Below are 56263 nucleotides of genomic sequence, written 5' to 3' on the forward strand. Positions count from 1 at the left end.
GGCGGGCCCCGCCCCGGGCGGCCCGGGACCCTGACCGGGGGGGTGGGGGGTCGGGGGGGGGCCGGCCCCCCCGCCTCTGTTCGTGGCGAGCTGCGCGAGCTACGGCAGCTACTGGATCTACGGGATCAGAGAAGCGCACCGTCGGTGATCTTGGTGGCGATGCCGTTCTCGATCACGACCTCGGCCTCCACGCCCTGCTTGGAGGCCTTCTCCAGGTCGGCCTCCTCGCACGGGGCGTCCACCTTCGAGCCGGCGACGCCGCAGATCTCGCCACCGCCCAGGATCACGGTGTCCTCGGCGAGGTAGAAGGCCTGCTGCTCGCCGCCGGAGCCCTGGGCCGCGGGGCCGTCGACCAGGTACTTGCCGGGCGCCACGTACCGCACGATGCCGTACCAGGTGCCGTTGACGCCCTTGCCCTTGTTCAGACCGTCCACGACGCCGTCGCCGCCGCCGGACGCGCTGCCGGGGTCGGTCGTGGCGCCGCCGCCGGAGGTGCTCCCGGGGGCGGTCGTGCTGCCGCCTCCGGTCGTGCTGCCACCGGAGGGCGACGCGGAGGCGCGGCGCTCGGTGATCTGCGTCGCGGCGCCGTCCTTCATCACCACATCGGCGTTGACGGCGCGGCCGCCCTTGGTGGCGGTCTCCAGGTCGGCCTCCTCGCACGGGGCGTCCACCTTCGAGGAGGCGTCGCCGCAGATGGTGCCCGCGCCGAGGATCTTGGTGTCGTCCGCGATCCAGAACTGCTGGTCGGACTTGCCGGACACGCTGACGATGTACTTGCCCGAGGCGAGGTACGTCACCGTCCCGCCCGCGAAGGTGCCGCTGACGCCCTTGGCGCCGGCCTTGTTCGCCGCCGTGGCCGTGCCCCCCTTGCCCGAGGAACCGTCGGCTGCGTCGTTGCCCTCGTTGCACGCCGACATCAGCAAGGTGCCGCCCAGGAGCGCGACGGAGACGAGGAAGGCCTTGCGACGGTTGCGAGTCATGGGTCAATTCCCCTGATAAGTCGGCTGGTTGGTGCTGAGGCACGCTCGGTTCCTCAGCGCTGTTGATCACTATGAGGGGATCAGGAGCCGAAAGGGTGCCTCGGTCCTTGATCCGCGACGATGCCGGCACAGTGCCGTGACATGACAACTCCGTTCCACAGAACCGGGGTTGCCACTCCGCACCACGAATCGGGGTGACCGACGGCGGCGGCTCACCTCCGCGGAGTGCCGCCGCGCCTTGCTCCGCGGAGCGGCGAGGGCGGGCGCGCGCGGACCTCGGCCGAGAAGTCCTTCGAGGCGGGGAGGCCGGCGGCCCCGGCCTTGTACGCGTCGATGCGCCGACAGCCGGTCCGGTGCTGATCAAAAAGGGGTAGCCGCGGGGAGTAGTGCCGCACTGGTGGGCCCCGCGCGGGCCACGCCCCCCGAGCAGTTCCCGCGCCCGGTAGTCTGTACCCGCTCCACCCCAGGTGGGCCGGGGCGCAGGTGGGTTGCCCGAGCGGCCTAAGGGAACGGTCTTGAAAAACGCGAGAGCGTGACAGCGTTCCCGGGGGCCCGGATCCCGCCCACTCCGCAGGTCATAGCCATGCTGGTCAGAAGGGGTGCCTCTCACTGAGGGGCACCCCTTCGGCGTGGGGACTGTCTCACCTTGATCTGGGTCTGTCGCGTTGTGGATCAGAGCTTGTGGACCAGGCGTGGACCAGATTCATGCCCCTGTCAGCCCTCATCAAGAACGCTTGGCTGGGCGGGAGGGACGTTCAACGTCGCGGGCAACGGTGATCTGTCTGAGCGGAATTCAGGCCGTCGTGCCTTCCTCTCCCGCTTGGTTAGCCCAGTGCGGATGTAGCTCGCTAGCGCGCTCGTATGCCCTCCGTACGCGCTCAGGGTCTGAACCGCGCTCGAATACTGCGATCAGTAGCTCTTCCCGAGCCTTGGCAGCGGTTTGCAGCTTGCGGGCGTTGAGAACGCCGAACGCAGGAATGCTCATCCCCGCCTCATACGCCCCCTTGATCGCAACCTTCACACACTCGAACAGGTAGTCCTCACCCCCGCAGAACGTGAGCTGCCCGCGTCGTTCGAGTTCGGCGGCCACTTGGGGAACGCCCACAGGCTTGCCCGCCTCGTGCAGGTCGACGATCGCTTCGTAGATCAGTCTGTTCCGGTTGATGAGGGTGCCGGGAAGGAACGTGGCGGGGGCCGGGCCAGGCGCGGTATTGGGCTTGCTACTTGACGGTTGCTCTGCGTCACTCGCGGCCGGTGTCGAGACTGAAACTGAGACGTGCGCTCTGTCCCACAAGATCTTGAATCGGTTGATCTCTGATTCAGCGACAAGACGGGGGCGTGCTTGGTGAGCCAGCTGCTCGACAACTACTTCGACCACGCCCCACGACGGTAGAGCAGGTTTGACGAACGCGTGATGGATGTTCGTATGGCTAACTACCTTGCCCAGAGCCAGGGAAAGCTTTCTAGCTGAGGGGTATCCCGCCTTGCCGTGCAGGGTGTGGAGTTCGCGGTTAAGGGCCCGGAGAGGTCCTTCAGGAAGCTTCGGCCTCAGCCACTGCGCCACGTGTTACCCCCTAGCTGTCTCTCCCACATGACCTGCCCATGATGTCACCTAGCGTCATGGTCTGTAAGGAACTGTAAGAGATCACGAAGGGTTGTCAGAAACCGTCAACTGAGGGGGAGGACCTCTGACGCTTACTCCAAGTCACCTACTTGGAGAGCTAGATGGATCTCATCAGTAAGCGCACGTTTCTGCTCCTGCTCATCGGGGCCTTCACGGTCTGCTTGGTTCTGAAGCACCCGGCCGTGGGAGCAGCCCTTGGGGTAGCCGTTGCAGTCGTCACCCTTCTTCATGAGCTTCTACGGAAGTAGTCCACCGCAATGGCGCCGCCTCGCCAGAAGAGGCCAGAGACGGCGCCATTGCGGTGGGGGCTTGCCTACTCCTCGTCGACAGCATCGAGCGCCCGCTCGATCTGTTCGTTCGAGCGCTGTTGGTTTCGGTGAATCGCTTTGGCGTAGAAGCGGAACAGGACGGCGATGCTGTGGCCTGCTCGACGTGCCACCTCGGCCGGGGACACACCGGACTCAAGCCAGAGAGAGACGCCCGCGTGGCGCATGGAGTACGGCACGTCAGCCAGTGGAGAGGCCGCCTCGGACTGCGTCAGTACCGCGAGCCGGGCAGCCTTCCAGGCTTCTCCGTACTCCTTGGACAGGAGGTGACCGCCCTGGGCCGCGCGAAAGAGCCGGCCATCCTCGGCAGTGCCGAACTCTGTGATGTGCTCGCGGACCAGGCGCACGAGAACCGGCGGGATCGGTACCGCCCGGGTCGCCTTCCTGGCTCGCTTCTTCAGGCCGCGCGTATCGAACGACTCACCCGTGTCTGTCCAGCCGGAGCCGACTCGGGCCATGCTCGTGGAGAGCAGGACTTCGCCCCAGCCCTCTTCGGGGAGGGTGAAGTCGTCCGCGCGGAGACCGGCCGCCTCACCAGGGCGGTTGGCCGCGTAGTAGAGGCAGCCGAAGAACGCCATCAGGTGCCGGCCGCGTTCGCCCTGCTCGCCGACTGCATCGATCAGTGTCTTCGCCAGCTTGGGGCCGGGGACGAACCGGAAATCGATTTCGTCGTCCGTCTCGGGCGGGGTCCAGTCGACCTTGTCGAGGGGCAAGGTCGTGAGTAACTCCCGCTCTACCGCGTATCGGAGGCAGTTGCTGAAGACCGTCCGCTTGCGGTTCACGGTGTTCTCGGCGGCGGTCGTGCCGTCCTGCTTCAGCTTCAGCGCGTCGAGCGCCGTTCGCACCACTGAGGCCGTGTTGAGATCGGTGATGTCGACGGACTTCCGGCCGATCCAGTCCAGCGCGGCCACGATCTCGGCCGGTGGCTCTTCGACGTAGAGACGTGGCCGCAGCGTTCCGTCGTCGCCGAGGACAAACCGGTAGACCCATGAGTAGAGCGCGATCCGGAGCGCCTTCGGCGCCGGGGCACCACGGTTGTCCTTGACCAGCTTCGGCGTGATGGTGGCGAGCGTGTCGGCGATGCTCGCGCGGTGTTTGGCCGAGGCGCCGGACCACTTCATTTCCGCGTACGTACGGGTGTGGGCGTACCAGGTGGCGGAGTTGAGTGCCTGTACCTCAAAGGCGGGAAGACCGGTCTCCGTGTCGAACTGGTCGCGGTTGCGCAGGGCTGTCAGGAGCTCGGCACGACGCCCGTCGGCCTGCGCCTTGATCTTGTAGCTCTTGGAGAAGGGGCGCGGGCCGACGCGCCAGCGGAGCTGGTAGGCGGCCGTACGGTTGGGCCGCTTGCGGATGCCCCAGATCTGGACGTCGTAGGTCAGCACGCTTCCTGCACCTCGCAGCCGTCGAACCAGGCGTCGAGGTCGGTCCGGCGGATTCGGATCTGACCGTTCGGGAGCTTCAGATGCTTCGGAGCCTGGCCCCGGGCGCGCATCCGGTAGAAGGCGGCGCGAGAGACCCTGATCTCAGCGAGTGCTTCGACCAGCGTCAGCGTTCGCTTGTCGGCGGTGGTCGGAGTGGTCACAGCCAGGGGGCTCCTTCGGACTTGAGGCGTTCGGAATGGGTTCTGTCGTGGCGGACCTGAGCGGCGAGGAGCTCTTCGCCGGGGCGGTAGCCGCTGCTGAGGTAGGTCCATGAGGAGTCGGTGACGAGGGTGGTGTTCTCGTCGTCGACGGGGAGGCCGGCGCGGATGCGGGCGGCTTCGGCCTGGGCGGTGCGCCAGGCACGGCGTACGTCGCGGAGTGCGCCGAGGGTGGTCGAGTAGGCCCGCGATTTGCTGGAGAAGTGGCCGCGGAAGCCGAGCATGTGGGCCCACTTCCAGAGCTTCAGGTCGGCGAACTCGGGGAGGTGGCCGAGCGCCCAAGCGGTACGGATCATCTGGCGGGCGTGCTGCTGCACGGGGAGGTCCGTGAGGGGTTCGGCCTGGCCGGTGCCGTCGCAGTCGGCGCAGAGGTCGCGGAAGCCGTCAGGGCCGCGTACGTAGCCGCGTCCGACGCAGGGGCGGCAGACCAGGGTTCGGTCCACGGTGCCCGCGCCTTCGGCGTTCTTGGTGGCGTACTTGGCGACGTATCCGGCGACCTTGGCGTCCGTGAGTTCGCCGTCCCCCAGGGCGGAGATCTGGTCCACCTTGAAGCGGTCGCCCCACCGGATGACGCGTTCGCCGACCGCGTCTGACTCGACGGTGAGCCGGGCGCGCTCGACCGCCAGGCCGACGGCGACGTGCAGGGCGTCGAAGGTGGCCCAGGCCGGGGGCGGGGTGGTGTGGCCGTCGGGACCGTCGAAGCGGACGACCGCGTGGAAGTGGACCAGGCCGCGTTGCTGGTACTCGGCGACTTTGGCGAAGGAGACGCGGAGGGCCGCGTTGAGCGCTTTCTGTGTCATGCCGAGGTGCTCGGCGAGGGCGCGACGCAGGTAGGTGGTGAAGCGTGCCCAGAGGGCCCCGGCGTGCGCGTTCCACAGCACGGCGCCGGTGTAGTCGTAGCTTGCCGGGCGGAGTGGAGTGCCGAGTTCGGGAGCGTCCTGGGGGTGGCTCTCGCCGCAGGCACAGGGGCGAGGCTTGCCCGCGTCGGTCGTGGGGCGGTTGTGGACGGGGCCGAAGGACGGGGCGGTGAGGGTGACGAAGGCGCGGGGGCGGTCGCGGACGGCTTCGGCGACGTTCTTGCCGCCGGACAGTCCGGCCTTGATCAGGTGGTAGGTGTCGGCGGCGTAGAGGCGGGAGCAGGCAGGGCAGCGGGAGGCGCGGCGGTTGCCGCACGTGGTGAGGAGACGGCCGGTGGGCTCGTCTTCGGAGCGGTAGGAGCGGACCACTTGCTTGGTGCTCTGGTCGGTGGTGACGGTCCAGCCGTGCAGGTTGACGGGGCTGGTGCAGCCTCGAAGGTCGCGCACCTGCTCCGTCACGCGGTCGAAGTTGTCGGTGTTGGCCAGTTCGACCAGGTCCCGCAGGCCGGGGCTGATGATGTGGCGCAGGTCGAGGGGGCGGCGCATGTGTGGCGGGGTGTCCCTTCTGGCGCGAGGGTGGGGAGCCTGCGGGCAGCAGCGATTCAGTGCGCTCGGGCTGCTGCCCGCAGGCATGGCAGGTCGGGCCCAGGGGTGGGCAGTGGTGGGAAGTGCCGGAGAGGCCGGCGGAAGGTGTGGCCCTACAGAGCGGCGTGCAGCGCGGTGGCCATGGGCAGGCCGATTCCGAGTCGCGTCTTGAGCTGGGCCGCTGTGATCGGTTCGCCGTGCTCGGTGTGGTGGGACGTCGCGATGGAGCGTGCCTCGGTCAGCAGAGGCTCAGGCACCTTGACCGCAGGCGAAGCGGGAGCCGGGGCAGCCGGGGCGATGTGAGGAGCGACGGGTGCCGGGGCCGGAAGGGTGAGCAGCGCCGCAGGACGGATGGCGTCGGAAGCCGTCTCAGGCACCGACTCGATCTCGTCCGGCACGGAAGCCGGTACGGCGGGACGCGCAACGGTGTGGAAGGCGCGCAGGAGCTGCGGGCCGACGGAGCCCCAGCCGAGGAGGAGCAGCGGGGCCACCGCGTCAACGGCGGCGCGGCCGTAGTGTCCGGCGACGATCGGTTCGGCGACGTTGAGGGCGAGGGTCAGCAGCCCGGAGAAGTGCATGAGGCGCGTGGCTGCCGCCATCTGGTCGGCGGGCAGACCGCGTAGGGAGAGATAGCGCAAGGCGACCAGGAGGCCGACCACCGACAGGTCCACCATCGGGGCGATGAGCGGTGCGATCGGGCCGGGGACGCCCAGGCGCAGGGCGAGGGACCAGACGTTGCCGAAGGAGAAGACGAACGCCAGCGCGGCAATGACGATCATGACGGCGGTGATTGTGCGCTGAGTGATCCGGTCCTCTGTCATGGGTGTTCACCTCCTCTCCTGGGGGTGTCAGGAACGTGTAGGCGCGGTAGGTCAGGCGTCGAGCTTGGTGAGGTCCACGTCCGTCAGGCGAACGCCGAGGAAGGCTTCCAGGAGGACGTTCGGGTCAGCGGTGAGACTTGCCGTCTCTTCGGCGACGCGAGCCGCTTCCGCGTCGGGCACGTAGGGCGTACGGATGCGGGTGAAGCCAGGTTGAGACTGGTGGTTCATCGACGCGACGCCGACGTAGGTGGGGTCCTGGAGGTTGATCGGGTTGGCGTCCGGCCATTCCCGGATCTCGTCGCCGAGTGCGGCCACGGCGGCTTCGGCAGTCTTCTGGGCGAAGCTCAGACCGACGGGGCACACGTCGCGGATGAAGGTGGGGATCGCGTCACCGGTGGACTTCTGAGTGGTGAGGATGACGAGCAATCCCACGGACCTACCCTTCTTCACCAGGTCTTCCACGAGCCGGGCGTTCTCGGCGGCGAACGCGGCCAGCTTCTTCGTCTGCTGGTCGCTGCCCTTGTGGTCGCGGAAGTAGGTGTGGGCTTCGTCGACGATCAGCACGACCAGGGGCCAGTGCTCGGACGGGCCGACGTCCCACATTGACTTCACCCCGAGCATCTGGCGCACCGAAGCCGACCGGGCACGGCGGAGCTCCACCAGGTGCCGAAACAGCTTGTTGGCCTCTTCCAGGTCATCGCCCACGAAGGCGAACATGCGTGGGACCCAGTCGGCGTAGTCGCCTTCGTACGCAGCCGACACCTTGCCGTCCGCGCAGGCGAACTGCACTGCGGGCGACGGTGCCCAGTCGGAGAGAAGCCGGTTGATCAGGCTGGTCTTGCCGAAGCCGGGGAGGCCGGCCACGGTGACGCCGGGTACCTGCGTGAGGTTCACGGAGACGGGCTGCGCGTACTCGTCCAGGCCCAGATCCCACCGGGCTGTCTCCTCCGGTGGCTCGCCCGTGGGGTGGTGCTCGGTGGGGAACTTCAGCGGGTCCAGTCGCACGCCCCGGATGAGGACCTGCCCAGGCTTGTCCTGGGTGACGGCCACTCGTGTGCACCGCCAGGCGTCCGCGAGATGCGGGCCCGCCTTCTGGAACTGTTGGAGTCCAACACCAGGCAGGCACTGTGCCCGCGCGATCACTCCGTACGCGTCGTGCTTCACCTTCAGGGAGGGGATGAGGACGCGCGGCTTGATGGGCTTGCCGTTCGTGTTCGCCAGAGACGCCAGGGCGGTCGGGGTCTTGTCCGTGGCCGACAGCTTGAGCATCGGTGCGAGCCGCTTCCAGCCCCACCGCACGCGTACGGCCTGCCGTATGGACTGCCGGGTCATGGTGTCGGCGCGAACGTAGCGGACGACCCACCAGGCCGCCCATCCGACGAGCACGGCGAGCGGCAGGGCGACGACGAGCGGGACTTGACCGAAGATCCCTTCCGCCGGGGCGTTCGAGTCCTTCATGTGTGGCTCTCCAACGGGTTGTAGAGGAAGGCCGCCAGGGCCGATTCGAGGGCCGCCCGATCCGCCGACGCGTCGAGGCGGGGATAGCCGTAGCCGACGAGCACGGCCGCCACCGAGTTCACGAGTGATTCGGTGAAGCGGGCATCCGGCCCGGCGTGAGGCAGCGGGTAGCTGCGCTCAGCGCCGGACCGGGAGGTGGTGACGCTCACGCCGCCTCAGCGGCCGGGGCCGCCAGGTCCAGGCGAGCCGCGCGGTAGGCGATGCCGTCCGAGAGCGAGCCGTTGAAGATCCGCGCCCACGGGGTGGCGAACAGTTCCACCGGCATGACCGGGACACCGGGTCGGAGGCCGTTGGGCAGTCCGGTCTCCGGAACGGTGATCTTCAGAGCTTCGGCACGGTCCTCCTCCATGAAGAAGAGGGTGATCGTGTAAAGCTTCGCGCCGGTCTCACGGTCGGTGGCGAACTGCGTCTTCTCCTGGTCCGCGTACTTCGGCACCGGCAGGGTGCCGACCATGAACGACGAAGTGGGGAGCAGGCCAACACGGATGCGTGCCATGGGAGTTGGTTCCTTTCGGTTGCGCTCCACCAAAGCGGTGGGGCGTGATCACCATTGAACATAGCTGACCTAGCAGTGTCAAGTGAAGCGGGTGAGCTAGGTGACAGCTGACATAGGCCACCTATGTCAGTGGGGTGTGCTAGGGGTGCTAGGAATCGCTACTCTTGGGCCATGAGCCCCGCGCCAGAGAGCAAGCAGGATCGTCGGCCGCCGTATCAGCACGCTGCCGACGAGCTTCGGCGCGACATCTTGCAGGGGCGGATCAAGCCGGGCGAGCAGATGCCGTCCATTCGCGAGCTGCAAGAACGCTTCGGCGTGGCCAACATGACCGCGAGGTCCGCACTCAATGTGCTGCGCGACGAGGGCTTGATCTACACGATCCATGGACGTGGCAGCTTCGTCGCGGACCACAGCGCCGGCGGGGAGCCCTCGGCGAACTACACCGCTCCAGCTTGGTACCTGGCGAACCAGGACGAGAAGCCAGGCAGGGCAGGGCAGGGTGAGGGCGGGCCCGACGCCGCCGAAGCGGCCGAAGACGCCGGGACCACCCTTGCTGAAGTACTCACCGCACTACGTGACGAGATCCGTGTTCTCAGCGCTGATCACCAGGAACTGCGACGTGAGGTCGAGGAGCTGAAGGCGGCTCAGCAGCCGAAGCCGTAGTCCTGATCTGGGCCACTTCCTCTCGCAACTCCCTGGTCTCCCTGCTGACGCGGACGACCATGGCCCGCATCTCCTCGATCAGCGCGACTACCTGATCCGTGTCCCCGACGTGAATGCTGGTCGACCCCATTTCGTTGTCCGGTATGTGCTCGGTCATCGCTCCCTGCTTGCTGCCGTGCCGCCGTTCCGTGCCGCACTTGCTCGAACCGCCGGGACTTGCCCACGGCATCCGCTTCTCTCCCAGGTTGATCGACTACTGCGCTGTGGTGCTGTTCAGAGTTTCTTTACTGGATCAAGGCGGCCCGCCTACGGCGGTCCGCGCGCGCTGGCGGCCACGGGCCGCCGCCGCTCCCTGTCTCCGCCACCGCTGCGCCGGCCCCCGGCCACTCAGCGCGCAGTACCGCCAAGCCAGACAGCCAGGCCAGGAAGTGACTCGCCCAGCCCGAGCACCAGGAGCACGACCAGGTCCAGGCCGAGCCCGCGCCAGCACGCCCCCGCCGTCCGGATGGCCGCCGTTTCGAAAGCGGAAGACGTGGCTGATACCGGAACGGGGTTGCTGGAGACACACGTGACGGGTGCTCGTTCGGCGCACTCGCCGCCGTGGCTGACTTTCGGTGGCGCAGGCCAGAACTGCGCTGCCAATGCCTGGGCTTCAACCTCTCTCCTCTCCAACTTTGCGACAGGCGGCAGGGGTTGTAGTCGCACCCGAATCCGAGCACGCCGACCGCCCCGGTACCATCGGCACCGGGGTCCTGATCAGGGCTTCCGCGACCGGACCACCCGGAATGCTGTCGAGGCTGAGGGGTGGTCCGGTCTTTTGCTGTTGTCGTCCGCGCGAAGGTGGCGCGAGACGGGTCCGTTTGGGTTCGGGGTCAGATCAGGGCTTTGCCCACCTCGTAGATGGTGGGCCGGTCCCCCGGCGCATGGCTGAGCATCGCTTCGACCAGTTCGCCCAGCTCACCGGGCACCTTCACAGGCCGACGCCGAGCGTTGGCCACTGCCTCTCGCTGCACGGGGCGCGGAGCGTCGTCCGGGTACTCGACCGCCCGCCAGCCCGTGGCGGAGATGAGCAGCGAGGCACCGAGTGCGTAGATGTCGGCTGCCTGCGTCGGCTCCGCTTCTCCGGTGTCCAGCACGCTGCGGGCGATCTCCGGAGCCTCGTAGTGGACGAGGCAGCCGCGGAACGGGAAGTCGTACCCCTGGGGTACCTGGCCGCCCCGGGCAAGGGCGAGGTCGATGAGGTGCGTTCGTTCCGGGCCGACGATGAAGTGGGCGGGTTGCACGTCGCCGTGTGCCCAGCCCCTCACGTGGAGATCGGCCAGGGCTTCGACGCATCCCAGCGCCACGCTGGTGCTCGCTTTGATGGACGAGCCCTGCTTGCGGCACGGCTCCCACAGCTTGTGGAGATCCGGCCCGTCGTGCCACGGCTGGAAGTTCCACGTGCCGTGTTCCCATTCGCCGTACGCGATCTCGTCGAGGCCGAGGCGATGCAGGACGGCACCCTCGCGTGCAGGCGCGAGCGCGGTCCAAGGCTGGGCAGGCCACTCGGCCGTTGCCTCGATCGGATAGCCCAGCTTCACGGCGAAGTGGCCCCGGTGGCTCTGCACCTCCCAGACCGTGGAGCCCCGGCGGTTGATGACCAGGCGCTGAGTCGTGGGCATGAGCGCGTCGAGCACCACGATCGGCAGTTCAGGGGTTGGGCCGGACAAGGTCTGTTCTCCTTCCGAGCGAGCGCGGCCGACCTCGAGGCGAGGCCGGCCGCGTCACTGTGTCGAGGGTTACGCCTGACCGTACGGTCGGCCGCAGTCCGAATCGCACTGTGCGAGGTTCGTGCCGTCCACGGTCCACAGGTCATCGAAGACCACGAACCCGGCCGCCTTCATGCCGCGCGCCGAGGCGGCGACCTTCTCCGGGTCGCGCGCTCCTCCACCCGGCTTCGGGTTGTGGTGCAGGAAGCGGCCCGCGTGCTGTGCACACAGCTCGGCGTACTCCTTCGTGTGCAGGATGAGCGCGTGCAGGCCGAGGTCCACGTCGTCCGACGGGACCATGGGCACGGTGGCCGTGGCCGCCGCGACGAGGAACGCGACCGCCTGGTCCGCGATTCGTTCAGCGCGCTCGGGGGACTGCCCGTCGTGGACCGCCACGAAGCGGGCGAGGCTCTCGAACAGCTCTTCACCAGCCACCGCGCGACCGGTCTTCTGATCGCTCGCCGTTGCCGTCATGTGCCATCTCCTGAGGTGAGGTGGTGCGTGGCGCTTACCTCCCGACCTGATCGCCGAACCCGGCGCGCGGACGATAGGGAAGCGGGCTTGAAGGCCGGCCCCGAACGGGTCGGGGAGCCGTGAAATCGGCACCCGTTCGGGGCGGCCGGTCTACTGGCTGGTGCCGAGGAAGAACAAGGCCCCGGCACATAGGCCGATGACGCGCTTCACAGCGGGACCTGACTGTTGCCGTTCCGCTCGGCCAGACGTGCGCTCAGCTCTTCCCGCGCACTGGGTGCCACCACGTTGCTGGGCAGGACATCCCACTCCTTGCCGCCACGGACCGGCCGCATCTGCACACGGCCACCGATCTCACCCATGACGACACCGATATGCCCGGTGACACTGTCTTTCGCCAGTTCACCGATGGCTGGTCTGGTCTGCTGATTGCTCGCCATGCACACGAGCATCGCGAGCCTGGTACCCCCGCCAAAAGGTCAGGCTGATTACCCAACTTGGGTAACATCGCCGCAAGTAGAGAAACCGCGACGTTGCGTAGCCCTCGCAGTGTGGGAGCTTGCCCAATGCCCGACGCCGACCGGCCGCAGGAGCTGCCTGCCCGGCTGCTCACCGATCCCGAGATGATCAATGCGTGCCGGGCACGGGACTTCGGCAGAGTCTTCCGGCTGGTGAAGACCAGGGCGGGCATCTACCCGTCGATGATCGCGAGGCGCTGCGAGCTGACGCCGAGCCGCGTCGGTGAAGTGATTGCGGGCCGACGGCAGTTGCTGCACATGGACGTCGTCGAGCGAATCGCTGACGGTCTGCGTATCCCGGGGCACATGCTTGGGCTTGCCCGGCGCCCATGGGAGACGCCGCAGGCTCTCGTCGTCACCGAGCGCGAGGCACCCCAAGTGCCGGAGCCAGAACAGCAGGCCCCCGCGTCTCTACCGGGGCCCGACGTGGACAGCATCCTTGCGTTGACCACGCGAACCAACCTCAGCGCAGCCACACTTGCAGCCTTCCGGTCATCCATCGAGGACTACTGGCGACGAGACGACCAACACGGCGGGGAGGCTCTCAGGCCGGCCGTCGTCGGACAGCTCCGGTATGTGGTCGGACTCCTAAAGGAAAGCCGACCCCCGGCCATCCAGAACGGCCTGTACGGAATCGCGGCCGAACTCGCACGCCTCACCGGCTGGACCTACTTCGACGCCCGCCAGTACAACCAGGCCCGCGCCTACTTCACCGAGGCCCTGCAACTCGCCAAGGCCATCGACGACCGCCAGTTCATGGCCAACGTCCTTGCCTGCATGAGCTTGCAGGCGACCTACCAGGACAAGCCCGCGGACTCCCTGGCACTCGTGACCGCCGCCCAGGACCAGGCTCGCTCAGCCATCGACACCACCCCGCGCGTTCTGTCGATGCTGTCCATGCGCGAAGCCTTCGCCCACGCCACGCTCGGCAGTCAGACGTCCACGCACCGGGCGATCACGGAAGCGCACCGCCAGTTCCAGCAGATCCAGGCGAGCGACCCGGACCCGTCGTGGGTGGCCTACTTCGACGAGCCGAAGCTCATCGTGGACACCGGCATTGCCCATGGCCGACTGGGCGAGGCAGCGACAGCTGAACCGTTGATCGCGGACGCCTTACGCCGGGAGGCCCACACCAACCAGCGAGGCAGGGCGTTTCACGCGTTCTGGCTGGCCCGTACGCAACTGGACCAAGGCAAGCTCGACCAGGCGTGCCACACCGCCACGCAAGCCCTGGAGCCCGCATCGGCAGTCGCTTCAGAGCGAGTGTCGGGCCACCTCAGGGAGTTCTACGACCAGTTGGCCCCACACAGGCAGGAGCCCGTAGCCCTGGCCTTCGAGGCGCGGCTACGGGAGCTCCTGCCACCGGTCAGCGGATCGCTTCATCCATGAGCACGTACAGGAGACCGACGAGGGATCCACTGCTCACGATCTCGCGGCGGTCGATCATCCCCCGTATCTCACGGAGCGGGATCCACTCGATGCGGTCGGACTCGTTCTTCTCCGTGGGCGGACCCTCGTAAGTCGCTCCGTCCGCACGGAAGACGTGGTGCTGCGAGTCCGTGATGCCGTTGGCCGGCTCGGCGTAGATCAGGGGCTTGATGGGACCAGGACGCCATCCCGTCTCCTCCAGGACTTCGCGCGCCGCCGCCTCCTCCGGAGACTCACCCTCCTCGACCAGGCCCATGGGCAACTCCCAGGCCCAGGAGTCCGTGATGAAGCGGTGTCGCCACATCATCAGCACCTCCTGGCGATCGTTGACCACGGCGGCCACGGCCAGGTGCCGCAGGCGAACGACGTGGTACTCCCACCGCCGCCCGTCAGGCTGTTGGACATCCACCAAGCACAGGTTCACCCAAGGGTTGGTGTAGATCTGTCGCTCACCGTGGGTCTTCCACTCCATACCTGCGGCCCCTCTCGATCGGACTCCAGGATCTCAGACCAGCTGAGAGGGAGGATGCGGGTCGGACGATTTGGCGTCAGATCGACGAGATAGCAGTTGCCGCCCCTCGGGGGTGAGGGGCGCAGATGCATCCTGTGCGGTGGCGGCACTGCGCCGGGCCTGCACGCTACTGCGCTGGACCGACAATGAGATGAAGGCTGCGCTCCGTTCCAGTGCGTTGGGCGAGAACATCAGGCCGATCCCGCAACAGGACTCGAAGAGCTCGAAGCGCAATTTCCAATGCCTCATAGCAATAGGCGTACTCGGCCGCCTCATTCAGGGCTGACGATCCATGTACCACGTCACTGCGCAGTGCATAGATCTTTCCAAGTTTGGTCCGGAGCTTGCGCCTATCTTGCGGGCTGTCTGTAAGCAGCAGGGCGAGTGATGCTGTGACACGCAGGGTTGGCTCCCCCTCTTTACTGCCGAACAAGTTTTCCCAGGCGATTACTGAGTCGATAAGGACATCGGATGGGTCGCGGCGCTCAGAAACTGCTCGCATGACACGCGATAGAGCCAGCTCAATGTGCTGGATGTTGGGATTATCGAGTAGTTCATACCACTCACGCCATGCAGCCAACTCTGTTTCCGTAAGTTGAGCTGGCGTTAGGCCGATTGCCCGAGTGGAGTCGTTCCACAGCAGCGAATCGCCGCCGTCAAAGAGATCCTCATAATATTGCCAGGAAGGTGCGAGCTGAAGTTTTCTGTTTTCTCGCTGGACGGCGATTAGGAGACTCAATCTAAGGCGATTCGTTACCTGCTTGAGGGCGTCTGAGGACAATTCATCTAGTACATGCTGGGAGCCATCAGGTGATGGCGGTACTGCCTTTACCGTATAGGGGTAATCGAACTCAACTACGATGTCACCATCGTAGTTAATCACCGTCATGATCCCAGCAGCATCCGATCCGGTAAGTTGCCGCTTGAGCGATTCAGGAGCGCGCTCGCGATCTCTCTCCGTAGCTTCGCGTACAACAACACCTTCCCCCGCCGTCCACCTTGTGCCTGGAGGGAGATGTACACCCGCCAATGCTTGGTAGGCTTTCACAGTTACCGACTCACCAGCCAGTGCAGTGCGCATTAGCTGGAGCATATCTAGTGACCTTCTGCACAACTCGGCCGCAGAAGTGGGGTGGTCGGATCCTGAATGCCAAGCATTGCGGAGAATGATGCTTGGCAGGAGAGAAGATTGCACCCGGCCGCCCCTGAAGGTGCTTCGGTATAGGTTGGCAGCAGGGTCGGCTGGATCTTCCTCTACGAAAACGGCCGAAAAAAGTGGATCAGTCATAATGGCGGCCTTGAATTCTGCTGCCCGTGAGTGCCTGATGATAGAGGCCGAAACATATACGCTTTCGCTGCGACCGAACTCCCGCAGTGGCTCTTCTGCTGGCAAGAGGAAAGCAGGGAATGCATCCGTGGCAAGTGCGCTAATGATTGCGTCTAGCGAACCGTCCTCCCTCGCTTCCGGTAGGCTTCCGCCGTGTGCCAGATGTAGCCGGTTAGCGAGTGGATTACCGTCCTTACTGGTATCGGTCAAGTGTAGGCGGAGTAGATTTCGAACGGTTTGCTGATCGTAATCTTGAGGGTATTCATAGGTTAGGACGCCGTCGAGATCCCGAAGTGTGGAGATTTGCTTTTCTGAAAGTTGGCCGATCGGGGCTGAATTAACTGTTGCATTCAAGATAAAGTTTAGGAGTGGCTCGCCGATGGCTGTCGTGATCCGCTCAATGATTTCACTCTCGGGGGCTCGCGTCATGGTGCGTATTATCTAAGCGTGCATGCTACTCGGCAAGCAATTTGCCCAAAGCCGGCGATCGGCTCAATCGGATGCCCGGCGAGGAATCGGCGTCGGTCGTATCGGGTGCGCCCAGCATGTGTTGCTGCTGGGCGCAGGCCCCGGTCTCAAGTCGGGGCGCCGGTACCTCACCAAGGTCGGCCGGAGTGACGCGGTAAGGAGTGCCGCGCTGCATTGGTGATGGGCACCGTGGGGTTCCTCTGGGTAGCGCGCGACCGCTTGCGGGGCGGCGGCAACGTGACGCCTTCCGCATACGGAGCGACCTCAGTGGACCCCGTGTGGACCACACCCCGCGTGGGCCGCCCGCGCCCGGTAGTCTGTACCCGCTCCGTCCCAGGTGGGCGGGGCGCAGGTGGGTTGCCCGAGCGGCCTAAGGGAACGGTCTTGAAAACCGTCGTGGCAGCGATGTCACCGTGGGTTCAAATCCCACACCCACCGCAGGTGAACGGCCCCTGACCAGGTGAAACGGTCGGGGGCCGTGCTCGTGGGCGTCGGTCGGCGGTGTTCGCCGGGTCCCGCTGTTCGCCCGGATCTAGACGGTGAGCAGCCCGGCGAGTGTCAGGGCCGCCATCGCGGAGAGGAGACGTGGCTTTCTCCAGCCCGGTCCCGAGGCCTGGCGGGTCAGCTCCCAGGCGCCCACCAGGCCGCCACCGAGGCCCAGCGCGCTCCGCAGCAGGAAGACGGTGGTGTGCACGGGGGGCCTCCAGGACCTTCGAACGGACGGGCAGGTTACCTCTGGTGGTGGCGGTCGTCCTCCGGCAGAGATGCGGGTCCCGGTCCGTGAGCAGGACGACGGGTGATTCGGACTTGTGGGCATGACCGTTTCTTGGCCGGGCTCACGGTCGATCATTGCTGTTCCTTCATCCCGCCTTGGGCTGCGGCGATGTGTCTTTGACAGGGGACTCCAAGGGCTTGTGGCCCTGGGGGGTCTCCGGCTCCGGGGCTCGTTCGGCGGTTCGACCGGACGGCGCCCGAGGAGCTGTCCCGTCGCCTCCTGATCGACTGAAGGACAAGCGTGTCTCGTTCACCTCGCGCCGCCCGGGCGGCCCGCGTCATGGGCACCCTCGCGGCTTCGGCCGCACTCGCCGTCGGTGCCGCCCATACGGCGCTCGCGTGCAGCATCGGCGACTTCTCCGCGGCCGCCGTCTGTGACGCCGACGGCCACGGCGTCATCCAAGTCACCGACAAGGACGGCTCCGGCACACCGGCCACCGTCTTCCTGTACCTCCAGCTGAACCAGCCGATCAACAACGAACGGCTCGTCGACACCCGGAAGATCGAGCACCCGACGGCGCAGGGCGTCACCGTCGATCTCGATCCCCAGACATGGCACGCCGGCGTGACATTCCGGGTGCACGTCAAGGCGGGCGACCAGGTCGACGAGGACATCCAGCCCATGGTCGTCATCCAGGACGAGACCTGTGCGCCCGCCGGCCCCCCGCCCTCGGCGTCCGGCACGCCGTCCGGCCGACCGTCGACCTCGTCTTCGCCCGCGTCATCCCCTTCTTCGTCCTCGTCGGCCTCGTCGTTCTCGTCGTCCTCGTCTTCCTCCGCCTCGGCGGGCGCGCAGCCGTCGCCCGCAGGTGGTGGCACGGTCCTGGCCGAGACCGGGGCGTCCGGCCGTACGCCGGTGGCCGTCGGGGTCGGCGCCGCGCTGGTTGTGGCCGGCGGCGGCATCGTCCTCGGACTGCGCCGTCGCACGGCGCGGCGCTCGCACTGACGGTGGAGCGCCGGGGGGCTGTCACGGTTCGGGGCGGTGCGTGGTCATGCGGGCCGCCGACGTGATCGTCCCCCGTGCCTCCCGTGCCGTCAGGCCGGTTCGGACGGCGGCGTCGACCAGGTCCTCGGTCAACTCCGGGCCGATGCCGTCCTCGTAGGCACGGCAGGCCGCCCAGAACAGCCGGGTGTTCCGTTGTCCCTCGTGGGCGGCCAGGACGAACTGGACCAGGCCCCGGCCGTGTGCGCCGCCCGCCGTCGAGCCGGGGCCCGGGCGGGGGGAGCGGGGCGGTGGCAGCAGCAGGCGCAGGAGGGAGCGCGGGCAGGGCGCGGGGGTGAGGTGGGCGGTGCCGGGGGCGGTCGCGTAGATGCCGTGGGCGGTGCGGGAGCCGGGGCCGACCAGGTAGCCGCCGGCGCCCCGGATGTCGATGCCGGGGGCGAGGCGGCCGGCCGAGTTGGGGACGACGACGTCCGGCGGGCCGGTGAGCCACAGGTGTCGTCCGCCGGACGGGGTGAGGACGACGATCGTGGGCGGGATGGTGAAGAGGTGGCGCAGGGCCAGTTCGCGCAGGGCGGCCGTGGAGTCCGTGTCCGACTTGGTGTCCAGGTCGACGCCGATGAGGTGGTGCGGGGGCAGGCCGCAGGCGATGCCGTAGCCGGTGGCCCAGGGTGCGGCGGCGAACAGTTCGCGGATGCGGGCCGGGTCGGTCGAGGCGTCGTACACGCCGTGGCCGAAGCGGCCGCACTCGCCGTGGCAGGGCGGCCCCGTCGGCTCGGGGGCGTCGCGGTGGGGGGAGCGCAGGGCGGGGAGTTTCGTCCGGGACAGGGGGATGACGGCCAGGCCGCGTTCGGCGGCCGACAGGGCGTGGGCGAGGGCCAGCGTGGTGGCCTGCCGGGGGTACCGGTCGGTGGTGGCCATGGAACCAGTGTCGTACGTGTGTTCGATAAAGGGAAGAGGGCGGGCCGCGACGCGCCCGGGGGCGGTCGACCGGGACGGAAAAATGCCGGAACGCTTCGCCTCGTGTGGGGCCCGGGAGGCGAGTGTCCGACTTGCCGGGGGTTATGGCGTCTCGTACAGGAAAAGTGGCGCTAGGGGTTTATCGACTTGTCATCACGCTTGCGTGCTAATCACGGTGCCCGGGGTGGTTCGCCGGGGACGCGGTGGGCGACTCTGGTCTCGCGACGTCGCCACAAAGGCCTGGGCGGTCGGCCGACTGCCCAGGTGAAAGCCGTGCTTCATGCACTTCGGGTACGCACGTACTTCCGTTCTGGAGGAATCACATGGCAAGCATCCGTACCGCCCGCGTCATCGCCGCCGTCTCCGCCCTCCCGCTGGCAGCCGCCCTCTTCGTCGGCGTCGCGGTGGCGGACAACGGCGGCTTCGCGGACGACGGATCGAACGCGGGTGTCGCGAGCATCACCGGCAGTGGTGTCGGGCGCGGCAACAGCGGCAACTCGGCCACCACGCAGCAGAACGCCGTCGGCTCGGGCGCCTCGAACCAGAGCAATACCGCGCAGGTCAACGGGTCCGCGTTCACCGCGGTCAACCAGGGCAACAGCGATGTCGCGGTCGCCTTCACCCCACTGTGGTGGTGATCTGAGGGGATTGGTGTCCGGCGCCGGCCCCGGGGGGAGCTTCGCGCCGGGTGGGGGGCTGTGGGGGTGGCAACGCGTCTGCGCGGCGGTACTTCGGTACCGCCGCGCAGGCGTTTTCGTACGGGGAAGTGACCTTGACAGAGATTCCTATCTGACGGACAGTCAGAAACTGTTCCCAGTAAGCCAGGTGGGCCGGGTAGGCCGGGTAAGCCAGGCAAGTACCGGCAAGGCCCGGCACCCCCTGCGACGCCTTTTCCCGCGGAAGGAGTACGGCCGTGGACGACGAGCTCCACGCGCGGCTCAAGGCCTACGAGGGCCGCCCCGCGGCGGTCGCGGGCACCGGCCGGGACCCTGTCAACGCGCCCATGATCCGGCACTGGTGCGAGGCGACGGGCGACCAGAACCCGGCGTACACCGGCCCGGGCGCGATCGCCCCGCCGACCATGCTTCAGGCGTGGATCATGGGCGGCCTGAGCGGCCACCAGGGGCGTGCGCAGGCCTACGACGAGCTGCTCTCCCACCTCGACGAGGCGGGCTGCACCTCGGTCGTCGCCACCGACTGCGAGCAGGAGTACCTGCGCCCGCTGCGACCGGGGGACGAGGTCGCCTTCGACACGGTGATCGAGTCGGTCTCGCGGCGGAAGACCACCAAGCTGGGCACCGGGTACTTCGTCACGACCCGGACGGACGTACGCGTGGGCGAGGAACCGGTCGGCACCCATCGCTTCCGCATCCTCAAGTACGCACCGCGCGAGCAGGTACCGCGCGAGCAGGTACCGAGCGAGCACACGCCGAACAATGGCGCATCGACCGGGTGGGAAACCGGGCGGGAAACCCGGCGGGAGCAGAAGGCGCCGGGCCGGCCGGAAGCACCGCGGCGGCCGCGTCCCGTCGTCAACCGGGACAACGCCGGTTTCTGGGAGGGCGTCCGGCGCCACCGTCTCCTCGTCCAGCGCTGCACCGCCTGCGACACGCTCCGCTTCCCCTGGCTCCCCGGCTGCAACGCCTGCGGCTCGGCGGAGTGGGACACCGTCGAGGCCGGCGGCGAGGGCACGGTCTTCTCGTACGTCGTGATGCACCACCCGCCCTTCCCGGCCTTCTCCCCGCCCTACGCGATCGGGCTGATCGAGCTCGCCGAGGGCGTCCGCATCATCAGCAACGTGGTCGACGTGCCCTACGACAAGGTGCGGATCGGCATGCCCGTGGAGCTGGAATTCCGGTCCTACGACGATGAGGACGGCGAACTGGTGCTGCCCGTGTTCCGGCCCCGTGCGGGGGAGGTGGCCGGGTGAAGGCCGGTGACGAGCTGCCACCGCTGGAGATCGGGATCACCCGCACCCTGATCGTCGCCGGCGCCCTCGCCTCGCGCGACTACCAGGACGTCCATCACGACCCCGGACTGGCCAGGCTCAAGGGGTCCCCCGACATCTTCATGAACATCCTGACCACCAACGGCCTGGTCGGCCGCTACCTCACCGACCACTTCGGCCCGACCGCCGTGCTCCGCAAGGTCGCCATCCGGCTCGGGGCGCCCAACTACCCGGGAGACACCATGGTGTTGAGGGGCACGGTCGAGGAGTTCGACGGAGCCACCGCCGTGGTGCGGGTCACCGGGGACAACGGGATCGGCAGACATGTCACCGGCACGGTGACGCTCACCGTCCCGGTGGGAGACGCGGGATGAGCGTGCGGACGCGGGACTCCCTCGGCGGCCGGGCCGCGATCGTCGGCATCGGGGCCACGGAGTTCTCCAAGGACTCGGGACGCAGTGAACTGCGGCTGGCGGTGGAGTCGGTGCGGGCGGCCCTGGCCGACGCGGGACTCACGCCCGCCGACGTGGACGGACTGGTGACGTTCACGATGGACACCAGCCCGGAGATCACCGTGGCCCAGGCCTGTGGCATGGGCGAGCTGTCCTTCTTCTCCCGGGTCCACTACGGCGGCGGGGCGGCCTGCGCGACCGTGCAGCAGGCGGCGCTCGCCGTCGCGGCCGGGGTGGCCGAGGTCGTGGTCTGCTACCGCGCCTTCAACGAGCGGTCGGGGCGCCGCTTCGGCTCGGGCGTCCGGCACCGCGAACCGTCGGCGGAGGGGACGGCGCTCGGCTGGACGCTGCCGTTCGGGCTGCTCACCCCCGCCTCCTGGGTGGCGATGGCGGCGCAGCGCTATCTGTACACGTACGGGCTGACCCCGGAGGACGCGTTCGGGCCGGTCGCCGTCACGGCCCGCCGGCACGCGGCGGTGAACCCGGCGGCGTACTTCCACGACCGTCCGATCACCCGCGCCGACCACGCGGCCTCGCGCTGGATCGCCGAGCCGCTCAGGCTGCTGGACTGCTGCCAGGAGACGGACGGCGGCCAGGCGCTGGTCGTCACCTCGGTGGAACGGGCCCGGGACCTGCCGCAGCCGCCCGCCGTGGTCACCGCGGCCGCCCAGGGCGCCGGCCGGGCCCAGGAGCAGATGACCAGCTTCTACCGCGACGACCTGACGGGCCTGCCGGAGATGTCCGTGGTCGCCCGCCAGCTGTGGCGCGGTTCCGGGCTGGCGCCGGCCGACATCGACGTGGGGATCCTGTACGACCACTTCACGCCGTTCGTGCTGATGCAGCTGGAGGAGTTCGGCTTCTGCGCCCCGGGCGAGGCCCCGGCCTTCGTGGCGGCGGACCGGCTGCCGCTGAACACCCACGGCGGCCAGCTCGGCGAGGCCTACCTGCACGGGATGAACGGTGTGGCCGAAGCCGTACGGCAGCTGCGCGGCACGTCCGTGAACCAGGTTCCGGGGGCCGCCCGCACCCTGGTGACGGCGGGAACCGGGGTACCGACGTCGGGCCTGGTCCTGACCACGGACGGAGGCGCGGACTGAGCCGTGGACTTTACCGTGCAATGAGCCGCTCACTGAGCCGTGAAAACGAGCGCGGACGAGCCGCGGGCGAGCCACGGAGGGATGAGCACCCAGGGGTCATCCCGTAGTAGCCGGTGCCGCCTCGTCCACCTTCAGGAGGTGGGGCGGGCACCACCCCTACAACCTGAGACGGATCCGGCTTCGGGACCTGCGGCCGATCCGCCCGAGCGGCCCGCGAACCTAGCGTGGAGCCATGACCACACCCGTCTGCACCCGCGCTTCGAACGGCATGACGCGGCCTTCTCCGTACCCGTCCTTCGCGTCGTACGTCAGAGCCCGTCAGCCGGTGCTGCTGCGCACCGCACGGTCGCTGACCGCGAACCCGAGCGACGCGGAGGACCTGCTGCAGACCGCGCTCACCAAGACGTACGTCGCGTGGGAGCGGATCGAGGACCACCGGGCGCTCGACGGCTATGTCCGCCGGGCCCTGCTGAACACCCGGACGTCGCAGTGGCGCAAGCGCAAGGTCGACGAGTTCGTCTGCGACGAGCTGCCGGAGCCGGATCCGGTCGCCTCCGCGGACGACCCGGCGGAGCGGCAGGCGCTGCACGACGCCATGTGGCGGGCGATCATGAAGCTGCCCGCGCGGCAGCGTGCGATGGTCGTCCTCAGGTACTACGAGGACCTCAGTGAGGTGCAGACGGCCGAGGTGCTCGGTGTCTCGGTGGGCACGGTGAAGTCGGCCGTGTCGCGGGCGCTCGGCAAGCTGCGCGAGGACCCTGAGCTGATGCTCGTCCGCTGACGAGGGCCGATCTTCCGGCCCGCGCCGTGATCCGGGCCGTGCCGTGACCTGATCGATCACCGCTCCCTAGTGACATACCGCGCGGTATGTGCGCAGAATCAGCACAACCGTTACCACCGCGTAGGCAATGTCGCCGCCTGGGAGGACACGCCGTGCTGAGCACCATGCAGGACGTACCGCTGACCGTCACCCGCATTCTCGAGCACGGTGTGCTGGTGCACGGCCGGTCCCAGATCACCACCTGGACAGGTGAGAGCGAGCCGCAGCGGCGCAGTTTCGCCGAGGCGGGCACCCGGGCGGTGCAGCTGGCGAACGCCCTGCGCGACGACCTCGGCGTCCGCGGCGACGACCGCGTGGCGACGCTGATGTGGAACAACGCCGAGCACGTCGAGGCGTACTTCGCGATCCCCTCCATGGGCGCGGTGCTGCACACCCTCAACCTGCGCCTTCCGGCCGAGCAGCTGGTGTGGATCGTCAACCACGCCGCCGACAAGGTCGTCATAGTCAACGGTTCGCTGCTCCCGCTGCTCGCGCCGCTGCTGCCGAAGCTGCCCACGCTCGAGCACATCGTCGTCTCGGGCCCGGGTGACCGCTCGCTCCTCGAGGGCGCCCACGCGCGCGTGCACGAGTACGAGGAGCTGATCGCGGACAAGCCGACGACCTTCGACTGGCCCGAGCTGGACGAACGCCAGGCCGCCGCCATGTGCTACACCTCCGGGACCACGGGCGACCCCAAGGGCGTGGTCTACAGCCACCGTTCGATCTACCTGCACTCGATGCAGGTGAACATGGCCGAGTCGATGGGCCTGACCGACCGGGACACCTCGCTCGTCGTCGTCCCGCAGTTCCACGTCAACGCCTGGGGACTGCCGCACGCCACCTTCATGACCGGCATCAACATGCTGATGCCGGACCGCTTCCTGCAGCCGGCGCCCCTCGCCGAGATGATCGAGAGCGAGAGGCCGACCCACGCGGCCGCCGTTCCCACCATCTGGCAGGGTCTGCTGGCCGAGCTCACCGCCAAGCCGCGGGACGTCTCCTCCCTCACCCAGGTCACCATCGGCGGATCGGCCTGTCCGCCCTCCCTCATGACCGCGTTCGACGAGCTGGGCATGCGGGTCTGCCACGCCTGGGGCATGACGGAGACCTCCCCGCTCGGGACCATCGCCCGTCCGCCGGCCCACGCGGTCGGCACCGACGAGGAACTCGGCTACCGCCTCACCCAGGGCCGCTTCCCGGCCGGCGTGGAGGGCCGCCTGACCGGCCCCGGCGGCGAGCGCCTCCCCTGGGACGGCGAGTCCGCGGGCGAGCTGGAGGTGCGCGGCGCGTGGATCGCCGGCGCCTACTACAACGGCCCCGACGGCGAGCCCCTGCGGCCCGCCGACAAGTTCAGCGAGGACGGCTGGCTGAAGACGGGCGACGTCGGCACCATCTCCCCCGATGGCTTCCTCACCCTCACCGACCGCGCCAAGGACGTCATCAAGTCCGGCGGTGAGTGGATCTCGTCGGTGGACCTGGAGAACGCGCTGATGTCCCACCCGGACGTCACCGAGGCCGCCGTCGTGGCCGTCCCCGACGACAAGTGGGGCGAGCGCCCGCTGGCCACGGTCGTCCTCAGGGAGGGCGCCACCACGGACTTCGAGGCCCTGCGCGCCTTCCTCGCCGCCGAGGGGCAGATCGCCAAGTGGCAGCTCCCGGAGCGCTGGACGATCATCGGGGCCGTCCCGAAGACGAGCGTGGGCAAGTTCGACAAGAAGGTGCTGCGCCGGCAGTACGCGGAGGGCGAGCTGGACGTCACCCGGCTCTGAACCCGCCCGCGGTGCGGACGCGGTGACCGACGCAGCAGCCGTCGCGGCCGTTCACGCGTGTCGTGTACGCCGGGCAGGGCACCTCGCGGCCCCTGCCCGGCGTACGCCGTTTTCACGGCCGCGGGCCGTCCGCACGGTCACAGGCCGTCCGCACGGTCACAGGCCGTCCGCACGGTCACGAGGCCGACTCCCAGACCGACTTCACCACCGTGGGGCCGTCACCGCCGTAGGACCGTGACCGCCGGCCGTGACCGGCGTACGTCCGTCACCGGCGTACGGCCGTGGTCGTCCAGCCCAGGACCAGCCACGCGCCCGCCACCGCGACCACGCCACCCCAGCCGAACTGGGTGAAGGCGAGGCCGGCCAGGGCCGAGGCGGTCGCGCCGCCGGCGAACCCCGCGACGACATAGGCGCTGTTCGCGGTGGCCGGGGCTGAGGTGGTCGTCAGGGCGAGGGTCTGGTTGGCGACATGGGAGGCGACGAGCGCCGCGTGGATCACGATCGCGGCCGCGAAGAGCGCCACGAGCACCTGCCCGCCCAGCCAGAACAGCGGGACCGAGACAGCGGCGAGGAGATACGCGTTGCGGACGACCTTCGCGGCGCCGAAGCGGTCGACCAGCCCGCCGGCCAGCGGTGCGACGACACTGGCGGCCAGTCCGAAGAGACCGAAGAGGCCGGCGGTAGCGGTCGTCAGGCCGTAGGACTGCTCGCCCGTCAGCAGCAGCGCCAGCGAGGTCCACAAGGCGCTCCAGGCGCCGTACATCCCGGCCTGCCGCACGCAGGCCCGCCACAGGTCGGGCGAGCGCCGCACCAGGCCCGGCATCGCGGTGAGACCGGTGAACAGGTGACCCTCGCGGGGGTGGTGGCGTTCGGAGGGGAGGGCGGCCGCGGTCAGCAGGCCCAGGATCGTGGTGAGGACGGCCGCGCCCACGAACACCGCCCGCCAGCCGAAGGCCTGCCCGGCGAGTCCGCCGAGGACTCGGGCCGCGACGATGCCGGTGAACAGCCCGGCGATGACGGCGGCCACGTGCCGGGCGCGCCGGTCGGCGGGGGCGCGGGCGGCGACCAGCGGCACGAGGAGCTGCGGGACGACGGTCGCGGCCGAGGCGACGAGCACGGCGGCCGCGAGCGCGCCGGTCCCGGCGGCCGTGGCCGCGGCGATCAGGGCCGCCGCGGTGACCAGGGAGAGGACGGCGACCAGTCGCCGCCGGTTCACGCGGTCGCCGAGCGGGGCGAAGACGAGCAGGCCGGCCGCGTAGCCGAACTGGGCGACCGAGGCGATCCAGGCCACGGCCGAGGGTGCCGAGCCGAAGTCGTGGGCGATGAGGGGGAGCAGCGGGGCCGCGAGATAGATGTTGGCCGCCGTGACGGCGGTGCAGAGGGCGATGAGGACGAGGAGAAACTCCGTGCGGCGCCCCGCGACCGCCGAGGGCGCGACTTCCTCTCCCGCTGCTCGGACTTCTGTGACTTCGGACGGCATGGCGGCGGTGCTCCTTCGAGCGTCTCTAGTAACTAACCAGTTGGTTGGAACGGAGGGGGAACAGTCTGGAGCGAACGTGAATTCCCTGTCAACCAACTAGTTGGTTAGGTCCTCGCTACGATGGCTCCATGGCAACCACCAGGGATCCCGAGGCCACCCGGGCCCGGATCTTCGACGCCGCCGTCGCGGAGTTCGCCCGCTACGGCATCGCGGGCGCCCGCATCGACCGCATCGCCGCCGAGGCCAAGGCGAACAAGCAGCTCATCTACGCCTACTTCGGCAACAAGGCCGAGCTGTTCTCCCAGGTCCTCGGCCGGTCCATGGTGGACCTCGCCTCCGCCGTCCCGGTGGACCCGGACGACATCGAGGGCTGGCTCGACCGGCTGATGGACTACCACGCCGCCCACCCCGAGCTGCTGCGCCTCCTGTACTGGGAGGGCATCGAGTACGGCAGCACCGAGCTGCTGCCCGACGAGGCGCGGCGCCAGAAGCACTACGCGCTGAAGGTCACCGCCGTGCAGGACGCCCAGGACCGGGGAGTGATCTCCGACGCCATCCCGGCCCGTGACCTCTTCTTCCTGCTGATCGCGATGGCCAACTGGGCCGCCTTCGTCCCCCAGATGAGCCGCATCCTGGCGGGCTCCGAGGACACCGACCGCGACCGCCTGCGCGCCTCCATCAAGGAGGCGGCGCGGCGGATGGTCGCCCGGTAGGCGGGGCGGCCCGGTAGGACGTCGCCGAGCGGGACCGCGCCGCGCCGGGCGGGGCCGGGCCGGGCGGCTCCTTAGTTGGTGCCGATCCGGGCCAGCAGATCCACGATCCTGCTCTGCACCTCCGCGCTCGTCGACCGCTCGGCGAGGAAGAGGACCGTCTCCCCCGACGCCAGCCGCGGCAGGTCGGCCGGGTCGACGGCGGCCGTGTAGACGACCAGCGGAGTGCGGTTGAGCTGGCCGTTCGCCCGCAGCCAGTCCAGGATCCCGGCATGGCGCCGGGACATCTGCATCAGGTCCATCACGACCAGGTTCGGCCGCAGCTGCCCGGCGAGCGTGACGGCGTCCGCGTCGCTCGCCGCACGCGCCACCTGCATCCCGCGCCGCTCCAGCGTCGAGGTCAGGGCGAGGGCGATCTCGGCGTGCTCCTCGATGAGCAGCACCCGCGGCGGATGCTGCTCGCTGTCGCGCGGCGCGAGCGCCTTCAGCAGGACGGCGGGATCGGCGCCGTACGCCGCCTCGCGCGTCGCCTGTCCGAGCCCGGCCGTGACCAGCACCGGAACCTCGGCGGCCACCGCGGCCGTGCGCAGCGACTGCAACGCGGTACGGGTGATCGGCCCGGTCAGCGGGTCCACGAACAGGGCGGCCGGGAAGGCGGCGATCTGCGCGTCGACCTCCTCGCGCGAGTGCACGATCACCGGCCGGTAGCCGCGGTCGCTGAGCGCCTGCTGCGTACTGACGTCCGGCGCCGGCCAGACCAGCAGCCGACGCGGGTTGTCCAGCGGCTCCGGCGGCAGTTCGTCGTCCAGCGGCTGCGGCCGCGGCGGATCCGCCACCTCGACGGCCCCACCGGGCCCGTCCAGCGGCTCGGGCCCCTCGGCGGCGTTCTCGTCCGGAGCCCCTATGGCGTACGACCGTCCGGCGCCCTCGGTCCCCGGCCCACCCGGCACGAGCCGGGACTGACCCGCGAGGGAGGGGTGCGGTACGGGGGGCGGCACGGGCGCGGCTGCCGGGGTGGGTGCCGTGCCGGGCGACGCTGCCGGAGCCACGCCGGCCTGCGCCTGCGCCTGCGCCGGGGCCTGCGCCACGACGGGCTGCTCGGCCGACGGGTGCGGACGCGCCGTCTGCTCCGGGCGCGTCGTCGGGTCGGGCGGAGTCCCCAGCTTGCGGCGCCGCCCGGAACCACCGGGGGCGTGCGGGGCGGGGGTGGCCGTACCCTGCGCCGACGGCAGCCCCGGCTGCGACTGACGCATCGCCTGAGCCTGCTGAGCCTGGTGGGCTTGCTGAGCCTGGTGGGCCTGGTGTGCGTGCTGCAACTGCTGTGCCTGCTGCACCTGGGCGGCCTGCCGGGTGAACGGCACGCCCTGCCCCAGGGTCCGCACGCTGATCGCCCGACCCTGCGTCGAGTTGGGGTCCATCGGCCGGCCCGCCGCGGCCTCGGCGGGCAACGGCTGGGCCGCCCGCGGCTGCCCGACGGCGGCCTCGGGCGGAAGCGGGGTGCCACCGCTGGGCGTTGTCGTCACCGGTGCGGGCTGCGCCGGGGCGGGGGCCGGAGCCGGGGCCGCTTCGGCCGGGAGCGGCTGACCCTGCCCGGGCACGTTCGGCACGGGGTTGGCGGCCGCCTGCGCGGGGAGCGGCTGACCTGCGGCCGGCTGTCCGGGCAACGGCTGCCCGGGGACGGGCACGGCTGCCGGATCCGGCTGCGCGGGGGCGGGCTGGGCACCGGCAGGCTGCGCGGCGGCGACGGGCTGTCCCACCTGCTGCGGCTGAGACGGGGGCTGGAGTTGAGGCTGCTGGGGCTGAACCTGCGCCGGGGCGGCGACCTCCGCGGCCTGAGCGACGGCCCGTCGACGGCGTCCCGTGGGCGCGTTGGTGGGGTGCGGCTGGGGCGGGGTGTGGTCGTCGGCCTGGTCGTGCGGGACGGCGTCGTGCCGCCCGTGGTCGCTCGCGGAATCCTCGGCGGAACCCTGAACGGGAACGGGCGCCTGAGCCTGAACCGGCGCCTGAGCCTGCGCGGGAACCGGGCCCGGCGCGGGCACCTGAACCGCTCCCAGCGCCTGCACCGCTCCGGGAGCCGGAACCGAACCCGGAACCGAACCCGGAACCGAACCCGGAGCCGGAATCGGCCCCACTGCGCGGGCGGTCTGGGGAGCTTGGGCGACCTGGGGAGCCTGGGCGGCCGGGGCGGGTGAACTCGTGCCGACGGCATCGTCCGGCGCCCGGTCGGCCTGCGCGGGCGGCAGGGCGAACACCGCGCGGGGCCCCGCCTCCTGGGCGGCGGCGCGCTCGTTCGCGGCGGCGAGGGCGCGCCGACGCCTGCCCGTCGGCTGTCCGTCCTCCGCGTCCGCCTGCGTCATGGCTCCCGGACCCGCTCCCGGACCCGTCCCCGGGGCCTCGGCCGGTGCGCCCGCGAGCGCCGGCAGCGCGGGCGCCAGGGCGTTCTGCGGCTGCCGGCCGTCCGGTGCGTGGTGCGCGGGCCGCTGGCCGCCCGGCGCGGGCACGCCCTGCGGCGGAACGGTGCCGCCGAGTCCCGTACCCGAGGCCGCGGTCCCCGCCGCGTGCTCGGCGGCCGTGACGACGGCACCCTCGCTCACCCCGCCGTCGAGCGCCGCGGGCATCCCCGCGTCGGCTCCCACGACGGCGATCTCGGCCGACCGCCCACGCCGCCGCCCGGTGCCGCCGGAGCCCTCCGGGCCCTCGGCCTCGTCCACGGCGGGCGACAGCTCGCCCGGCGTCTCCTCCGGGGCCGCGGCCCCGGCCCGCCTGCGCCGCCGCCCGGTCGGAACCGCCGCCTCCGCGTCGGTGCCGCCCTCCGCGGCCGGGACGTCGCCCTCCAGGAAGGCGTCCACCGAGGACCGTCGAGCCCGTCGGCGCCCACCGGCGCCGTACTCGCCCGGAACGTCCTCCTCCGAGGCCAGGGCGGCGGCGGGGGCGGGGGCCGCCGAGACGGCGCCGCCTCCGGCCGCGAGGGCGGGCAGGGCCATGGCCGCCGGAGCCGCCATGGCTCCCGCACCACCGCCCAACGGCACCTCCAGCACGTACGCGCTGCCGCTCATGCCCGGCACCTCGTGCGTCTGCAGCACGCCACCGTGCGCCCGCACGATCCCCCGCACGATCGGTTCGTGCACGGGGTCGCCGCCCGCGTACGGACCGCGCACCTCGATGCGGACGACCTCGCCGCGCTGGGCGGCCGCCACCACGACCGTGTTGTCCATGTAACCGCCCGCCGAGACGGGCGCGTTGCCGGTGGCGTCGACGCCCGCGACGTCGGCCACGAGGTGCGCGAGCGCGGTCGCGAGGAGCCGCGCGTCGACCTCGGCCTCGATGGGCGGCGCGTGCACGGCGAACTGCACCCGCCCCGGCCCGATGAGATCCACCGCGCCGTCGACACCGGCGGCGACGACGGCGTCGAGCATCACCTTCGTCCGGGCGATGACCTCCGACCCGGTGTCGAGACGCTGGTAGCCGAGCACGTTGTCGATGAGCGTGGTGATCCGCGAGTAGCCGGCCGACAGGTGGTGGAGCACCTGGTTGGCCTCGGGCCAGAGCTGGCCGGCGTCGTCCGCGGCGAGTGCCGCCAGCTCGCGGCGCAGTTCGTCCAGCGGCCCGCGCAGGGACTCCCCGAGCAGGGTGAGCAGCTGCTCGTGCCGCCCGGCGAGCGCCTCGTACCGGTCCTTCTCGCGCTCACCGAGCGAGGCGTAGCGCTCCTCGCCGGCCGCCAGCTCCTCCTCGTGCCGCTCGCGCAGCTCCTCGAGTTCGGTGACGTGCTGCTGGCGCAGCGCGGTGAGGTCGGAGGCGTGCTCCTCGGAGAGCTTCTCCAACTCGTCCGCGTGCCGCTTCTCGACGCCGTCCTTCTCCTCTGCGAGGGCGTCGTAGGGCCGGCGGTCGGTGAAGGTCATGACGGCGCCGACGAGCTGGTCGCCGTCGCGCACGGGCGCGGTCGTCAGATCGACCGCCACCCTGTCCCCGCTCTTGGACCACAGCACCTGCCCGCGCACCCGGTGCTTGCGCCCGGACCGCAGGGTGTCGGCGAGCGGCGACTCGTCGTACGGGAACGGCGAGCCGTCGGCGCGCGAGTGCAGCACGAGGGTGTGCAGCTCCTTGGCGCCGAGATCGCTGGCCCGGTATCCCAGTATCTGGGCGGCGGCCGGGTTGACGAGGACGATCCGGCCGTCGGTGTCGGTGCCCACGACGCCTTCGGACGCGGCCCTCAGGATCATCTCGGTCTGCCGCTGCGAACGCGCCAGCTCGGCCTCGGTGTCGACGGTCCCGGACAGGTCGCGGACGACGAGCATCAACAGTTCGTCGGAGGCGGAGGAGTAGCCGTAGCCGTCGTAGGCCTGCTGACCGTTCTCGAGGTTGGCGCTGGTGACCTCGACCGGGAACTCGCTGCCGTCGGTGCGGCGCGCGACCATCCGGGTCGGCTTGGTCCGCCCGCGCGGGTCCATGTGATCGGGCCGCCGCATGGACCCCGGGATGAGCTTGGAGTCGAACTGCGGCAGCAGATCGAGCAGCCCCCGCCCCACCAGCGCGGTACCCGGCGTCTCGAACGCCTCCAGCGCGATGGTGTTCGCGTTGACGACGGTCCCGTTGGCGTTGACCAGCAACAACGCATCGGGGAGCGCGTCGAGTATGGCTGCGAGGCGAGCAGCGCCTCGGGATGGCCTGCTGCTCACGAGTCGCTTCCTCCCTGTTACCGCACCTTGCCGACCGTTCGGGCCATCTTGCCAACCGGCCCGCACCGTGTCACGCGAGGGAGTCTAAGGGCTGGGGTCCCGTCGGCGGCGCCGGATGAGAGGGAGCTCGCACGACGAAGTGACACAGAACGTGTGTCCTCACCCGTCGTGGCCTGTCCCTGCGCACGACAGACGGCTCCCGCGCCCGCCCCGCATCCCGCTCGGACTGCGCTGGACCTTCGCGCGACCTTTACGGAACCGGTGCTTCCGCCACGCGTCACCTGTTACGCGCACGACCGCGGAGGCGGGACGGTCCCCGTCGGACACCGGGCGCGCGTCAGCGGGCGGCGGGGCGCAGGTCGGGCAGCAGCGGCACGAGCCGGTCCCACCGCTCGATCCGGCAGCCGTCGCTGCGGTCGTACGTCGCGTCGACCGGCCGCCCGGCCCAGCGGCCCGTGACATGGGCGGTGGCCGGCCCGCCGTACCGCATGGTGCAGATGCCGCCGTCCGGAACGGGCGCGAAGGCGTCCCTGCCCCACCGGGTGTCGCGGTCCACGGCGCGACAGGCGCTTGCCACGTCCGGGTGACTGCCACCTCCTGGGTGGCAGTACAGCTCGAACGTCCCGTTCGCCCGGTCGCCGGCGTGCCGGACGGTGACCGTGAGGTGATCACCGGAGACCCGGTCCTCCTCCCGGACGGGCGGCGGTGCGAGCGAGGTGACGCCGGCGAGGGCCGTGACGGCCTCGGCCGTCCCGGAGGCGTACGCGGTGACGGGCCCGGTGGCGCACGAGGCGACCATGGCGGCACAGGCGGCGGAAGCGGCGACGGCGAGCCGTCGGAGGGGGGTGACCTGGAACATGACAGGACTAACGCGAGGCCTCCGACGACGTTGCGCCCCGGCAACCGCTTTGCCCTGCGACCCACCTGCCTAGTACCGTGGACGCCGATTGGTGACACGCCCTTCGACTGTGTCATCATCTGCACGCACCACTCGCCCACACGCGAGCGGTTGTGCTGGAGGCGTCGCCTAGTCCGGTCTATGGCGCCGCACTGCTAATGCGGTTTGGGACTTCAATCCCATCGAGGGTTCAAATCCCTCCGCCTCCGCGCGATCACCGAAGCCCCGGTCCACCGACCGGGGCTTCGTCGTTCTCCCGGAGGTTCTCCACGAGCCCCCAGACAGCCGTTTCCGCAGCTCACAAGCGGTATGGCAAACGGATTTCACATGTCGGCGGCAGTCATGTAATGTTCTTCCTGTCGCCGCGAGCGGGCCGCAAGGGCCGAGAGCGAAGACAGAAAAACCGAATAACAAGCACTCGTAGCTTAACGGATAGAGCATCTGACTACGGATCAGAAGGTTGCAGGTTCGAATCCTGCCGAGTGCACACAGATCAAAGGCCCCGCCGGTTCATCCGGCGGGGCCTTTGACATCAACGGTTGACATCAACGTCCCCGGAGGGGCTGTTCAGCCGCCGAGGACGCCGTTCGGCAGAAGTGTGCTGAGGGCGTTGCCGTTCGTGATGCCCGCCGTGACGCCGGAGAGCTGTGTGATCAGGCTCCCGAGCAAATTGGAGTTCGGGGCCGGGGCCGGAGTGCCGGCAGCTTGGGCGCTGGCCACGCCGACGATCAAGAGTCCTGCTGTAAGACCGGCGACGGTCGTCGTACGTACCGCGGTCCGCCAAGCGACGGTAGGGGTGGCCATCTTTCCTCCACGTTGTTGCAGGTCGCGGGCGACGTCCGCCCGACGCGATCAACCTGACAACTGTGCAGCGCGACCATGGGTTACTCCGGACTTCCGCCAGCCCTCAGACATGGATTCAGGCGCGGCCGTTATGCGACTCGTCCTCGTCGTCGTCGGAGCCAAGCACGCCCCGGCCCGTGCGCGCTGGACGTGATCGGGGACCGGGTGCGCGGCGGATCAGACCCCCTCGGTTCGGTCGTCCCGACATGCCGCTCCGGCTCTCGCGGCTCGGCTCCGGCCACGGCGCGACGACTCTGCTCGGGTCCGCTGCGACGCGCCCCACCCGTGTCCGCCCTTCAGGTTCCTCCTTGCCGGCAGGGGGACGCCGGCTGCTCACCGCGAGGGCCTCGCGGCCAAGGCAATTGCCAACGTAAGAGTCCGTTTCGGCTGCTGACGATCACGGCGGCATTGCGCATCATCGGCAAGCCTCATGCCATGACAACCTGCCTGCCGACACACCCATTTGGACCCGGAGGTACACCGCGCGTGGCGGCGAAGACCAATCCCACTGTCAGGAGACGCCGTCTCGGAGCCGAACTGCGTCGGCTCCGCGTGCTCAGTGGGTTGAAGAGCACAGAAGTGGCCGAGCGGCTCATGGTCTCTCAGCCCAAGATCAGTCATCTGGAGAACGGCAACCGCGCCATCAGCCCCCGTGATGTGCGCGACCTGTGCGTGATCTACGAAGTGACGGACCAGCAGGTCATCGACTCCCTGATGGAGATGGCCAGGGAATCCGGTCAGCGCGGCTGGTGGCACTCCTATGGCGAACTCTCCGGCAGCGTCTACATCGGCCTGGAGACGGACGCCGCTTCCCTGCACACCCACGCGCCCATGATGGTGCCCGATCTGCTGCAGACCCCTGCCTACGCCCAGGCTGTCATCGGGGAGACCATCCCTCGGCTCACCGCGGAACAGGCCGCCACGCAGCTCAAGGTGCGGCTGCGCCGGCAGCACCGGATCTACGACCTGGCCTGCCCGCTGCGCCTGTGGGTCATCATCGACGAATCGGCCCTGCGCCGCGTCGTCGGCGGTCCGGACGTCATGCGTGAACAACTGGGGCACCTGAAGGCACTCGGCGCGGAGCCGCACATCACGGTGCAGGTCCTTCCCTACACGGCCGGCGCTCATCCGGGACTGTCGGGACAGTTCTCCATCCTGCGGTTCGCCGACAGTCCCGAGGCGGGGGTGGTGTACCTGGAACGGTTCGCCAGCGATCTCTACCTGGAGAAGCCGTCCGACGTGCGGCACTACAACGTGATGTACGAGCACCTCCAGGCGCATGCCCTCACCCCGGACAGCAGCCGCGACTTCATCACCGACATCGCCAAGGCGTACGTCGACGCGACGATCCCGGCCTGACTGATTCGAGTACGAACCACAGGTCAGCGGCAGGCTTCAGCGAAGGAGCCGGTGCGTCGTCGGCGGGGTCAATCGAGGGTGGCGAGGTGATCGGCATCGCCGCCTCGCCACTCGATGAGGAAGATGGTCGCGTCGTCGGTCGTGGTGCCGCCGCGCTCCTGTTTCAGGGCGTGGGAGAGCGCTCGTACCACCGCCCGTACCTGGGGGCGGTCGCGGAGGATCCGATTGGTCCACTCGATCAACTGCTCCTCACCGAACAGTTCTCCGCCGGTCTGGTGCTCCTCGAACAGGCCGTCGGTGAAGCACAGCAACCGGTCCCCGGGTCGCAGCGTCCGCTCGCTGACCACCGGCTCCTCACCGCCGAAGCCGACCGGCAACGTGGTCGGGCTCTCCAGCCGGTCCACCACTGCGCGGTCACGGATCAGGAACGGAGCCGGGTGGCCGGCGTTGACCCACTGCAGTCGGCCTGTGGTGATGTCCAGGGTCATCATCTGAGCGGTGACGAAGTGGTCGTGGCCGAACTGCTCATTGATGGCCCTGTCCATGAACGCGTACACCTGGGACAGATCCGTATGGGCCCGTCGCGTGTGGCGATAGGCGCCGATGGCCACCGTCGCCATGGTCGCCGCGTCCAGCCCGTGGCCCATCGCGTCGATCATGGCCACGTGCAGGATGTCGCCGTTGAGGGCGTAGTCGAAGCTGTCGCCGGCCACGTCGTAGGCGGGCTCCAGGATCCCGGCCACCTCGACCTGCGGCACCGTCATCGACAGCGGGGGCAGCAACGACCACTGGATCTCCGCGGCCACACTCATCGGGGCACTACGGCGGGCCTGGAAGAACTGGTCGGTGTAGGCGTCCTTGGTGACGATCATGTCCGCGACCAGACCGGAGAGTCTGCGCAGCAGTCGTCGGTCGTCGTCATCGACGCTGTCCAGGGTGACGGCCATCAACCCGATCTGGTCGCTGCCGTCCAGCAGCGGCAGGTACATCCGCACACTGTCGTCCTGGGGCACCTCCACCGTTCTACGGCTCAGGAACGCGTCGCCTGCGGGGGAGTCCTCGACCGGCTCGGGGCCGCCGAGCTTCAGCCTCCGGCCCGGCAGCGGCACCAGCAGCACCTGCTCGTAGTCCTGCAGGAGAATGGAGACGTCCCGTCCCCCGACCCGGGCCACCTCTTCCGCGACGAGTGGGGCGATCAACTGCGGCGGCATCTCGTGGGCGCGGTCCAGCAGCACCCCCAACAGCCGTTCGCCGAATCCCTCCGACCGGTCCACCCCGATCCGGTCCGGCTTCCGCCAACCGTCCGTCATGGCTGTCTGCTTCCCTTCGTCCCGGGCACGGGGAACTCATCGGGGAACTCATCGGGGTGGCAGCGTCCACACGGTGTCCACCGGGCGGCCCCGTGCCCCGGCCTCGTCGAACCGCAGCCGGTGCGGGCGGTGCCGACCGGACGGCGCCGCGCTTCCAGCACCCCGACCACGTGCCGGACGTGGTGCCCCGAGGCGACGCACACCCCGCTCCTCTCGGATCCACCCGGCAGGCAACGGCGAGCAGCGTGGCACGACGCAGTCGACCGGCTCAGGCTCGCATCACCGACCGGCCCGAGGAGGCGCTCACGCCATGGGCGGCATGTCGCCCCTGACATCGGTCACCACAAAAGCCTTGGGCGGCGGGGGCGAGCCACTCCGGAAGCCGGCGGAACGGGTCACGCCCTGCTCCCGGCGGCCGTGTCCCTCGTGCTTCAACGACCCCGGCGTATACACACCGGGGTCGCCCTTCCGGGCCGGTCGCACGTGAGAGTGTGCCGACCCGCTCTCATGGTAGCCCTGGTGCACATTTCGGTCATATGGCGTCTTGTGGTTCTCGCGGGTCAGGTTTCGTCAGCCTGCGTACGGCCATTTCCGGAGGACCGACTGGAGACCAGCCAGGAGCGCGCAGGCTCTGCCGCGCGCGCGGTGTCCACGGTGAGGTGGAGGCGGGTTCCGCCGACCACCGTGCCGGCGGGATAGCTGCGCTGCTCGGACGAGGCGAAGCAGCGACGGAGAACCTCCGCGACCTGGCGGGCAGCCGCGGGGGACGAGGCGACGAGACGCACGTCGACGTTCCCGCCGCCGGGCGGTTCCGGTGACTCCACGGGGTGCAGCCGTTCCGGCCCGCCCACTGCTTCCACCGGGGCACGAGCCGAGTCACCCGTGGCACCGCCCGGATCGGCGTCGTCCACAGCGGGCGACGCGGAAGGCTTCGCCGCTGGTCGGTTCTTCGCCCGCAGGCGGCCGATGCCCGGCAGCGCATCGCCGTAGCGGTAGGCCGCGATCCTCGCGTCGTGCTGCGCGTTGAGCTGATGGATCAGGACGACTCCCATGGCGATCACGGCGATGATCAGTACCGCGGTGACGACGGTCTCCACGTCCTCACCTCCCTCGGACGGAGCGCACCAGGGCGGTCCTGTTCGGTGAGGGCTGTACCTCTGCTGGTCGCGGTCATGGCGCGAACCTGTCCCCGGGCTCGTCTTCGACGTTCCGGTCCTGTCGCTCGCCGAGAACGCCACCAGCATCTGATCTGGTGTGCGAAGTGCTCCCGGTATTTCGACCCTACTCCGCCCGAAGGCCCCTGTGGGTGCGTGTGACCAGCCGTTCTCCCGGACAAGGCGCCGTCCGGGCCGGCGTGCGGGGACGGCGCCTCGATACCGGGCACCGTGTGCCGTGCCTCCGGCTTGGTGATCACTCGTCCGCTCCGGACAGTGCCTTGGATCGGGCTCGTGCGGAGCGCAAGGGGAGCGGTTCATCCGCCGACGGCACGGTCCGTTCGGCGCGGCCGGGGAGTACGCTCGAAGTACCGAGGATATTTCGCGCACCGGCTTCCATGCTCGTGTCGTTTTCGGCGATCACATAGGCCGGGGCGACCGCGGTCGGCCCGGGGCAGGGTTCGCGTCATGACTGCGACCATCTCCCTCTCGCCGATACTCGAAGACCGGCTCTCGTCGTCCTCCGCCGCTCCTTCCTCTCTCCGCCTGTCGCTGGCTCCTGTGGGCACGGCACCGGCTCTCCTGGACGGCGCATGGTGGCCCCGCTCTCGCGACCTGGCGGCCGAACTCCCGGTCCTGGCAGCGGTATTGGATCCGCTGTGGGGGCGGATCACCCGGGTCACGGTGAATCCCACCCACTGGCCGGTCGTCCCGCACAAGGTGCCCGTCGGCGGGCACGTGGTGAAGGTGGGCTGGTTCCTGGCCGAGCAGGACCCGCACGAACTGCTGTTGCTCTCCTACCGCACGGGCCGATGGAACCTGCTGGTGGTCCCGCCGCGGACGGACCCCGCCTCGGCCGCCTGGCTGATGGCCGCCGCGAGCGACCCACGGGGCACATCGACCGCGAGCCGGTTGATGGAGGAGGCGGCGCGCCTGCGGACGGCGTCCGAGACCGACCGGGCCGTGGAAGCGGTCTGGGACTCCGAGGGAGGGCACGGGGCACGCGTTCCGGCTGCGCGTCCACGGATCCCGGCAGTCATGGCCGAGGGCGGAGTCGAGCCGTTGCATGTGTCGCGGCCCGGTCCTCTGCTGATGGGGATGTGAGGACCATGGAGACCTTCGCGACCCTGGTCGTCGTCATGGCGATGATCGTTCTGGGTGTGCTCCTCGTCCACCTGGCCAACCGGCAACACGCGATCGCACCGCCGCCTTCCACCAAGGCCGCCCCTGGGCGACATGGCGGAGACGCGGCCCCCGGAAGGGAGTGAGGTGAGTCCCCATGATCCCCACGATCCCCCTGCTCCCCGTCAGGCTCCTGGCGGACACCAGCAGGAAGCCGATACTCCCCGGCACCGCGGTCCTGCGGATGGAGACGACGCCCCGGCGCACGGGGACGTTCGACGGCGCGTGGTGGCCACGGTCACGTGACCTCGAGAGTCAACTGTCCGGACTGCTCGCCGCGTTGACAGCCCGGCTGGGTCCGCTCGCCCGTGTCGGACTCGACGCGGGCGCCTGGGACGAGAGGCCGGGCCATCTGGTCGTCGACGGTCGTACCGTCCGCATCGACTGGTCGGTCGTCGGCGACGACACCATGATCATCACTCGGGGCGACCAGGACCACTTCATGTTCCTGGTGATCCCTCCGCAGACGACCCCTTCGCTCGCTCGCGCCGCGATGGCCATGGCCGTACGGGACGACAACGACGCCTCGGCCGAACGGATTCTCGCCGTCACCGGCGTCACCCCCGCCGACCGGACGCCCGTACTGCCCGGCGCTCCCGGCTGGTAGCCCGGCGGATCGCACATCGCGGGCTCCGGTGCCGGAGGTCGCGTTCAGGAACCGAGTTCAGAAACCGAGGGCATGAACTCGGTTCGCCGGTCCGGAAGTTCATCCCGTCCGTCACCGCGCACGCACACCCGACACCCACACGCGTCCGGACAGAGGAGCCATGGCCCTTCCACAACTGAACGCCCACCGGTACGAACGCGGCACCCGCGCTCTGACCATCCTCGCGGGAGAGATCGACCTGGCCACGGCACCGCCGGCGCGCGAAGCGCCGGCCGAGTGCCTGAGCGATGACCTCCGCAGCAGACTCCCGTCGTTCGCTGTCGCCTCGTTCCCGGTCGCCGGGGCGCGATCGGGTCGGATTCCCGTTACCACGGGCGGTGCGCGGTGACGCCCCCGCTCGGCCGGCAGCAGCCGCCGCTCGGTGACAGCAGCACACCGTCCGCCATGGACGCGTTACGCCTGCGCCGGCTGAACCGCTGGCAGGCCGAGACCCTCAAGGAGGACCTGGCCGATCTGTACGTGGAGTCCTTCCGGGCGCAGCCCGGCGAGGGGTACCGGAGCCGGGAGGCGTTTCTGCGGCGGCTGACCGGCGCCGTCCGGCGGCCCGGCTTCGCCCTGCTGATCGCGGAGAGCACCGCTTTCGCCGGGTGTGTCTACGGATTCCCGGTACGGCGCGACGGTACGTGGTGGCGGGGGTTCGATGGGCCCCTCCCGCGGAGCGTCGAACAGCTCACGGCGTCCGGGCACGTCTTCGCGATCACCGAGACAGTGATCCACCCCCACACGGACGACCAGCGCCTGGCCCGCCGCCTTCAGTACCGCCTGCTCGCCGAGCATCACGCCTCGCTCGGGGCGACGTTGGTGGAACAAGCCGACTCGGCGGTCTGCAACGCCTTCCTGTCGTGGGGCTGGCAGGACATCGGACTGGTTCGTCGGCCGTCGGACCAGCAGGCTCTCCGGCCGTCGGACCCCGTGGTGCTACGAGCCCTGGTCCTTCCACTCGGAATCGGGCCGAGTGGGACCGCCCACCCGGACGGGCTCGCCCACGACGACCGCACCCAGCGGCCCGGCTGACGAACGCCGCTCAGTGCGGCGCCCGGCGGGTGTTGCCGACGGCTCCGCGTATTCAGAGAGATGACGCATAGTCGGAAATGCGAATAAGAGTATTTACGGAGCACTGTCCGCTGTTTGCCTGAGGGAGAAATACCCCTGTTTCGTTGCAGCGGGGGCAAGGATATTTCTGCGTAATATGCGGCAGCAGTGAAAAGGCTTCCGGGTGATCGGTAGGGCCCGGTACGCCACGGCCCCCACAGAAAATGGCTTTGATGAAGCTGAAGATCCCTCAAGCAGCTGACCGCCGCACTCTGTCCGGCTTGCTGGCCTCCGCTCTCGCGGCGACGGTTTCCGCTGCGATGGTCTTCCTGACGCCGACGGCCGCGTCGGCCATCGCATTGCCCGTACCTCTGGGCACCACCGCCACTTACTCCGTTCTGGCGGGTCAGGGAGTCACCAACACCGGCAACTCGGTGCTCGCCCACGACCTCGGGACACACCCGAATCCGGCCATCACCGGATTCCCGCCCGGCCAGGTGGGAGGCGCCATCCACCCCGCGGACGCCGCGGCCCTCCAGGCCAAGGCCGACCTGCTCGTGGCGTACAACAACGCCGCCGGCCAGGCCGTGGACTTCGCGCTTCCGGCGGGAATCGGCGGAGGTCCGCCGCTGCTTCCCGGCGTCTACAAGGCCACAGCCGGTGTCGGCATCACCGGCGACCTGGTCCTGGACGGTCAGGGCAGCTCCGACGCGGTCTGGGTGTTCCAGATTCCTGAGTCCCTGACGACGGCGACCTCCAGCCGGATTCTCCTCACCAACGGCGCTTCGGCGTGCAACGTGTTCTGGCAGATTGGCGAAGACGCGTCGCTCGGCGTCACCACCAGCTTCGTGGGCACGCTCCTGACCGAGAACTCGATCACCGTGAACCAGGGAACGAACGTCGAGGGCCGGTTGCTGGCCGAGGTAGGTTCTGTGACCCTCAACAACAACAGGATCTTCCTCGGTGGGTGCGCGGCCTCCACCACGGGTGGAACGACCTCCGGCGGCCCCAGCGCCCCCGGCACGACCACCAGCGGCGGGCTCCTCGGCGGCGGTCTCGTCAGCGGCGGCCTCGTCACCGGTGGCGTCCTGGGCGGGCCCATCGTCGGGACCGGCGGCACCTCGGGCAACACCGCCGGTAACTCGTCCGGAAACACCGCGGGCAACACCGCCGGGAACAATGCGGGCAACACCGCGGGGAACACCACCGGCGGGAACACCGCAGGCAACAGCGCCGGAAACACCACCGGCGGAAACGGCCCCGGCGGGAACGACCATGCGCCGGGCGGACCGGGCGGACCGGGCCACGGCGGCCACGGCGGCAACGGCGGCAACGGCGGCAACGGAAAGCCTGATCACGGCGGCAAGCTCGACCTCGGGCAGTACATCCACCCCGGTAAGCCCGACCACGGCAAGTACGACCACGGCCAGGACGACCACGGCCAGGACGACCACGGCAAGTACGACCACGGCCAGGACGACCACGGTAAGTACGACCACGGCCAGGACGATCACGGCAAGCAGTCGGACGAGAACTTCGGCTACGACGACGTGCCCAAGAGCCACGAGGGCGACGACCACTCCCAGGGTCACGAGGGCTAGGCAGCGCACTACGGTCGGTCCGGTCACCGGATGACGGCGCGCGGCGGGATTCTCATCGAGTCCGCCGCGCGCCGTCGGGGGCAGCCGACGCGGAAAGCAGGTGCGAGCAGCTGAAACGAGAAAGACAGGGTACGCGGTGTCGAGCGGAATTGACTCAGCGGATGTGAAGGAAGTCCTGCACTCCGAATCAGGTCCGGTCGTGCAGGAATGTGCGGACGCGAAGGCTGCGCCGCCCAAGATTCCGAGAGGTGCCCGGGCGCTGAAATCCGGACTGTGTGCCACCGTGGTCCTGTGCCTGGTGGCGAGTGTCGTCCACGTGATTCTGGTATTCCTCCACGTGGCACCGGCCAACACCGTCTCCAAGCGATACAGTCCGCTGATCAATTCATGGGTGTACCCGTTCTTCGAACAGAATTGGCGGCTTTTCGCTCCGGACCCCGAAGCCGTCAACCGGCAGATTCTGGCGAGAACCGCGCACACCGGCTCCGACGGATCTGTTCAGGTGAGTCCCTGGTTCGACCTGACCGCCGTGGACCGCTCCGCAGTCGTGCATGATCCGTTCCCGAGCCACACGGCACAGAACATGTTGCGCCGCGCCTGGGCCGGCTACGTCGACTCGCACGGCGGCGACGACAAGGCGCGCACCGAACGCGCCCTGATGATGCAGAAGTACCTCGGCAACATCGCCGCGGACCGCGCAGCCGCCCGCAAGAACGGCCCCTTCGACTTCATCCAGCTCCGCGTCGTCACACTGCCCATCCCCGTGGCCGGCCCCGCCGCCGGCAATCGCCCGCCGACGCCGGCCGAGAACCGGCTCCTGCCCTGGTGGAAGGTGACCCGCCATGGAAAATGAGGCGCAGAGGTCCGTGTTCGCCGGCCTCGACCGATGGCTCGTCGACCGGAGCACCGTCGTGTGGGACCTGCTGGCCGGCCGTCCGGTGTCCCTGTACGCGGCGTCGGTGCTGCGCATCGGCTACGGACTGCTCTACCTGATCTTTCTGCTGCGTGAGTTCCCGCACCGTGACGAGATCTGGGGTCCGGGTTCCGCGTGGACGCCCGCCCTGGCACACCAGCTCTTCGAGCAGACAGGCTGGTTCAGCGTTCTGGTCCTGTCGGACAGTCGTGCCTACTTCGAGCTCTGCTACGTGCTGGCGCTGGTCACGGCCGCACTGTTCATGCTGGGCTGGCGAACCCGTGTCCTGTCGGTCCTCTTCGCCGTCGTGGTGACCTCGTTCCACGGCCGGGCGATCTTCATGACGGACGGGGGCGACAACCTGGTCCTGCTGATGTCCATCTACCTCGTCCTCACCGCATGCGGCCGCCGCTGGTCCCTGGACGCACGCAGAAACAGGCTGAGGGCGGCCCGCGCGGGCAGCGCCCCGGAACCGGTCGGGAGTGCCTTCGCCCGGCAACTCCGCGATGCCAGAACCACTTTGATCACGGCGGTGCACAACTGCGGAATGTTCGTCATCGCGGCGCAGGTCTGCTTCCTCTACGGATCAGCCGGCCTGTACAAGGTCCAGGGAGCCTTCTGGGGCGGCGGCACCGCGCTTCACTACGTCCTGAACCTCGAACTGTTCCGGCCCTGGCCTGCCGTCTCGGCCTTCGTCGACGAGCACACGCTCGTGGTCGCCGTCGCCGGCTACCTGACCGTGCTTTTGCAGGTGGCCTTCCCGTTCGTGCTCTTCGGCAGGCTCAAGTACCCCGTCCTGGCGATGCTGCTGGGCATGCACATCGGCATCGCCGTGCTCATGGGGCTGCCTCTCTTCTCCGGCGCGATGGTCGTCGCGGACGCAGTGTTCCTTCCCGACCGCTTCTACGCCTCCCTGCTTCACCTCTGCCGACGCGCGCTGCGGCGGACGGGCAGCGGTCGCCCGGCGCCCGGACCAGCGGCACGCCCCGGAGCCGTACCCGCGCAAGGCGGGCCGGGCCGTGCGCCCGGCTCGACGCATCGAGTCGTGCTCCCGACAGGGCGGAACGACACGATCCCTGCCACCGAGCCGGCGGCCCCCGGGGCCCCCTCGGTAACGGCTGAGTGACCCCGCCACCGAGACAGGGCACGCGCCGCCACCGCCAGTAGCCGCCGAATTCCGGCGGGAAACCGCGGCTCTGAAGGCAAGGCTCCAGAGAGCTCCGTAGCCTTGGACGTCACTGCCGGCAGCCGATTCGGCCCCAAACTGTCGAGTGGAAGGCCTGCTCGCCGAGGGCCTGACAAGCTGACGGCCGAGGAAGACCTGCACGGTGTTGATCAGGGTCGGCGTAGCGGCGAGGGCGCCGAAGCCGTATCCGTTCGTGAGGTTCGAGGGGAGATGGTCCGGCATGCCTGTCTCGTTGCATCACATCGTCATCGACGCTCATGATCTGCCCGGCCTGGCTCGGTTCTGGGCCGCGGCGTTGGGGTGGCGGGTTCTGTCCGAGCGGGAGCGGGAGGTGGTGATCGGGGTGGACGAGACGGCCCCGGTGGGGATCTGCTTCATGCCGGTGTCGGATCGCAAGGTCGTCAAGAACCGGCTGCATCTTGATCTGACGTCCGCGGCGGAGGACCGGGAGGCGGAGATCGAGCGGATCCTCGCGCTCGGGGCTCGCAGGGCGGATGTCGGCCAGAGCGGCGACGAGTCGTGGGTAGTGCTGGCCGATCCGGAGGGGAACGAGTTCTGCGTGGTCCGTCCGAAGAAGAACCTCGTTCAGTAGACGATGACTCTCCAGCGCTCGACCCACAGCAGCCACGCGCCGCCCGTGCCGCGTACCTGGACGCGGTCGGGTTCCACCTGCCAGGCGGTGCCGTAGAGCGTGGCGTCGGGAAGGTCCACCCTGACGGTGCCGTGAACCTCCAGGTCGTCCTCGACCGTGCGGGTCCACGTATGCGTGCAGTGATCGCAGCCGTAGCGGACCACACCGCGTCCCGCGGTGGTCGTCGGGTAGCCGGGGCGGACGGCCTCGACGAGGCACCGAGGGCACGGGTCGGCCGTGTGCGGGCCTGCTGATCGGGACATCGTTCGATCCTGCTGTGGGATGACGAAGGACGGCAAGCTCAATCAGCTGTCGTGGAGGCGGAGTTCCTCTCGGTAGGTGTTGGCCAGGGTGGTGGCGCGGGTGAACCAGTCCGTCAGGACGGCGGTCTCCTCGGGGGAGTAGTCCGCGAAGAGCGCGTCGAGGCGGGCGTAGTACGGCGCGTAGAGGGCGTGGACGCGGGCGACCGCGGAGGGGACGGCGGCGACGCGGACCCGGCGACGGTCCTCCGGGTCGGGGCGGCGGGTGACATAGCCGGCGCGTTCCAGGCGGTTGAGGATGCCGGTCACGGCGCCTGTCGTGACGTGGACGCGGGTCGCGAGGTCGCCGGCGGTGAGGAGGTCCTCGCCGGCCTGGATGACGTAGGCGAAGCAGGTCAGGTCGGTGACGTTCAGGCCCAGGCGCTGGGCCATCTCCTGCTGGCCGACCATGCTGACCGCGATGAGGTCGTCCATCGCCGCGAGCGCTTGCGCGGGGGTGGCGGCGGGGCGGCCGTGGTGCGGCGGTGTCGGCTCGGCTGGCATCTCGGGGGCTCTCTTGTTCCTGATTCCTGGCTGACTCCTGGCCGAGGAGTCTGCGGGGCTGCGGTCTGCGGGGCTGCGGGTCTGCGTGCGGGGCGTTGGTTTCTGCTGGGTCCTTGTTATCTGCTTTCGGTTTCTCTTACCCTCTAAGAGGTTTAGTACTGCAACTTCTTAGAAGGTGAGGGAAACGTGTCGGGTCATCTGTACGACGAGGGACATACGGTCGCCGGCTGGACCGGGGTCGGCATCGTGACCGTCGGGACCGCCGTGGTGGGGGTGGGCGTGTGTGCCGTGTCAGGGGTCCTCCTGGCCGGCGGGCTCGTGGTCGTGGGGCTGGGCGCGTTGGTCACCTGGGGGCTGCATCTCGCCGGGTGGGGCAAGCCTCCCGGGGTGCGGCCGCGGGCGGAGTGGGGGATGCGGGTCCGGGATCCGTGGGCCAGGGACGGGCATCCGGGGTGTGTCGGATGCCGGCTCGCGGGGCGCGCGCCCCAGGCCCGCGCCGTGATGTCAGTGCCTGGGCCTACCGTGGTGGGTGATGGCACAGGCATGGAAGTGCGCGGGGCTGCGGTGGTCGGCGGAGGGGCCGGAGCTGACGTGGGACGGGGGGCGGCGTAGCCCGTTGTCCTGGGGGAAGCGGGTCTCCTTCGCGGTGGTGGAGGGGGGTGTGCGGGAGTGTGCGGGGGCTCGGGGGCATGCGTGTCCCCGGCGGGTGGTGGTGCCGGGGAGGAGCGCGGGCGGGCGGTGCGAGGAGTGTGCGCGGCTGGACCGGGCGCACTCCGTCGCCGCGGACCGGGTCGCCGACGACCCGCGGCCGTACCGCGTGTACCTCGCGTGGTTCGGGCCCGGTCTGGTCAAGGTCGGGATCACGGCGGTCGAGCGGGGCTCGGTGCGGTTGCTGGAGCAGGGCGCCGTCTGCTTCAGCTGGCTCGGCTGCGGGCCGCTGATGGCCGCCCGGCGCACCGAGGAGCTGCTGCGGGCCGCTCTGCGGGTGCCGGACCGGATTCCGTACGCGGTGAAGCGTGCGGTGCGGGCCGCGCTGCCGGAAGCGGAGGGGGAACGGGCCGAGGAGATAGGCGAGGTGTACGCGCGAGCCGTGGAACTGGGCGGCTGGCCCGAGTCGTTGGAGCGCGCGCCCTTCCTGCCGGTCGATCACCTGCGGGCCTTCGGGCTGGCCGGAGCCCCGGCCGCGCTCGGGGAGGTGGGCGAGCTCGTCCCCGGGGGAGCGGTGAGCGGGGCGCTCGTGGCGGCCGCCGGACCCGACCTGCACCTCGCGACCCCGGCCGGGGTGGTCGTGCTCGACACGCGGTTGATGCGGGGGTGGCAGCTGGTGCCGGTGACGGGAGGCGAACCCGACTTTCCCGTACGGCACTTCGAGGTCGAGGCGGACCATCGTCAGGACGGGCTGTTCTGAGGGCCGCGCGGTCCTGCGGCGGGCTCGGGTAGGGAGTTGGCTCCGGCGAGGAGTCGGCTCGGGCGAGGAGTCGGCCTGGGTAAAGAGTTGGATCTCGACGGGATCGAGCGGTGGCGGGCGCACGCCGAGCACCGGGCGGCCAAGGAGTACGGACGGGCGCGCTGGTACGAGCGGTACTGCCTGCACATCGCCAAGGTGGAACACAGCCACGCGTACGAGCGGACGACCCAGGCGATTCTCACGGAGCGCGCCTCCTGAGGGCGGCACAGCATGCCGTACCGGGCATACCGCCCTCCGCGGCCGATGCGGAGCAAACGGTTCCCAGGTGTTGCCTGAGAGCTGCCTGTGCGTTTCTCAGGGAAATCACAGATTAGTGAAAGAGTGCTCTCAGGGGACCCGGCCAAGGTGTTCACCATGACCACGACCTCGCCCCAGGGGCGCACCGAACTGCTGAGGCCGGACGGGAGCCCCGTCCGAGTGCTTGTGGTGGACGACGAGCTGTCGATCACCGAACTGCTGTCCATGGCTCTGCGCTATGAGGGATGGCAGATCCGGAGCGCGGGAGACGGCACGGGTGCCATCCAGACCGCGCGGGAGTTCCGCCCCGACGCCGTCGTCCTCGACATGATGCTGCCCGACATGGACGGGCTGACCGTCCTGGGACGGCTGCGTCGTGAGCTGCCCGAGGTTCCGGTGCTGTTCCTGACGGCCAAGGACGCGGTCGAGGACCGGATCGCCGGTCTCACCGCGGGTGGCGACGACTACGTCACCAAGCCGTTCAGCCTCGAAGAGGTCGTGGCGCGGCTGCGTGGGCTCATCCGGCGCTCCGGTGCCGCCGACCGGCGCTCCGACTCGGTGCTCGTCGTCGGGGACCTCACCCTCGACGAGGACAGTCACGAGGTGTCGCGGGCCGGGGACAACATCCACCTGACCGCCACCGAGTTCGAGCTGCTGCGCTTCCTGATGCGCAACCCGCGGCGCGTGCTCAGCAAGGCCCAGATACTCGACCGTGTCTGGTCGTACGACTTCGGCGGTCAGGCCAACGTCGTCGAGCTGTACATCTCCTACCTGCGGCGGAAGATCGACGCGGGACGCGAACCGATGATCCACACCCGGCGTGGGGCCGGGTACCTGATCAAGCCCGCCGTGTCATGAGCGGGCGACGACGGCCGCGTGCGCAGAAGAGACGAGCGGGACAGCCGCGCACCCTGCGGACGCGGCTCGTCGTCGCGTCCGTGGCGCTGATCGCCGTCGTCTGTGCGGTGATCGGCACGGTGACGACCCTGGCGCTGCGGTCTCATCTGTACGACCAGCTCGGGGACAAGCTGCAGGACGTGTCGAGCCGTGCGGCCGGGATGGGCGGGCCGCCGGGCGGGATCAAGGAGAGCCAGCCCGGGCAGAACACCACCGGGACCTCCGGCACCGTCGACCTGAAGGAGTTCGTGACGCGCGGCCCCCAGCCACAGGGCACGGTGATCGCGAAGGTCGTGAACGGGAGCATCACCGATTCCAAGGTCGGCAAGAAGGACTCCACCAGCACCGACATCAACCCCATGGTGGACAAGGACCTGAGTGAGGCCCAGGAGGCCGCCCTCGGCACCGTTGCCCAGGACCGCTCGTCGCACAGCATCGAGATCCCCGGGCTGGGCGACTACCTCGTCCAGTACGTCTCCGGAGACAAGGGCTCCTACTACGTCGCCATCCCGACCCAGGACACCGACAGCACCATCACCACCCTGATCCTCGTCGAACTGAGCGTCACCGCCGCCGGTCTCGTGGCCGCCGGCATCGCTGGTTACGTCATGGTCGGAGTGGCCACCCGCCCCCTCCGCAGGGTCGCCTCCACCGCCACCCGGGTCTCCGAACTCCCCCTGCACACCGGTGAGGTCAACCTCAGCGAGCGGGTGCCCGAGTCCGAGACCGATCCGCATACCGAGGTCGGGCAGGTCGGGGCCGCGCTCAACCGGATGCTGAACCATGTCCACGGCGCCCTGCACGCCCGCCAGGAGAGCGAGATGCGGGTCCGGCAGTTCGTCGCGGACGCCAGTCACGAGCTCCGTACGCCGCTCGCCTCCATCAGGGGATACGCCGAGCTGACCCGGCGCGGGCGGGAAGAGGTCGGGCCCGACACCCGGCACGCCCTCGGGCGTATCGAGTCGGAGGCCGGCCGGATGACCTTCCTCGTCGAGGATCTGCTCCTGCTCGCCCGGCTCGACGCGGGGCGCCCCCTGCAGTTCGAGCAGACCGACCTGGTTCCGCTGGTCATCGACACCATCAGCGACGCCCGCGCCGCGGGACGCGATCACGTCTGGCGCCTCGAACTTCCCGACGAGCCAGCGCTCGTGTCCGCCGACGCGGCACGCCTGCAACAGGTCCTCGTCAACCTGCTTGCCAACGCCCGGACGCACACCGCGCCCGGTACGACCGTCACCGCACGCGTGCAGCGCCGCGGGCCGTGGCTGTGCGTGGACGTCCAGGACAACGGTCAGGGCATCCCGGCCGATCTGCTCCCGCACGTGTTCGAACGGTTCGCCCGAGGCGACTCGGCGCGCTCCCGCACCACCGGCTCGACCGGCCTCGGCCTCGCCATCGTGCAGGCCGTGGCAACCGCGCACGGCGGCGCCGTGACGGTGGACAGCGTGCCCGGGCAGACCGTATTTACCGTGCATTTGCCGGCCCTTGCCCCCGCCGTTCCCCAGCCGTCCCCCGAAACGAACTGGCAACTCGACTCACAGGTCGAGCACAGTGCCACCACATGGGTGCAACAGGGCGCCTGACGAAAGTCGATGTCATGCGAACCGACTCTTCTCCCGGCACCCTGCCGGCGCGGGAGCACCTCCCGGCCGACACCGCCGGTACGCCTGTCCTGGACGTAGTGATCCCCGTCTACAACGAGGAGAAGGACCTCCAGCCGTGCGTCCGGAGACTGCACGACCATCTGACGCGAACGTTCCCGTACTCCTTCCGCATCACGATCGCGGACAACGCGTCGACGGACACCACCCCTCTGGTGGCGCAGCGGCTGGAAGCGCACATCCCGGAGGTCAGGAACTTCCGGCTCGAGCAGAAGGGCCGCGGCCGTGCGCTGCGGACCGTCTGGTCGGCCTCGGACGCTCCGATCCTCGCGTACATGGACGTGGACCTGTCCACCGACCTCAACGCGCTGCTGCCGCTGGTGGCACCGCTGATCTCCGGCCACTCGGACCTGGCGATCGGCTCCCGGCTGGCCCGTAGCTCCCGCGTGGTGCGCGGGCCGAAGCGGGAGTTCATCAGCCGCGCCTACAACCTCATCCTGCGCGGCTCGCTCCAGGCCCGTTTCTCGGACGCGCAGTGCGGGTTCAAGGCGATCCGGCGTGATGTCGCACAGATTCTGCTCCCCCTGGTGGAAGACACCGGCTGGTTCTTCGACACTGAGATGCTGGTACTCGCCGAACGTGCCGGCCTCCGTATCCACGAGGTGCCGGTCGACTGGGTCGACGACCCGAACTCCACGGTGCACATCGTGAAGACGGCGACGGACGACCTGAAGGGGGTATGGCGCGTGGGCCGGGCGCTGGCCACCGGTTCGCTTTCCCTGGACCGGCTGACCAGGCCGTTCGGCGACGACCCTCGCGACCGCGACATCATGGACGTACCCAAGGGCCTGGCCCGCCAGCTTGTCGGCTTCTGCGTCGTGGGTGGCCTCTCCACCCTCTTCTACCTCCTGCTCTACACCGTGTTCCGCCAGTTCGGCGGATCCCAGGTCGCCAACGCGCTGGCGCTGCTGGTGTCGGCCGTCGCCAACACCGCCGCCAACCGCCGGCTCACCTTCGGGGTGCGCGGTCCCGGCGGGGCCGTCAAGCACCAGGCCCAGGGCCTGGTCGTCTTCGGCATCGGCCTCGCGCTGACCAGCGGCTCGCTCGTCGCCCTGAACACGGCGACGTCCAGCCCCGCGCACTCCACCGAACTGGCGGTGCTGATCGCCGCCAACCTCGCGGCGACCGTGCTGCGCTTCCTGCTCTTCCGTGTCTGGGTGTTCTCCGACCGGCGCGAGGGCGACGAGCCGACGAACGGCGTGACGGCCGCCCCGGGCGCCTTCGCCCCGGCCCCCCGCACCTCCGCCCCCGGCGCCTCCTTCCCGCACGCCTCCGCACCGACGTACCCGACCGGCGTCCAGCAGGCCGGCACCCAGCAGACCGGTGCTCCGCAGACCGGCGGCCCGTCCGTGCCGCATCCCCAGACGCAGCCGCTGCCGCAGCGGCACATCGTGCACCCGCACGACCAGAACACCACCACTCAGTTCCGCGCCGGCGAAGCCGCGGACGGCACCTGGAGGGACGCGACCATGCAGATGCTGCCGGTGCGCCGCCCCCATGACACCGACCCGGGGGACGCCCGATGAGCACCGACATCGACCGGACGACGACGACCTGGGATCCGCCGCCCACCGCGGCGCCGGTCGGCACGGATCCCGACGCCCGGGAGACGGCCGTCCCGGCCCCCGAGTCGGGTGAGCCGAAGCAGCCCTGGCATCGCAGACTGTGGCGCGGCCGCCCCGAGGACCCCCGCTGGGCCCGCCCGGCCTTCCTCGGCCTGCTGGCCGCCACCCTCCTGCTCTACCTGTACAACCTGAGCGCCTCCGGCTACGCCAACTCCTTCTACTCCGCGGCCGTCCAGGCCGGCAGCCAGAGCTGGAAGGCCCTGTTCTTCGGCTCGCTGGACGCGGGCAACGCCATCACCGTCGACAAGCCTCCGGCCTCGCTGTGGCCGATGGCGCTGTCGGTCAGGCTCTTCGGTCTGAACTCGTGGGCGATCCTCGTCCCCGAGGTGCTGATGGGCGTCGGCTCGGTCGCCGTCGTGTACGCCTCGGTGCGCCGCCGGTTCAGTGCCGCGGCCGGCCTGATCGCGGGCGCCGTGCTGGCGCTGACGCCGGTCGCCGCGCTGATGTTCCGGTTCAACAACCCGGACGCGATGCTGGCCCTGCTGATGGCCGTGGCCTGCTACATGACGGCCCGAGCCTTGGAGGACGGCCGGACGAAGTGGCTGGTGTGGGCCGGGGTCGCGATCGGTTTCGCGTTCCTCGCCAAGACCCTCCAGGCCTTCCTGATCCTGCCGCCGCTGGCGATCGTGTACGCGGTGTGCGCCCCGGTGAGCCTGAAGAAGCGGTTCGGCCAGCTGGCCGTCGCCACCGGCGCGCTGATCGTGTCCGGCGGCTGGTGGGTGGCGATCGTCGAGCTGTGGCCGGCCTCCTCCCGCCCGTACATCGGCGGCTCGCAGAACGACTCCTTCCTGGAGCTGACCTTCGGCTACAACGGTCTCGGCCGCCTGAACGGCGAGGAGACCGGCAGCGTCGGCGGCGGCGGAGGCGGAGGCACCGGCCAGTGGGGTGAGACCGGCTGGGACCGGATGTTCAACTCCGAGATCGGCGGCCAGATCTCCTGGCTGCTGCCGGCCGCGCTGATCCTGCTGGCCGGCGGTCTGGTGGCCACGCGGAAGCTGCAGCGGACGTCGACGACCCGCGGTCTGTTCCTGGTGTGGGGCGGCTCGCTGCTGATCACCACGGTCGTCTTCAGCTACATGGCGGGCATCTTCCACCAGTACTACACGGTGGCCCTCGCTCCCTACATGGCGGCCGTGATCGGCATGGGCGCGGGTCTGCTGTGGGAGAAGCGGTCCGAGCTGTGGGCCTCGATCACCCTCGCGGCCTCGGTCGTCGCGGCGGCGTCCTGGTCGTACGTCCTGCTCAACCGCACCTCCGACTACCTGCCCTGGCTGAAGTGGCTGGTGCTGATCGGCGGTCTGGCCGCCGCGCTCGGCCTGACCTTCGCGGGCCGGATCAACCGTCAGCTCGCCCTCGCGGCGGCCTCCGTGGGCCTGGTGGCCGCGCTGGCCGGACCGACGGCGTACACCATCAGCACGCTCCAGGAGGGCCACACCGGTTCCATCGTGACCGCCGGTCCGTCCGGCGCGAGCATGATGGGCGGCGGCGGCCCGGGTGGCGGCGGTGGCGGTGGCCGGGGCGGCTTCGGCGGTGGCCAGAACCAGAACGGCAACGGCAACACGCAGAACCAGGGCCAGGGCCAGAACCAGCAGGGTGGCGGCACCGGCGGCTTCCCCGGCGGGGGCATGCCCGGCCAGAACCAGCAGAACGGCAACGGCGGCACCCAGAACGGCAACGGCAACACGCAGGGCCAGGGCCAGAACCAGCAGGGCGGTCCCGGCGGCCAGACCGGCGACGGTGGCGGCATGGGCGGCGGTGGCGGTGTCGGCGGTCTGCTCAACGGCGCCTCGGTCACCGACGAGGCCAAGAAGCTGCTGGAGGCCGACTCCGGCAAGTACACCTGGGCGGCGGCCGCGATCGGCGCACAGAACGCCGCGAGCTACCAGCTCGCCACGGGTGACGCGGTGATGGCGATCGGCGGCTTCAACGGCACCGACCCGTCCCCGACGCTGGCGCAGTTCAAGCAGTACGTGACCGACGGCAAGATCCACTACTTCATCAGCAGTGGCTCCGGCGGCGGCATGAGTGGCAGCAGCGACGGCACCTCCTCGCAGATCACCTCCTGGGTCGAGGCCAACTTCAAGAAGGTGACGGTCGGTTCGGCCACCTTCTACGACCTGACCCAGAAGGCGAGCAGCTGACGCCTCGCGGGTTTCGCAGGTGAGAGGGGCGGTGACCACGGTCGCCGCCCTTCCTCGTGTTCGCTCCCCGTATCCCCTCCCCACCCCTTATCCCCACCCCGTATCCGCTCCGTTTCTCATGTCCCGAACAACTTTGTTGTACAGCGTATGGGGACAGCTCTACGGTGTAGAACATGACTACGTCCCCGTCCCCGTCCCTCCTGGGAAGCGCCCCCGGACATCCCCAGCGCTGGCTGATACTCGGTGTCATCTGCCTCGCGCAGCTCACCGTGCTGCTCGACAACACCGTCCTGAATGTCGCGATCCCCTCGCTCACCCGGGAGCTGGACGCGGCCACCGCCGACATCCAGTGGATGATCAACGCGTACTCGCTGGTGCAGTCCGGCCTGCTGCTCACCGCCGGTAGCGCCGCCGACCGCTACGGCCGTAAGAAGATGCTGGTCGCGGGCCTGGCGCTGTTCGGCATCGGTTCGCTGGCGGCCGGTCTCTCGGAGACCACCGGCCAGCTGATCGCGGCCCGGGCCGGTATGGGTGTGGGCGGGGCGCTGCTGTTCACCACCACCCTCGCCGTGGTGATGCAGGTCTTCGTGTCCGAGGAGCAGCCGAAGGCGATCGGCATCTGGGCCGCAGTGAACTCGCTGGGCTTCGCGACCGGCCCGCTCATCGGCGGCTTCGTGCTCGACCACTTCTGGTGGGGCGCGATCTTCCTGATCAACCTGCCGGTGGCGGCGCTGGGCCTGGTGGCCGTCGTCGCCCTGGTCCCCGAGACGAAGAACCCGCGGGGCGACCGTCCCGATCTGCTCGGCGCGTTCCTGTCGACCGTCGGTATGACCTCGCTGGTCTTCTCGATCATCTCCGGCCCCTCGCACGGCTGGACGTCGTCGCGGGTCCTGGTGAGCGCGGGGCTGGCGGTCGTCGTCCTCACCCTGTTCGCCTACTGGGAGACGAGGATCCCGTATCCCATGCTCGACCTGGCGTTCTTCCGCGACCGACGGTTCACGGGCGCGGTCGCCGGCGCGGTGCTGGTCACGTTCGGGATGGGCGGCGCGCTGTTCCTGCTCACCCAGCAGCTTCAGTTCGTCCTCGGCTACGGCCCGTTGGAGGCGGGCTTGCGGACCGCGCCGCTGGCACTGACCGTGGTGGCCCTCAACTTCACCGGACTGTCGGCGAAGGTGATGGCCAGGCTCGGTGGGCCGGTGTCGGTGCTGGTGGGGATGGCGCTGGTGGCGGGGGGCCTGACGGCCGTCGCCACGCTCGCCTCCGGCGGCTACGCCGGGATGCTGATCGGGCTGCTGCTCATCGGCGCCGGGACGTCGGTCGCCAGCCCGGCGATGGCGTACGCGATCATGAGCTCGATCCCGCCGGCGAAGGCGGGGGTGGGCGCGGGCGTCAACGGGACGCTGGCGGAGTTCGGCAGCGGGCTGGGGGTCGCCGTGCTCGGCGCCGTGCTGAACGCGCGGTTCGCGGCCGTGTCCCTGCCGGTGGCGCTGGCGGCGGCGAACTCGGTGGCGGAGAAGGCGCGGGTGATCGACTCGTTCTCCTCCGGGTTGGAGGTCAGCCTCCTGATCGGGGCGGCCGCCGTGCTGCTGGGCGGGGTGGTGGCCGCGGCCCTGCTGACCCGGGCGGAGCGCGGGGAGGAGCCACCGGTGCCGGCCGTCGCGTGAGGACGGGAGCTCCGGCACACCGGGCCCGGCGCGGGGGCGGGGGCTCCGCCATGCCGGGCCCGGCGTGAGGACGGGAGCTCCGGCACACCGGGCCCGGTCGGCTCGACGGCGCGACGGAGCCGCATGTCAGGGCGGTCCCCCGCGCCACGACGACAGGCCTCGGCCTAGCATCTTCCCCAGTTACCGGAAGGAAGGTGCCTTGCCATGGCCGAGACCGCCGAGGGCGCCGCGCATCACAGTGTGTGGCTGGAGGGCAGGGCGCGTCGGCGTGGCCGTGGTGGGGGGCAGCCCTCCGGACTGGACCGGGACCGGATCACGGAGGCCACCGTGCGGCTCCTGGACGCGGAGGGGCTCGCCAAGTTCTCCATGCGGCGGCTCGCGGCCGAGCTGAACGTGACGGCGATGTCCGTGTACTGGTACGTCGACACCAAGGACGACCTGCTCGAACTCGCCCTGGACAGCGTCTTCGGCGAGCTGACGGCGCTGCCCGACCCCACGGACGAGGACGCGGACTGGCGTGAGCAGCTGCGGGCGCTGGCCACGGAGTACCGCGGGCTGCTGGTCCGCCATCCGTGGCTGTCCCCGCTGGCCGGCCGCTACCTCAACATCGGCCCGAACTCGGTCGTCTTCTCCCGCACGGTCCAGCGGGTCGTGCTCCGCACCGGCCTGCCCGCGTACGGCATCACCGGCGCGATCTCGGCCGTCTTCCAGTTCGTGTACGGCTACGGCACGATCGAGGGCCACTTCTTCGCGCGGGTCGCGGACACCGGTCTGACCCCGGACGAGTACTTCCGCCAGGCCATGACCGCGACGGCGGGCGCCCCGCAGACCGCCGAGATCATCGAGGAGTCGAAGGCCCTCATGGCGGCCCGTGGCGGCGACACGGTCGAGGAAATGATGAGCCGCGACTTCACCTTCGCCCTGGACCTGCTGATCGCGGGCATCGAGGCAATGGTGAAACGCGGCTGATCCCCAGGCTCCGCGACCCGACGGCTCCGGGTCTCCTGGCCGGGCGGCTTGGGCTCCCCCGGCCGGGCGGCTTGGGCCTCCGGCCCTGCCGTTCGGCGGCTCAGGTGGCCTCCTGGCCGGCGGCCCCCACCTACTGGTCGGGCGGGCCACGGTTTGGGGCCGGCCGCCCCGCCTACTGGTCGGTGACCAGTCGGGCCGGGAAGCCGCCGGTTGCGATCGGGCCCCATCGCTCCGGGGTGATCCGGATGATCGACTTGCCCTGCTTCAGCATGGCCTGGCGGTACTCGTCCCAGTCCGGGTGCTCGCCGGCGATGTTGCGGTAGTACTCCACGAGCGGCTCGACGGAGTCGGGCGTGTCGATCACCTCGGCGTTGCCGTCGACCTGGACCCACGGCCCGTTCCAGTCGTCGCTGAGC

The 56263-nt window shown here is 69.8% G+C and carries 53 protein-coding genes and 3 tRNA genes (1 of these 56 cut by a window edge); 31 read left to right on the top strand and 25 right to left on the bottom strand.

The window, feature by feature from the left end; all coding sequences use genetic code 11:
- Positions 1-125 precede the first annotated feature (125 nt).
- From ACFVYS_RS36000 to ACFVYS_RS36040, 9 genes are all read right to left on the bottom strand, one after another.
- Positions 126-980 (bottom strand): hypothetical protein, encoded by an 855-nt coding sequence (locus ACFVYS_RS36000; protein WP_389509017.1) that lies wholly within the window; start codon positions 978-980, stop codon positions 126-128.
- 793 nt (positions 981-1773) lie between these two features.
- Positions 1774-2358 (bottom strand): DnaB-like helicase N-terminal domain-containing protein, encoded by a 585-nt coding sequence (locus ACFVYS_RS36005; protein WP_389509019.1) that lies wholly within the window; start codon positions 2356-2358, stop codon positions 1774-1776.
- A gap of 559 nt (positions 2359-2917) precedes the next feature.
- A complete protein-coding gene (locus tag ACFVYS_RS36010) occupies positions 2918-4312 on the bottom strand; it encodes a tyrosine-type recombinase/integrase (RefSeq protein WP_389509021.1) in 1395 nt (464 codons plus the stop codon).
- Positions 4306-4512 (bottom strand): helix-turn-helix transcriptional regulator, encoded by a 207-nt coding sequence (locus tag ACFVYS_RS36015; protein ID WP_389509023.1) that lies wholly within the window; start codon positions 4510-4512, stop codon positions 4306-4308. The genes ACFVYS_RS36010 and ACFVYS_RS36015 overlap by 7 nt, the downstream gene beginning before the upstream one ends.
- Positions 4509-5972 (bottom strand): replication initiator, encoded by a 1464-nt coding sequence (locus ACFVYS_RS36020; protein WP_389509025.1) that lies wholly within the window; start codon positions 5970-5972, stop codon positions 4509-4511. Before ACFVYS_RS36020 ends, ACFVYS_RS36015 begins: the two co-directional genes overlap by 4 nt.
- Before the next feature lie 152 nt (positions 5973-6124).
- Complete coding sequence (locus tag ACFVYS_RS36025; protein WP_389509027.1) at positions 6125-6832, bottom strand: DUF2637 domain-containing protein; 708 nt, start codon at positions 6830-6832, stop codon at positions 6125-6127.
- A gap of 51 nt (positions 6833-6883) precedes the next feature.
- Positions 6884-8290: a cell division protein FtsK gene (locus tag ACFVYS_RS36030; protein WP_389509029.1), complete on the bottom strand. Its 1407-nt coding sequence runs from the start codon at positions 8288-8290 to the stop codon at positions 6884-6886.
- Entirely contained in the window at positions 8287-8499 is a 213-nt protein-coding gene (locus tag ACFVYS_RS36035; RefSeq protein WP_230195275.1) for a hypothetical protein, read from the bottom strand. The genes ACFVYS_RS36030 and ACFVYS_RS36035 overlap by 4 nt, the downstream gene beginning before the upstream one ends.
- Entirely contained in the window at positions 8496-8846 is a 351-nt protein-coding gene (locus ACFVYS_RS36040; RefSeq protein WP_252556006.1) for a hypothetical protein, read from the bottom strand. The genes ACFVYS_RS36035 and ACFVYS_RS36040 overlap by 4 nt, the downstream gene beginning before the upstream one ends.
- A 171-nt stretch (positions 8847-9017) precedes the next feature.
- On the opposite strand from ACFVYS_RS36040, the gene ACFVYS_RS36045 reads away from it, so the two are divergent.
- Positions 9018-9509: a GntR family transcriptional regulator gene (locus ACFVYS_RS36045; protein ID WP_389509032.1), complete on the top strand. Its 492-nt coding sequence runs from the start codon at positions 9018-9020 to the stop codon at positions 9507-9509.
- Positions 9510-10381: 872 nt separating this feature from the next.
- Here the strand turns inward: ACFVYS_RS36045 and ACFVYS_RS36050 are convergent.
- The 3 genes from ACFVYS_RS36050 to ACFVYS_RS36060 form a co-directional block, all read right to left on the bottom strand.
- Complete coding sequence (locus ACFVYS_RS36050) at positions 10382-11218, bottom strand: protein kinase (protein WP_389509034.1); 837 nt, start codon at positions 11216-11218, stop codon at positions 10382-10384.
- A gap of 69 nt (positions 11219-11287) precedes the next feature.
- The gene (locus ACFVYS_RS36055) at positions 11288-11731 is read right to left on the bottom strand and encodes a glycine-rich domain-containing protein (RefSeq protein ID WP_389509036.1); all 444 of its coding nucleotides are present in this window, start codon (positions 11729-11731) and stop codon (positions 11288-11290) included.
- 206 nt (positions 11732-11937) lie between these two features.
- Positions 11938-12180, bottom strand: coding sequence for a hypothetical protein (locus ACFVYS_RS36060; RefSeq protein WP_365118238.1), 243 nt, complete (start codon positions 12178-12180; stop codon positions 11938-11940).
- A 114-nt stretch (positions 12181-12294) separates the two neighbouring features.
- On the opposite strand from ACFVYS_RS36060, the gene ACFVYS_RS36065 reads away from it, so the two are divergent.
- On the top strand, positions 12295-13635 hold the full coding sequence (locus tag ACFVYS_RS36065; RefSeq protein WP_389509038.1) for a helix-turn-helix domain-containing protein: 1341 nt from the start codon (positions 12295-12297) through the stop codon (positions 13633-13635).
- Here the strand turns inward: ACFVYS_RS36065 and ACFVYS_RS36070 are convergent.
- Positions 13613-14146 carry an NUDIX hydrolase gene (locus ACFVYS_RS36070; protein ID WP_389509040.1) on the bottom strand — a complete coding sequence of 178 codons (534 nt, stop codon included), beginning with the start codon at positions 14144-14146 and terminating at the stop codon, positions 13613-13615. The two genes, ACFVYS_RS36065 and ACFVYS_RS36070, sit on opposite strands and share 23 nt — an antisense overlap.
- A 166-nt stretch (positions 14147-14312) precedes the next feature.
- On the bottom strand, positions 14313-15941 hold the full coding sequence (locus ACFVYS_RS36075; protein ID WP_389509042.1) for a hypothetical protein: 1629 nt from the start codon (positions 15939-15941) through the stop codon (positions 14313-14315).
- Positions 15942-16331: 390 nt separating this feature from the next.
- Between ACFVYS_RS36075 and ACFVYS_RS36080 the strand changes: the two genes are divergently transcribed.
- A tRNA-Ser gene (locus tag ACFVYS_RS36080) sits at positions 16332-16418 on the top strand.
- A gap of 94 nt (positions 16419-16512) precedes the next feature.
- On the opposite strand, the gene ACFVYS_RS36085 is transcribed toward ACFVYS_RS36080, so the two are convergent.
- On the bottom strand, positions 16513-16674 hold the full coding sequence (locus ACFVYS_RS36085) for a hypothetical protein (RefSeq protein WP_389509044.1): 162 nt from the start codon (positions 16672-16674) through the stop codon (positions 16513-16515).
- A gap of 321 nt (positions 16675-16995) precedes the next feature.
- Between ACFVYS_RS36085 and ACFVYS_RS36090 the strand changes: the two genes are divergently transcribed.
- Entirely contained in the window at positions 16996-17700 is a 705-nt protein-coding gene (locus ACFVYS_RS36090; protein ID WP_389509046.1) for an LAETG motif-containing sortase-dependent surface protein, read from the top strand.
- 21 nt (positions 17701-17721) lie between these two features.
- Here the strand turns inward: ACFVYS_RS36090 and ACFVYS_RS36095 are convergent, their stop codons facing one another.
- Positions 17722-18615, bottom strand: a complete 894-nt coding sequence (locus ACFVYS_RS36095) for a bifunctional DNA primase/polymerase (RefSeq protein ID WP_389509048.1) — start codon at positions 18613-18615, stop codon at positions 17722-17724.
- A 362-nt stretch (positions 18616-18977) separates the two neighbouring features.
- On the opposite strand from ACFVYS_RS36095, the gene ACFVYS_RS36100 reads away from it, so the two are divergent.
- The 6 genes from ACFVYS_RS36100 to ACFVYS_RS36125 all read left to right on the top strand — a co-directional run bounded on the left by ACFVYS_RS36100 (position 18978) and on the right by ACFVYS_RS36125 (position 24740).
- A complete protein-coding gene (locus tag ACFVYS_RS36100; RefSeq protein WP_389509050.1) occupies positions 18978-19292 on the top strand; it encodes a hypothetical protein in 315 nt (104 codons plus the stop codon).
- A 275-nt stretch (positions 19293-19567) separates the two neighbouring features.
- Positions 19568-20584: a bifunctional MaoC family dehydratase N-terminal/OB-fold nucleic acid binding domain-containing protein gene (locus tag ACFVYS_RS36105; protein WP_389509052.1), complete on the top strand. Its 1017-nt coding sequence runs from the start codon at positions 19568-19570 to the stop codon at positions 20582-20584.
- Complete coding sequence (locus tag ACFVYS_RS36110) at positions 20581-20976, top strand: MaoC/PaaZ C-terminal domain-containing protein (RefSeq protein WP_389509054.1); 396 nt, start codon at positions 20581-20583, stop codon at positions 20974-20976. Before ACFVYS_RS36105 ends, ACFVYS_RS36110 begins: the two co-directional genes overlap by 4 nt.
- On the top strand, positions 20973-22151 hold the full coding sequence (locus ACFVYS_RS36115; protein WP_389509056.1) for a lipid-transfer protein: 1179 nt from the start codon (positions 20973-20975) through the stop codon (positions 22149-22151). Before ACFVYS_RS36110 ends, ACFVYS_RS36115 begins: the two co-directional genes overlap by 4 nt.
- A 232-nt stretch (positions 22152-22383) precedes the next feature.
- Positions 22384-22932 (top strand): SigE family RNA polymerase sigma factor, encoded by a 549-nt coding sequence (locus ACFVYS_RS36120; RefSeq protein WP_389509058.1) that lies wholly within the window; start codon positions 22384-22386, stop codon positions 22930-22932.
- A gap of 152 nt (positions 22933-23084) precedes the next feature.
- Positions 23085-24740, top strand: coding sequence for a long-chain fatty acid--CoA ligase (locus ACFVYS_RS36125; protein WP_389509060.1), 1656 nt, complete (start codon positions 23085-23087; stop codon positions 24738-24740).
- A 265-nt stretch (positions 24741-25005) separates the two neighbouring features.
- Here the strand turns inward: ACFVYS_RS36125 and ACFVYS_RS36130 are convergent, their stop codons facing one another.
- Complete coding sequence (locus ACFVYS_RS36130; protein ID WP_389509062.1) at positions 25006-26220, bottom strand: MFS transporter; 1215 nt, start codon at positions 26218-26220, stop codon at positions 25006-25008.
- A 128-nt stretch (positions 26221-26348) separates the two neighbouring features.
- Between ACFVYS_RS36130 and ACFVYS_RS36135 the strand changes: the two genes are divergently transcribed.
- Positions 26349-26933, top strand: a complete 585-nt coding sequence (locus ACFVYS_RS36135; RefSeq protein WP_389509063.1) for a TetR family transcriptional regulator — start codon at positions 26349-26351, stop codon at positions 26931-26933.
- Between the two features lie 71 nt (positions 26934-27004).
- On the opposite strand, the gene ACFVYS_RS36140 is transcribed toward ACFVYS_RS36135, so the two are convergent.
- Entirely contained in the window at positions 27005-31606 is a 4602-nt protein-coding gene (locus tag ACFVYS_RS36140) for a PAS domain-containing protein (RefSeq protein WP_389509065.1), read from the bottom strand.
- A 337-nt stretch (positions 31607-31943) separates the two neighbouring features.
- A complete protein-coding gene (locus tag ACFVYS_RS36145) occupies positions 31944-32465 on the bottom strand; it encodes an SSI family serine proteinase inhibitor (RefSeq protein ID WP_389509066.1) in 522 nt (173 codons plus the stop codon).
- A 157-nt stretch (positions 32466-32622) separates the two neighbouring features.
- Between ACFVYS_RS36145 and ACFVYS_RS36150 the strand changes: the two genes are divergently transcribed.
- Both ACFVYS_RS36150 and ACFVYS_RS36155 read left to right on the top strand, forming a co-directional pair.
- A tRNA-Ser gene (locus ACFVYS_RS36150) sits at positions 32623-32713 on the top strand.
- A gap of 205 nt (positions 32714-32918) precedes the next feature.
- A tRNA-Arg gene (locus tag ACFVYS_RS36155) sits at positions 32919-32991 on the top strand.
- Positions 32992-33071: 80 nt separating this feature from the next.
- Here the strand turns inward: ACFVYS_RS36155 and ACFVYS_RS36160 are convergent.
- Entirely contained in the window at positions 33072-33308 is a 237-nt protein-coding gene (locus ACFVYS_RS36160) for a hypothetical protein (RefSeq protein ID WP_389509068.1), read from the bottom strand.
- A 525-nt stretch (positions 33309-33833) separates the two neighbouring features.
- Between ACFVYS_RS36160 and ACFVYS_RS36165 the strand changes: the two genes are divergently transcribed.
- Positions 33834-34706 (top strand): helix-turn-helix domain-containing protein, encoded by an 873-nt coding sequence (locus tag ACFVYS_RS36165; RefSeq protein WP_389509070.1) that lies wholly within the window; start codon positions 33834-33836, stop codon positions 34704-34706.
- 68 nt (positions 34707-34774) lie between these two features.
- Here the strand turns inward: ACFVYS_RS36165 and ACFVYS_RS36170 are convergent, their stop codons facing one another.
- Complete coding sequence (locus tag ACFVYS_RS36170; RefSeq protein WP_389509072.1) at positions 34775-36016, bottom strand: PP2C family protein-serine/threonine phosphatase; 1242 nt, start codon at positions 36014-36016, stop codon at positions 34775-34777.
- Positions 36017-36576: 560 nt separating this feature from the next.
- On the bottom strand, positions 36577-36840 hold the full coding sequence (locus ACFVYS_RS36175) for a hypothetical protein (RefSeq protein WP_389509110.1): 264 nt from the start codon (positions 36838-36840) through the stop codon (positions 36577-36579).
- Between the two features lie 798 nt (positions 36841-37638).
- On the opposite strand from ACFVYS_RS36175, the gene ACFVYS_RS36180 reads away from it, so the two are divergent.
- From ACFVYS_RS36180 to ACFVYS_RS36215, 8 genes are all read left to right on the top strand, one after another.
- On the top strand, positions 37639-38274 hold the full coding sequence (locus ACFVYS_RS36180) for a DUF5994 family protein (RefSeq protein WP_389509074.1): 636 nt from the start codon (positions 37639-37641) through the stop codon (positions 38272-38274).
- Between the two features lie 5 nt (positions 38275-38279).
- Entirely contained in the window at positions 38280-38438 is a 159-nt protein-coding gene (locus ACFVYS_RS36185) for a hypothetical protein (protein ID WP_389509076.1), read from the top strand.
- A gap of 11 nt (positions 38439-38449) precedes the next feature.
- A complete protein-coding gene (locus ACFVYS_RS36190) occupies positions 38450-38959 on the top strand; it encodes a DUF5994 family protein (RefSeq protein ID WP_389509078.1) in 510 nt (169 codons plus the stop codon).
- Between the two features lie 444 nt (positions 38960-39403).
- On the top strand, positions 39404-40033 hold the full coding sequence (locus ACFVYS_RS36195) for a hypothetical protein (RefSeq protein ID WP_389509079.1): 630 nt from the start codon (positions 39404-39406) through the stop codon (positions 40031-40033).
- A gap of 251 nt (positions 40034-40284) precedes the next feature.
- A complete protein-coding gene (locus ACFVYS_RS36200) occupies positions 40285-41652 on the top strand; it encodes an ice-binding family protein (RefSeq protein ID WP_389509081.1) in 1368 nt (455 codons plus the stop codon).
- A gap of 163 nt (positions 41653-41815) precedes the next feature.
- Positions 41816-42505, top strand: coding sequence for a DUF5819 family protein (locus tag ACFVYS_RS36205; protein ID WP_389509083.1), 690 nt, complete (start codon positions 41816-41818; stop codon positions 42503-42505).
- On the top strand, positions 42495-43691 hold the full coding sequence (locus ACFVYS_RS36210) for an HTTM domain-containing protein (protein WP_389509085.1): 1197 nt from the start codon (positions 42495-42497) through the stop codon (positions 43689-43691). Before ACFVYS_RS36205 ends, ACFVYS_RS36210 begins: the two co-directional genes overlap by 11 nt.
- A 280-nt stretch (positions 43692-43971) precedes the next feature.
- Positions 43972-44343: a VOC family protein gene (locus tag ACFVYS_RS36215; RefSeq protein WP_389509087.1), complete on the top strand. Its 372-nt coding sequence runs from the start codon at positions 43972-43974 to the stop codon at positions 44341-44343.
- Here the strand turns inward: ACFVYS_RS36215 and ACFVYS_RS36220 are convergent.
- Positions 44337-44645 (bottom strand): hypothetical protein, encoded by a 309-nt coding sequence (locus ACFVYS_RS36220; protein ID WP_389509088.1) that lies wholly within the window; start codon positions 44643-44645, stop codon positions 44337-44339. The genes ACFVYS_RS36215 and ACFVYS_RS36220 overlap by 7 nt on opposite strands.
- A gap of 42 nt (positions 44646-44687) precedes the next feature.
- Entirely contained in the window at positions 44688-45185 is a 498-nt protein-coding gene (locus ACFVYS_RS36225; RefSeq protein ID WP_389509090.1) for a MarR family winged helix-turn-helix transcriptional regulator, read from the bottom strand.
- Positions 45186-45371: 186 nt separating this feature from the next.
- Here ACFVYS_RS36225 and ACFVYS_RS36230 point away from each other — a divergent pair, with 186 nt between their 5' ends.
- The 9 genes from ACFVYS_RS36230 to ACFVYS_RS36270 all read left to right on the top strand — a co-directional run bounded on the left by ACFVYS_RS36230 (position 45372) and on the right by ACFVYS_RS36270 (position 55847).
- Positions 45372-45797, top strand: coding sequence for an HGxxPAAW family protein (locus ACFVYS_RS36230; RefSeq protein ID WP_389509092.1), 426 nt, complete (start codon positions 45372-45374; stop codon positions 45795-45797).
- Positions 45718-46593, top strand: a complete 876-nt coding sequence (locus ACFVYS_RS36235; RefSeq protein WP_389509094.1) for a DUF2797 domain-containing protein — start codon at positions 45718-45720, stop codon at positions 46591-46593. Before ACFVYS_RS36230 ends, ACFVYS_RS36235 begins: the two co-directional genes overlap by 80 nt.
- 87 nt (positions 46594-46680) lie before the next feature.
- Positions 46681-46851, top strand: coding sequence for a hypothetical protein (locus tag ACFVYS_RS36240; protein WP_389509095.1), 171 nt, complete (start codon positions 46681-46683; stop codon positions 46849-46851).
- 156 nt (positions 46852-47007) lie between these two features.
- Positions 47008-47748, top strand: a complete 741-nt coding sequence (locus ACFVYS_RS36245) for a response regulator transcription factor (protein WP_020131327.1) — start codon at positions 47008-47010, stop codon at positions 47746-47748.
- Positions 47745-49370, top strand: a complete 1626-nt coding sequence (locus ACFVYS_RS36250; RefSeq protein ID WP_389509097.1) for an ATP-binding protein — start codon at positions 47745-47747, stop codon at positions 49368-49370. The genes ACFVYS_RS36245 and ACFVYS_RS36250 overlap by 4 nt, the downstream gene beginning before the upstream one ends.
- A gap of 14 nt (positions 49371-49384) precedes the next feature.
- The gene (locus ACFVYS_RS36255) at positions 49385-50974 is read left to right on the top strand and encodes a glycosyltransferase (RefSeq protein WP_389509098.1); all 1590 of its coding nucleotides are present in this window, start codon (positions 49385-49387) and stop codon (positions 50972-50974) included.
- The gene (locus tag ACFVYS_RS36260; protein ID WP_389509100.1) at positions 50971-53214 is read left to right on the top strand and encodes a glycosyltransferase family 39 protein; all 2244 of its coding nucleotides are present in this window, start codon (positions 50971-50973) and stop codon (positions 53212-53214) included. The genes ACFVYS_RS36255 and ACFVYS_RS36260 overlap by 4 nt, the downstream gene beginning before the upstream one ends.
- A gap of 173 nt (positions 53215-53387) precedes the next feature.
- Positions 53388-54878 (top strand): MFS transporter, encoded by a 1491-nt coding sequence (locus ACFVYS_RS36265; protein WP_389509102.1) that lies wholly within the window; start codon positions 53388-53390, stop codon positions 54876-54878.
- 204 nt (positions 54879-55082) lie between these two features.
- Positions 55083-55847 (top strand): TetR/AcrR family transcriptional regulator, encoded by a 765-nt coding sequence (locus ACFVYS_RS36270; RefSeq protein WP_389509104.1) that lies wholly within the window; start codon positions 55083-55085, stop codon positions 55845-55847.
- Between the two features lie 172 nt (positions 55848-56019).
- Here ACFVYS_RS36270 and ACFVYS_RS36275 read toward each other — a convergent pair whose 3' ends face one another.
- On the bottom strand, positions 56020-56263 hold the 3' portion of the coding sequence (locus ACFVYS_RS36275) for a PPOX class F420-dependent oxidoreductase (RefSeq protein ID WP_389509106.1). The gene runs 227 nt beyond the window's last position; the window shows 244 of its 471 coding nt (coding positions 228-471); its start codon lies beyond the right edge, outside the window; the stop codon is at positions 56020-56022.

The organism is Streptomyces sp. NPDC058295 (genome assembly GCF_042880655.1).
Classification (GTDB): Bacteria; Actinomycetota; Actinomycetes; order Streptomycetales; family Streptomycetaceae; genus Streptomyces; species Streptomyces coriariae.

Bases quoted from the DNA above. Each gene is read 5' to 3' on its own strand.
- ACFVYS_RS36260 (WP_389509100.1), top strand. From the start codon at position 50,971: ATGAGCACCGACATCGACCGGACGACGACGACCTGGGATCCGCCGCCC.
- ACFVYS_RS36025 (WP_389509027.1), bottom strand. From the start codon at position 6,832: ATGACAGAGGACCGGATCACTCAGCGCACAATCACCGCCGTCATGATC.
- ACFVYS_RS36195 (WP_389509079.1), top strand. From the start codon at position 39,404: ATGGACGCGTTACGCCTGCGCCGGCTGAACCGCTGGCAGGCCGAGACC.
- ACFVYS_RS36040 (WP_252556006.1), bottom strand. From the start codon at position 8,846: ATGGCACGCATCCGTGTTGGCCTGCTCCCCACTTCGTCGTTCATGGTC.
- ACFVYS_RS36030 (WP_389509029.1), bottom strand. From the start codon at position 8,290: ATGAAGGACTCGAACGCCCCGGCGGAAGGGATCTTCGGTCAAGTCCCG.
- ACFVYS_RS36220 (WP_389509088.1), bottom strand. From the start codon at position 44,645: ATGTCCCGATCAGCAGGCCCGCACACGGCCGACCCGTGCCCTCGGTGC.
- ACFVYS_RS36255 (WP_389509098.1), top strand. From the start codon at position 49,385: ATGCGAACCGACTCTTCTCCCGGCACCCTGCCGGCGCGGGAGCACCTC.
- ACFVYS_RS36225 (WP_389509090.1), bottom strand. From the start codon at position 45,185: ATGCCAGCCGAGCCGACACCGCCGCACCACGGCCGCCCCGCCGCCACC.
- ACFVYS_RS36095 (WP_389509048.1), bottom strand. From the start codon at position 18,615: ATGGCCACCACCGACCGGTACCCCCGGCAGGCCACCACGCTGGCCCTC.
- ACFVYS_RS36045 (WP_389509032.1), top strand. From the start codon at position 9,018: ATGAGCCCCGCGCCAGAGAGCAAGCAGGATCGTCGGCCGCCGTATCAG.
- ACFVYS_RS36245 (WP_020131327.1), top strand. From the start codon at position 47,008: ATGACCACGACCTCGCCCCAGGGGCGCACCGAACTGCTGAGGCCGGAC.
- ACFVYS_RS36180 (WP_389509074.1), top strand. From the start codon at position 37,639: ATGACTGCGACCATCTCCCTCTCGCCGATACTCGAAGACCGGCTCTCG.
- ACFVYS_RS36185 (WP_389509076.1), top strand. From the start codon at position 38,280: ATGGAGACCTTCGCGACCCTGGTCGTCGTCATGGCGATGATCGTTCTG.
- ACFVYS_RS36135 (WP_389509063.1), top strand. From the start codon at position 26,349: ATGGCAACCACCAGGGATCCCGAGGCCACCCGGGCCCGGATCTTCGAC.
- ACFVYS_RS36065 (WP_389509038.1), top strand. From the start codon at position 12,295: ATGCCCGACGCCGACCGGCCGCAGGAGCTGCCTGCCCGGCTGCTCACC.
- ACFVYS_RS36215 (WP_389509087.1), top strand. From the start codon at position 43,972: ATGCCTGTCTCGTTGCATCACATCGTCATCGACGCTCATGATCTGCCC.
- ACFVYS_RS36000 (WP_389509017.1), bottom strand. From the start codon at position 980: ATGACTCGCAACCGTCGCAAGGCCTTCCTCGTCTCCGTCGCGCTCCTG.
- ACFVYS_RS36130 (WP_389509062.1), bottom strand. From the start codon at position 26,220: ATGCCGTCCGAAGTCACAGAAGTCCGAGCAGCGGGAGAGGAAGTCGCG.
- ACFVYS_RS36120 (WP_389509058.1), top strand. From the start codon at position 22,384: ATGACCACACCCGTCTGCACCCGCGCTTCGAACGGCATGACGCGGCCT.
- ACFVYS_RS36160 (WP_389509068.1), bottom strand. From the start codon at position 33,308: ATGGCCACCCCTACCGTCGCTTGGCGGACCGCGGTACGTACGACGACC.
- ACFVYS_RS36190 (WP_389509078.1), top strand. From the start codon at position 38,450: ATGATCCCCACGATCCCCCTGCTCCCCGTCAGGCTCCTGGCGGACACC.
- ACFVYS_RS36250 (WP_389509097.1), top strand. From the start codon at position 47,745: ATGAGCGGGCGACGACGGCCGCGTGCGCAGAAGAGACGAGCGGGACAG.
- ACFVYS_RS36210 (WP_389509085.1), top strand. From the start codon at position 42,495: ATGGAAAATGAGGCGCAGAGGTCCGTGTTCGCCGGCCTCGACCGATGG.
- ACFVYS_RS36020 (WP_389509025.1), bottom strand. From the start codon at position 5,972: ATGCGCCGCCCCCTCGACCTGCGCCACATCATCAGCCCCGGCCTGCGG.
- ACFVYS_RS36235 (WP_389509094.1), top strand. From the start codon at position 45,718: ATGGCACAGGCATGGAAGTGCGCGGGGCTGCGGTGGTCGGCGGAGGGG.
- ACFVYS_RS36115 (WP_389509056.1), top strand. From the start codon at position 20,973: ATGAGCGTGCGGACGCGGGACTCCCTCGGCGGCCGGGCCGCGATCGTC.
- ACFVYS_RS36075 (WP_389509042.1), bottom strand. From the start codon at position 15,941: ATGACGCGAGCCCCCGAGAGTGAAATCATTGAGCGGATCACGACAGCC.
- ACFVYS_RS36055 (WP_389509036.1), bottom strand. From the start codon at position 11,731: ATGACGGCAACGGCGAGCGATCAGAAGACCGGTCGCGCGGTGGCTGGT.
- ACFVYS_RS36060 (WP_365118238.1), bottom strand. From the start codon at position 12,180: ATGCTCGTGTGCATGGCGAGCAATCAGCAGACCAGACCAGCCATCGGT.
- ACFVYS_RS36270 (WP_389509104.1), top strand. From the start codon at position 55,083: ATGGCCGAGACCGCCGAGGGCGCCGCGCATCACAGTGTGTGGCTGGAG.
- ACFVYS_RS36145 (WP_389509066.1), bottom strand. From the start codon at position 32,465: ATGTTCCAGGTCACCCCCCTCCGACGGCTCGCCGTCGCCGCTTCCGCC.
- ACFVYS_RS36170 (WP_389509072.1), bottom strand. From the start codon at position 36,016: ATGACGGACGGTTGGCGGAAGCCGGACCGGATCGGGGTGGACCGGTCG.
- ACFVYS_RS36070 (WP_389509040.1), bottom strand. From the start codon at position 14,146: ATGGAGTGGAAGACCCACGGTGAGCGACAGATCTACACCAACCCTTGG.
- ACFVYS_RS36265 (WP_389509102.1), top strand. From the start codon at position 53,388: ATGACTACGTCCCCGTCCCCGTCCCTCCTGGGAAGCGCCCCCGGACAT.
- ACFVYS_RS36200 (WP_389509081.1), top strand. From the start codon at position 40,285: ATGAAGCTGAAGATCCCTCAAGCAGCTGACCGCCGCACTCTGTCCGGC.
- ACFVYS_RS36100 (WP_389509050.1), top strand. From the start codon at position 18,978: ATGGCAAGCATCCGTACCGCCCGCGTCATCGCCGCCGTCTCCGCCCTC.